The sequence below is a fragment of the Wolbachia endosymbiont of Drosophila willistoni genome, from assembly GCF_040084705.1.
In the GTDB taxonomy this organism is placed as follows: Bacteria; Pseudomonadota; Alphaproteobacteria; order Rickettsiales; family Anaplasmataceae; genus Wolbachia; species Wolbachia pipientis.
In genome coordinates this window covers 115,343-173,013 of sequence record NZ_CP157591.1, presented here as the reverse complement: position 1 = coordinate 173,013, position 57,671 = coordinate 115,343, and the positions used below count along the sequence as shown (strand labels likewise).

The 57,671-nt window shown below is 34.5% G+C and carries 53 protein-coding genes, 1 tRNA gene, 2 other RNA genes and 5 pseudogenes (2 of these 61 running past the window's edge); 28 read left to right on the top strand and 33 right to left on the bottom strand.

Annotated features, from left to right (window positions below; all coding sequences use genetic code 11):
- Positions 1-810: the 3' portion of an LD-carboxypeptidase gene (locus ABL518_RS00960; protein WP_010081984.1), read on the top strand. It extends 168 nt beyond the left edge of the window; only the last 810 of its 978 coding nucleotides appear in the window; its start codon lies off the left edge, out of view; its stop codon occupies positions 808-810.
- A gap of 353 nt (positions 811-1,163) precedes the next feature.
- Here ABL518_RS00960 and terL read toward each other — a convergent pair whose 3' ends face one another.
- From terL to trmD, 5 genes are all read right to left on the bottom strand, one after another.
- Positions 1,164-2,627 carry a phage terminase large subunit gene (gene terL, locus ABL518_RS00955; protein ID WP_095742810.1) on the bottom strand — a complete coding sequence of 488 codons (1,464 nt, stop codon included), beginning with the start codon at positions 2,625-2,627 and terminating at the stop codon, positions 1,164-1,166.
- Between the two features lie 802 nt (positions 2,628-3,429).
- Positions 3,430-4,227, bottom strand: a complete 798-nt coding sequence (locus tag ABL518_RS00950; RefSeq protein ID WP_006279487.1) for a phosphoribosylformylglycinamidine synthase subunit PurQ — start codon at positions 4,225-4,227, stop codon at positions 3,430-3,432.
- A 6-nt stretch (positions 4,228-4,233) separates the two neighbouring features.
- A complete protein-coding gene (locus tag ABL518_RS00945) occupies positions 4,234-5,484 on the bottom strand; it encodes a PstA family ABC transporter permease (RefSeq protein WP_095742808.1) in 1,251 nt (416 codons plus the stop codon).
- Between the two features lie 221 nt (positions 5,485-5,705).
- Positions 5,706-6,083 carry a 50S ribosomal protein L19 gene (gene rplS / locus ABL518_RS00940; RefSeq protein ID WP_006279489.1) on the bottom strand — a complete coding sequence of 126 codons (378 nt, stop codon included), beginning with the start codon at positions 6,081-6,083 and terminating at the stop codon, positions 5,706-5,708.
- Positions 6,067-6,777 carry a tRNA (guanosine(37)-N1)-methyltransferase TrmD gene (trmD, locus tag ABL518_RS00935; RefSeq protein ID WP_010081960.1) on the bottom strand — a complete coding sequence of 237 codons (711 nt, stop codon included), beginning with the start codon at positions 6,775-6,777 and terminating at the stop codon, positions 6,067-6,069. The genes rplS and trmD overlap by 17 nt, the downstream gene beginning before the upstream one ends.
- Positions 6,778-6,851: 74 nt before the next feature.
- On the opposite strand from trmD, the gene purC reads away from it, so the two are divergent.
- Positions 6,852-7,574 (top strand): phosphoribosylaminoimidazolesuccinocarboxamide synthase, encoded by a 723-nt coding sequence (gene purC, locus ABL518_RS00930; RefSeq protein WP_010081959.1) that lies wholly within the window; start codon positions 6,852-6,854, stop codon positions 7,572-7,574.
- Here the strand turns inward: purC and purM are convergent.
- Positions 7,571-8,608, bottom strand: coding sequence for a phosphoribosylformylglycinamidine cyclo-ligase (purM, locus tag ABL518_RS00925; RefSeq protein ID WP_007549277.1), 1,038 nt, complete (start codon positions 8,606-8,608; stop codon positions 7,571-7,573). The two genes, purC and purM, sit on opposite strands and share 4 nt — an antisense overlap.
- Positions 8,609-8,741: 133 nt before the next feature.
- Between purM and ABL518_RS00920 the strand changes: the two genes are divergently transcribed.
- Positions 8,742-9,035, top strand: coding sequence for a hypothetical protein (locus ABL518_RS00920; RefSeq protein ID WP_006280049.1), 294 nt, complete (start codon positions 8,742-8,744; stop codon positions 9,033-9,035).
- Entirely contained in the window at positions 9,020-9,394 is a 375-nt protein-coding gene (locus tag ABL518_RS00915) for a histidine phosphotransferase family protein (protein WP_158246746.1), read from the top strand. Before ABL518_RS00920 ends, ABL518_RS00915 begins: the two co-directional genes overlap by 16 nt.
- A 66-nt stretch (positions 9,395-9,460) precedes the next feature.
- Here the strand turns inward: ABL518_RS00915 and ABL518_RS00910 are convergent, their stop codons facing one another.
- Positions 9,461-10,279 carry a transporter associated domain-containing protein gene (locus ABL518_RS00910; protein ID WP_007549273.1) on the bottom strand — a complete coding sequence of 273 codons (819 nt, stop codon included), beginning with the start codon at positions 10,277-10,279 and terminating at the stop codon, positions 9,461-9,463.
- 402 nt (positions 10,280-10,681) lie between these two features.
- On the opposite strand from ABL518_RS00910, the gene hemE reads away from it, so the two are divergent.
- Positions 10,682-11,698 carry a uroporphyrinogen decarboxylase gene (hemE, locus tag ABL518_RS00905; protein ID WP_010082013.1) on the top strand — a complete coding sequence of 339 codons (1,017 nt, stop codon included), beginning with the start codon at positions 10,682-10,684 and terminating at the stop codon, positions 11,696-11,698.
- Positions 11,699-11,766: 68 nt separating this feature from the next.
- Positions 11,767-12,960, top strand: a complete 1,194-nt coding sequence (locus tag ABL518_RS00900) for a pyridoxal phosphate-dependent aminotransferase (protein WP_010082012.1) — start codon at positions 11,767-11,769, stop codon at positions 12,958-12,960.
- Positions 12,961-13,005: 45 nt separating this feature from the next.
- Here ABL518_RS00900 and ABL518_RS00895 read toward each other — a convergent pair whose 3' ends face one another.
- Positions 13,006-13,494 carry a hypothetical protein gene (locus ABL518_RS00895; protein ID WP_006280043.1) on the bottom strand — a complete coding sequence of 163 codons (489 nt, stop codon included), beginning with the start codon at positions 13,492-13,494 and terminating at the stop codon, positions 13,006-13,008.
- A gap of 488 nt (positions 13,495-13,982) precedes the next feature.
- Between ABL518_RS00895 and ABL518_RS00890 the strand changes: the two are divergent.
- From ABL518_RS00890 to glyA, 4 genes and pseudogenes are all read left to right on the top strand, one after another.
- Positions 13,983-15,196, top strand: a pseudogene (locus ABL518_RS00890) (MFS transporter).
- 75 nt (positions 15,197-15,271) lie between these two features.
- Positions 15,272-16,501, top strand: a complete 1,230-nt coding sequence (locus ABL518_RS00885) for an MFS transporter (RefSeq protein ID WP_182309106.1) — start codon at positions 15,272-15,274, stop codon at positions 16,499-16,501.
- 135 nt (positions 16,502-16,636) lie between these two features.
- Positions 16,637-17,857: an MFS transporter gene (locus tag ABL518_RS00880; RefSeq protein WP_010081954.1), complete on the top strand. Its 1,221-nt coding sequence runs from the start codon at positions 16,637-16,639 to the stop codon at positions 17,855-17,857.
- A 40-nt stretch (positions 17,858-17,897) separates the two neighbouring features.
- Entirely contained in the window at positions 17,898-19,175 is a 1,278-nt protein-coding gene (gene glyA / locus ABL518_RS00875) for a serine hydroxymethyltransferase (RefSeq protein WP_095742806.1), read from the top strand.
- A gap of 1,069 nt (positions 19,176-20,244) precedes the next feature.
- On the opposite strand, the gene ABL518_RS00870 is transcribed toward glyA, so the two are convergent.
- The 5 genes from ABL518_RS00870 to ABL518_RS00850 all read right to left on the bottom strand — a co-directional run bounded on the left by ABL518_RS00870 (position 20,245) and on the right by ABL518_RS00850 (position 25,509).
- A complete protein-coding gene (locus tag ABL518_RS00870; protein WP_251371805.1) occupies positions 20,245-21,690 on the bottom strand; it encodes a collagen-like protein in 1,446 nt (481 codons plus the stop codon).
- Between the two features lie 513 nt (positions 21,691-22,203).
- A complete protein-coding gene (locus ABL518_RS00865; protein WP_155975178.1) occupies positions 22,204-22,359 on the bottom strand; it encodes a hypothetical protein in 156 nt (51 codons plus the stop codon).
- Positions 22,360-22,376: 17 nt separating this feature from the next.
- Positions 22,377-24,104 carry a surface protein-related protein gene (locus tag ABL518_RS00860; RefSeq protein WP_251371770.1) on the bottom strand — a complete coding sequence of 576 codons (1,728 nt, stop codon included), beginning with the start codon at positions 24,102-24,104 and terminating at the stop codon, positions 22,377-22,379.
- Entirely contained in the window at positions 24,062-24,709 is a 648-nt protein-coding gene (locus ABL518_RS00855; RefSeq protein WP_348994382.1) for a hypothetical protein, read from the bottom strand. The genes ABL518_RS00860 and ABL518_RS00855 overlap by 43 nt, the downstream gene beginning before the upstream one ends.
- Entirely contained in the window at positions 24,664-25,509 is an 846-nt protein-coding gene (locus ABL518_RS00850; protein ID WP_010082001.1) for a collagenase, read from the bottom strand. Before ABL518_RS00850 ends, ABL518_RS00855 begins: the two co-directional genes overlap by 46 nt.
- Positions 25,510-25,759: 250 nt before the next feature.
- Here ABL518_RS00850 and ABL518_RS00845 point away from each other — a divergent pair.
- The 3 genes from ABL518_RS00845 to ABL518_RS00835 all read left to right on the top strand — a co-directional run bounded on the left by ABL518_RS00845 (position 25,760) and on the right by ABL518_RS00835 (position 28,685).
- Positions 25,760-25,832: transfer RNA gene (locus ABL518_RS00845), tRNA-Val, on the top strand.
- Positions 25,833-25,858: 26 nt separating this feature from the next.
- Complete coding sequence (locus ABL518_RS00840; protein ID WP_006280506.1) at positions 25,859-26,755, top strand: cation diffusion facilitator family transporter; 897 nt, start codon at positions 25,859-25,861, stop codon at positions 26,753-26,755.
- Between the two features lie 52 nt (positions 26,756-26,807).
- Entirely contained in the window at positions 26,808-28,685 is a 1,878-nt protein-coding gene (locus ABL518_RS00835; protein WP_010082000.1) for a hypothetical protein, read from the top strand.
- Here the strand turns inward: ABL518_RS00835 and plsY are convergent.
- The 6 genes from plsY to recA form a co-directional block, all read right to left on the bottom strand.
- A complete protein-coding gene (gene plsY / locus ABL518_RS00830) occupies positions 28,676-29,254 on the bottom strand; it encodes a glycerol-3-phosphate 1-O-acyltransferase PlsY (protein ID WP_010963004.1) in 579 nt (192 codons plus the stop codon). The genes ABL518_RS00835 and plsY overlap by 10 nt on opposite strands.
- Before the next feature lie 12 nt (positions 29,255-29,266).
- Positions 29,267-30,733, bottom strand: a complete 1,467-nt coding sequence (locus ABL518_RS00825) for an alanine/glycine:cation symporter family protein (protein ID WP_070356966.1) — start codon at positions 30,731-30,733, stop codon at positions 29,267-29,269.
- A 1-nt stretch (position 30,734) separates the two neighbouring features.
- Entirely contained in the window at positions 30,735-32,078 is a 1,344-nt protein-coding gene (locus tag ABL518_RS00820) for an alanine/glycine:cation symporter family protein (RefSeq protein WP_038199325.1), read from the bottom strand.
- 22 nt (positions 32,079-32,100) lie between these two features.
- Positions 32,101-32,871, bottom strand: coding sequence for a CDP-alcohol phosphatidyltransferase family protein (locus tag ABL518_RS00815; protein WP_010081963.1), 771 nt, complete (start codon positions 32,869-32,871; stop codon positions 32,101-32,103).
- Complete coding sequence (locus ABL518_RS00810; RefSeq protein ID WP_007548750.1) at positions 32,868-33,560, bottom strand: phosphatidylserine decarboxylase; 693 nt, start codon at positions 33,558-33,560, stop codon at positions 32,868-32,870. Before ABL518_RS00810 ends, ABL518_RS00815 begins: the two co-directional genes overlap by 4 nt.
- Positions 33,561-33,747: 187 nt before the next feature.
- Entirely contained in the window at positions 33,748-34,815 is a 1,068-nt protein-coding gene (recA, locus tag ABL518_RS00805) for a recombinase RecA (protein WP_010963008.1), read from the bottom strand.
- Positions 34,816-35,439: 624 nt separating this feature from the next.
- On the opposite strand from recA, the gene ABL518_RS00800 reads away from it, so the two are divergent.
- On the top strand, positions 35,440-36,402 hold the full coding sequence (locus ABL518_RS00800) for a J domain-containing protein (RefSeq protein ID WP_010963009.1): 963 nt from the start codon (positions 35,440-35,442) through the stop codon (positions 36,400-36,402).
- Here ABL518_RS00800 and ABL518_RS00795 read toward each other — a convergent pair.
- Positions 36,370-37,659, bottom strand: a complete 1,290-nt coding sequence (locus ABL518_RS00795) for a bifunctional folylpolyglutamate synthase/dihydrofolate synthase (RefSeq protein WP_022626401.1) — start codon at positions 37,657-37,659, stop codon at positions 36,370-36,372. The genes ABL518_RS00800 and ABL518_RS00795 overlap by 33 nt on opposite strands.
- Positions 37,656-38,246, bottom strand: a complete 591-nt coding sequence (locus ABL518_RS00790) for a phospholipid-binding protein MlaC (RefSeq protein ID WP_010963011.1) — start codon at positions 38,244-38,246, stop codon at positions 37,656-37,658. Before ABL518_RS00790 ends, ABL518_RS00795 begins: the two co-directional genes overlap by 4 nt.
- Positions 38,247-38,362: 116 nt before the next feature.
- Here ABL518_RS00790 and ssrS point away from each other — a divergent pair.
- From ssrS to ABL518_RS00775, 3 genes are all read left to right on the top strand, one after another.
- A non-coding RNA gene (gene ssrS / locus ABL518_RS00785) (6S RNA) lies at positions 38,363-38,523 on the top strand.
- 19 nt (positions 38,524-38,542) lie between these two features.
- The gene (locus tag ABL518_RS00780; protein ID WP_010963012.1) at positions 38,543-39,004 is read left to right on the top strand and encodes a type II toxin-antitoxin system RatA family toxin; all 462 of its coding nucleotides are present in this window, start codon (positions 38,543-38,545) and stop codon (positions 39,002-39,004) included.
- 54 nt (positions 39,005-39,058) lie between these two features.
- Positions 39,059-39,763: a DsbA family protein gene (locus ABL518_RS00775; protein ID WP_010081994.1), complete on the top strand. Its 705-nt coding sequence runs from the start codon at positions 39,059-39,061 to the stop codon at positions 39,761-39,763.
- A gap of 29 nt (positions 39,764-39,792) precedes the next feature.
- Here the strand turns inward: ABL518_RS00775 and ABL518_RS00770 are convergent, their stop codons facing one another.
- A complete protein-coding gene (locus ABL518_RS00770) occupies positions 39,793-40,071 on the bottom strand; it encodes a DUF2671 domain-containing protein (RefSeq protein ID WP_006279425.1) in 279 nt (92 codons plus the stop codon).
- A 250-nt stretch (positions 40,072-40,321) separates the two neighbouring features.
- Between ABL518_RS00770 and ABL518_RS00765 the strand changes: the two genes are divergently transcribed.
- Positions 40,322-40,969 (top strand): O-methyltransferase, encoded by a 648-nt coding sequence (locus tag ABL518_RS00765; RefSeq protein ID WP_010081993.1) that lies wholly within the window; start codon positions 40,322-40,324, stop codon positions 40,967-40,969.
- A gap of 1 nt (position 40,970) precedes the next feature.
- Here ABL518_RS00765 and ABL518_RS00760 read toward each other — a convergent pair whose 3' ends face one another.
- Both ABL518_RS00760 and ABL518_RS06525 read right to left on the bottom strand, forming a co-directional pair.
- On the bottom strand, positions 40,971-41,624 hold the full coding sequence (locus ABL518_RS00760) for a glutathione S-transferase family protein (RefSeq protein WP_010081992.1): 654 nt from the start codon (positions 41,622-41,624) through the stop codon (positions 40,971-40,973).
- Between the two features lie 107 nt (positions 41,625-41,731).
- Positions 41,732-41,848, bottom strand: a pseudogene (locus ABL518_RS06525) (WPE palindromic element domain-containing protein); the annotation flags it as partial.
- 236 nt (positions 41,849-42,084) lie between these two features.
- Between ABL518_RS06525 and ffs the strand changes: the two are divergent.
- The 3 genes from ffs (at position 42,085) to ABL518_RS00740 (ending at position 44,133) form a co-directional block, all read left to right on the top strand.
- Positions 42,085-42,174, top strand: an RNA gene (gene ffs / locus ABL518_RS00750) — signal recognition particle sRNA small type.
- A gap of 21 nt (positions 42,175-42,195) precedes the next feature.
- Positions 42,196-43,797, top strand: coding sequence for a DNA polymerase III subunit gamma/tau (gene dnaX, locus ABL518_RS00745; RefSeq protein ID WP_010963016.1), 1,602 nt, complete (start codon positions 42,196-42,198; stop codon positions 43,795-43,797).
- A gap of 21 nt (positions 43,798-43,818) precedes the next feature.
- Positions 43,819-44,133: a YbaB/EbfC family nucleoid-associated protein gene (locus ABL518_RS00740; protein ID WP_010082631.1), complete on the top strand. Its 315-nt coding sequence runs from the start codon at positions 43,819-43,821 to the stop codon at positions 44,131-44,133.
- A 318-nt stretch (positions 44,134-44,451) separates the two neighbouring features.
- Here the strand turns inward: ABL518_RS00740 and ABL518_RS00735 are convergent.
- Together ABL518_RS00735 and ABL518_RS00730 are read right to left on the bottom strand one after the other, a co-directional pair.
- A pseudogene (locus ABL518_RS00735) lies at positions 44,452-44,868 on the bottom strand (transposase); the annotation flags it as partial.
- Positions 44,869-45,071: 203 nt separating this feature from the next.
- Entirely contained in the window at positions 45,072-45,278 is a 207-nt protein-coding gene (locus ABL518_RS00730; RefSeq protein ID WP_233641170.1) for a transposase, read from the bottom strand.
- On the opposite strand from ABL518_RS00730, the gene ABL518_RS00725 reads away from it, so the two are divergent.
- Positions 45,198-45,494, top strand: a complete 297-nt coding sequence (locus ABL518_RS00725) for a hypothetical protein (RefSeq protein WP_251371804.1) — start codon at positions 45,198-45,200, stop codon at positions 45,492-45,494. The two genes, ABL518_RS00730 and ABL518_RS00725, sit on opposite strands and share 81 nt — an antisense overlap.
- A gap of 174 nt (positions 45,495-45,668) precedes the next feature.
- Here ABL518_RS00725 and ABL518_RS00720 read toward each other — a convergent pair whose 3' ends face one another.
- Both ABL518_RS00720 and rpmG read right to left on the bottom strand, forming a co-directional pair.
- Positions 45,669-45,944, bottom strand: a complete 276-nt coding sequence (locus ABL518_RS00720) for a helix-turn-helix domain-containing protein (RefSeq protein ID WP_010082632.1) — start codon at positions 45,942-45,944, stop codon at positions 45,669-45,671.
- 25 nt (positions 45,945-45,969) lie between these two features.
- Entirely contained in the window at positions 45,970-46,170 is a 201-nt protein-coding gene (gene rpmG, locus ABL518_RS00715) for a 50S ribosomal protein L33 (RefSeq protein ID WP_010082633.1), read from the bottom strand.
- Between the two features lie 149 nt (positions 46,171-46,319).
- Here rpmG and ABL518_RS00710 point away from each other — a divergent pair, with 149 nt between their 5' ends.
- The 5 genes and pseudogenes from ABL518_RS00710 (at position 46,320) to ABL518_RS00690 (ending at position 53,246) form a co-directional block, all read left to right on the top strand.
- Positions 46,320-48,083, top strand: coding sequence for a ribonuclease E/G (locus ABL518_RS00710; RefSeq protein ID WP_095742804.1), 1,764 nt, complete (start codon positions 46,320-46,322; stop codon positions 48,081-48,083).
- An 86-nt stretch (positions 48,084-48,169) separates the two neighbouring features.
- Positions 48,170-50,092, top strand: a complete 1,923-nt coding sequence (dnaK, locus tag ABL518_RS00705) for a molecular chaperone DnaK (protein ID WP_348994381.1) — start codon at positions 48,170-48,172, stop codon at positions 50,090-50,092.
- Between the two features lie 79 nt (positions 50,093-50,171).
- On the top strand, positions 50,172-50,456 hold the full coding sequence (locus tag ABL518_RS00700) for a BolA family protein (protein ID WP_010962929.1): 285 nt from the start codon (positions 50,172-50,174) through the stop codon (positions 50,454-50,456).
- Between the two features lie 7 nt (positions 50,457-50,463).
- Positions 50,464-51,697, top strand: a pseudogene (metC, locus tag ABL518_RS00695) (cystathionine beta-lyase).
- Positions 51,672-53,246 (top strand): UDP-N-acetylmuramoyl-L-alanyl-D-glutamate--2,6-diaminopimelate ligase, encoded by a 1,575-nt coding sequence (locus ABL518_RS00690; protein ID WP_095742803.1) that lies wholly within the window; start codon positions 51,672-51,674, stop codon positions 53,244-53,246. Before metC ends, ABL518_RS00690 begins: the two are co-directional and overlap by 26 nt.
- Position 53,247: 1 nt before the next feature.
- Here ABL518_RS00690 and ABL518_RS00685 read toward each other — a convergent pair whose 3' ends face one another.
- The 3 genes and pseudogenes from ABL518_RS00685 to ABL518_RS00675 all read right to left on the bottom strand — a co-directional run bounded on the left by ABL518_RS00685 (position 53,248) and on the right by ABL518_RS00675 (position 55,493).
- Positions 53,248-54,102: an ankyrin repeat domain-containing protein gene (locus tag ABL518_RS00685; protein ID WP_182282677.1), complete on the bottom strand. Its 855-nt coding sequence runs from the start codon at positions 54,100-54,102 to the stop codon at positions 53,248-53,250.
- Between the two features lie 67 nt (positions 54,103-54,169).
- A pseudogene (locus ABL518_RS00680) lies at positions 54,170-54,637 on the bottom strand (ComF family protein); the annotation flags it as partial.
- 23 nt (positions 54,638-54,660) lie between these two features.
- Positions 54,661-55,493 (bottom strand): IS5-like element ISWpi1 family transposase gene (locus ABL518_RS00675; protein ID WP_095742620.1). Its coding sequence is split into 2 segments (ribosomal slippage): positions 54,661-55,124 and positions 55,124-55,493, totalling 834 coding nucleotides; the frame shifts between segments, so codons are not numbered across the junction.
- Between the two features lie 257 nt (positions 55,494-55,750).
- Between ABL518_RS00675 and ABL518_RS00670 the strand changes: the two genes are divergently transcribed.
- The gene (locus tag ABL518_RS00670; protein ID WP_010081852.1) at positions 55,751-56,143 is read left to right on the top strand and encodes a transposase; all 393 of its coding nucleotides are present in this window, start codon (positions 55,751-55,753) and stop codon (positions 56,141-56,143) included.
- Positions 56,144-56,649: 506 nt separating this feature from the next.
- Here the strand turns inward: ABL518_RS00670 and ABL518_RS00665 are convergent.
- Both ABL518_RS00665 and ABL518_RS00660 read right to left on the bottom strand, forming a co-directional pair.
- A complete protein-coding gene (locus ABL518_RS00665) occupies positions 56,650-57,192 on the bottom strand; it encodes a demethoxyubiquinone hydroxylase family protein (protein ID WP_006279362.1) in 543 nt (180 codons plus the stop codon).
- Positions 57,167-57,671: the 3' portion of a disulfide bond formation protein B gene (locus ABL518_RS00660; protein WP_095742801.1), read on the bottom strand. The gene runs 17 nt beyond the window's last position; the window shows 505 of its 522 coding nt (coding positions 18-522); its start codon lies off the right edge, out of view — the gene reads right to left on this strand; it ends in the stop codon at positions 57,167-57,169. The genes ABL518_RS00665 and ABL518_RS00660 overlap by 26 nt, the downstream gene beginning before the upstream one ends.

Sequence of the window (57,671 nt, the reverse complement as noted above, 5' to 3'; positions counted from 1 at the left end):
AAAATATATAGTAATGATAACCCATTTTATTCCAACTCTGATGAATTCAGAGCAAATGATTTGGTTAGTGCACTAACCGGTGATAGTAAAATAATCTGGTGTATCAGAGGAGGAGAAGGGGCTTCTCGGTTAATTCCCTATCTAGAAAAGTTACCCAATGATAAAAAAGAAAGGATTGCTCAAAACAAAAAGATCCTCATAGGCTATAGCGATATAACTGCCTTGCACATCCATCTACAAGCTAAATATGATTGGCAAACTCTTCACGGCACCATGTTGGAAATGATAGTAAATAACTCCGTTTCTGAAAGCTCTGTTGAAAAATTGAAAGAGTTAATTCTTAACAAGCGGGATTCTATCAGATTTGATAAGCTAAAGATGATAAATAATGGCATTAGACTAAAAGATGGCAGATTAAAGTCTAAAATCATCGGTGGTAATATGACTTTAGTTGAAAACAGTATAGGAACTGTTTGGCAAATAAATGCGAAAGGTAAAATTCTATTTTTAGAGGACATAAGAGTCTACCCATACGCAATAGAGCGCAGTTTAGATCACCTAAAACAAGCTCACATCTTTGATGGAGTACATGCAGTAATCTTTGGGGATTTCGTTAACTGCTATAACGATAACCTTGTTGAAGTTGTAAAAGAAAGGTTTGCAAAAAGTGTTAACTTTCCTGTATTTACTATGAAAGGGGTAGGCCATGGACATACAAATGATCCTTTACCTTTTAACACTCACGCTATTATTAGCGTTCAAGACGAAAAAGAAGGTTTGTTTTTTATGGACGTGCAGAATGTTAGCTAATCTTATAGCTAACGCGAGCTCTACGTCATACCGCCGCAGTATCTCTTAGCCGCTAACACGTACTTAACCGTCATACCGCGATTCATTCGCGGTATCTCATCCGCTAACAAGCAGCAGTTCTACGTCATACCGCCGTGGTATCTTTTAGCATAGATCCCGCTAACACGTAGCGGGATGACGAGCTTATCGTCATGCTGCCGCGAACCGTCATACCGCCACGAACTGTCATACCACCACGAACCGTCATACCGCGATTCATTCGCGGTATCTCTAGATCCCGCTAACACGTAGCGGGATGACGGTTGTCAGGGTGTCATGCAAGTAGCTGACTACTTGGATCTGGTAGGCTTAAATCACAATGCCCGTAAAGCTGCGACCCTAGAGCTACTATCTCTCACCCACTGCAAATATTGCACGGTACTATCCACTTGATCATCGTGTCGAGTTTCAGGAAACATTAAAATCTCATACTCAAAATCGTTCAGCCATACTGCTTGGTGCGGCAGAAAAACCTTGCCAGACTCTATAATCGGAACAATTTGATAAAATCGAGTGAGTTTGTCATCATGTGGTACTATTTCGATAATTGGTAAATCACTGTTTGTCTTTAGCTCTTGCACCAATTGCTGACCACTTGTTTTTGCTTCGATTAAAATTGCGTGCGGTGTCCATCTTGCAGCTAGTGACAGAACTTGCTCTTTAAGCTTTGGATACTCAAGCTTTGCGCGATATACATCGAGTAAATAGAATTTATTGCCCACTTTTGTCCAGGTGGTGCAGACGCTAAAGTTGCTCATGCTGCTTGTTGAAACTGCAGTGTCCCAGCTCTGAGTGACATATGAGAGACTATCAGAAAAATTTCTATAGCGCTTCAGCCACTCTCGTTTAATTATACCACTTGAAAGTGGCAGAGGGTTTTGTTGATATTGTGCAGCAAAAGCGTAACTTCCAAGTTCAACCTTTATCATCTCAACTTCTTCTTTTCCTCCATCGAGGGGATATAGCAACTGACCTTCTTCTCTTGAGTATAATATTACGGGTGGTGTCATTCTAGCACTTGATGCTGTAATCCAGCTTTTGTACTCATTTGTAGTTACTCGGGTGACAGGAACAAGAAAAGGAGGCGCTGGCTTTTTGATTGAATAGATAATCTCCTTATTTTCAGATATCATCGGTAAACAAGTATGGTTCCATATGTTTTTCGGTTTGGAGAGAAGGTGCCCGGTTAAATCTTCTTGATGTAGCCTATGCATCACAAGAACAATTACTCCTTTTTTTCTATTGTTGAGCCTGGCTACTAAAGTCTGGTCAAACCAATTTGTAGCACGCTTTCTAAACGTTTCACTCAAAGCTTGGGCGGGACTCAGTGGATCATCCACGATGATGAAATCACCACCTTCACCTGTTAACGTCCCTCCAACTGACGTTGCGATTCTGTATCCTCTCTGCACTGTTTGAAATTTGTATTTGGTATTCTGATCTTTGGATAGTTCTACCTCTGGAAACAGCTCTCTATACCAACTAGACTGCATTATGCATCTTGTATCGAGCGAGTGCTTTTCGCTAAGCAGCCGAGAGTAGCTTGCAACTATTATTCTTGCAGTTGGCTGATTTCCCAGTATCCATGCGGGCCACGCAACACTAGCGCACAGGGACTTCATTGAACGCGGAGGCATATTGAATATTATTCGCCTCATTTTGTCAACATTTGCCGCTTCAAGTCTGTCTGCTATGACTTTTATATACTGATAATCATTATACTCACACCCCGGCACTACCGTTTGAAAACACAGTTCAATGAATTTTAGAAAGTTCATGATATAATGTTGAAACCAACGCGTGACGCTGGGATGACAAAAAAAGGAGCACTAAAGGCTATAGGTGAGACGTTGCGGTATCTCTAGATCCCGCTAACAAGCAGCGGGATGACGAATTACTTAACCATCATTACACCGTCATACCGCGATTCATTCGCGGTATCTCAGCCGCTAACAAGTAGCGGAATGACGAATTACTTAACCATCATTACACCGTCATACCGCGATTCATTCGCGGTATCTCAAAGCATAGATCCCGCTAACAAGTAGCGGGATGACGGTTGTCGTTTAGCTATAAATGTTAAAAAATTTGCCAAACGAAAAAAAAGGCAAAAGAAGCCCCGTGGTTGGCTAATTACTTACATTATACTTTCAAGTATGGCGTTTTTTTATTCTAAACGTTTAATAACCGCGATTCAGTTGCTTTTAAGCCGCAACTAATCTAAATTATAAACATTAAGAAATTTACTAAACAGAAAAAAAGGCAAAAGAAACCCTAGGGTAGCTAGTTATTCACTATCCATTTTTTAAGTTGGCGTTTTTTTATGTTTTAAATGCTTTATAAGCGCATTTTAGCTTATATTAGGTAAAAACCTAGAAGTTTTATAAAGACATAAGGTGCACATAGTGCAAAAAATTAAACATGAGACGCCAGATACGTGAGTTTTTTTGTCATTTAATCTGTACAGAGAAGATAAATAAATAGCTTCAGTTTCATGATAAGGGGACTGGCAAGGCTTGTCAAGCAAGTTTTTTGCAATATCAGGGGATAATTTCGACCATAAATCCCTATCAATAAATTTTAACAAAAATACTTTAGTGCATTTTCAAATATAAGCATTCCATCGCCATATTTTGGCACAGCAACACCTAAACGCTTGCTCTTTTCTTTTTCAAGGGGCCAATTATCTTGCTGGGTAAAAAATATTCCCCTTTCTGGATGGGGCATTAAAGCTAGCACTCTTCCACTTTTATCTGATAAAGCTGCTAGGTCGTATGTAGATCCATTCGGATTGTAAGGAAATTGTAGGTTAGCATAGTTGCCATTTTTATCAATGTAACGTAATGCGGTGGAATTGCTCTCAATCAATTGGTTCAAAATATCTTGATCCATAAAAAATTTGCCTTCCCCATGAGCAATAGGGAGATATAGTTCACTCAGACCCCGTAGCCAAACAGAATTACTCTTTGAATTAACTCTCACTCTAATCCAACGGCATTGATAATTGCCTATATCATTATGGATTAAAGCTAGACTAGAGAATTCTGGAATTAATTTTACTAATATCTGACAACCATTACATATTCCTATAATCAGCTTGTCCTGAGATAAAAACTCTTGAAACTCATCCAACAAGTTGTTTTTAATACGTAAAGCAAACGCATTACCAGCACCAGTGTCATCACCATAGGAAAAACCCCCTGGAATTGCAAGTATATTGCTTAATTTCAGTTCACCTGGATTATCTATGATATCGTTAATGTGAACGATTTTTACTTCAATATTACCAATACCAAGTTTTCTGCTGCATTCCATAAATGCAAATGCAGTTTCTTTTTCGCAATTTAAGCCATAACCAGATAGGACTGTGATTTTCATGAATTGCTAAAAATTAAAAAATTCGAATTTCCTTTTTACAAAATTTGCTACTAAATTTAACGCAAATAACACCAATAATAAAGCTATAATTGCGATAGCAGCAAGTTCAACAAATGCAATTTCAGGATTGCTTGACCATATGTATATTTGCACAGGTAGAACAGTCGCCGGATCGAAAAAGGACGTAGGTGTATCAGCAATAAATGCCACCATACCCATCATAAGTAAAGGAGAAGATTCACCTAAAATCCTTGCAATTGCAAGCACAGTACCATGTATTATTCTTGGTAACGCAATCGGTAAAGAGTGATCTAATATCACCTTGATGTGAGGTGCACCGAGCGCAAACGCTGCATCTTTTATCGTAATAGGAACATTCGCAAAGGCATTTTTTGTTGCAATTATAATATTAGGTAACATCATAAATGAAAGAGTCATTCCACCAACAAGTGGTGAAGAGCGTGGTAGCCCAAATATGCCAAGATAGAGAGTTAAGCCCACTACACCAAATATTATTGAAGGCACTGCAGCAAGATTATTTATGCCAATTTCTACAATATTAGTCATTAGCCTATTTTTAGGCATAAATTCGTAAAGACAGATGCCCGACATAATTCCTATTGGTAATGCTAATGCTAGGCACACTATAATTGTCATTAATGAACCGATAAACGCTCCTAAAATCCCTGCATTTTCAGGTTCACGAGAGTCAGATTTAAGGAATAAAGACTTATTAAAAAATTTTTTCACTCTCCTCTTTTCTTTTAGCCAATCAAGTAATTTAGCATAACGATCATTCAAATATTTATCTTTATTTATTGAATTAATTATACTTGACGCGGTAAACCAGATCTCATATTCACCACTATCTTTTACTTTCTTACGAAAAAATTTCTCTAGTTCTTTGTAAGAATTACGACTTAAAATTTCGTCACCGTCTTTAAAATCAGTTCCTCCAAACACCTTACGTAAAGAATCGTTGAGTAAGCCAATGGACTTATACCGCAAATCACTAGGATTACTCGCCAAAGCAAGATCAGCATTTATTTCAACTGGCAATAAAATTTTCGTTACTGTTAAGGCACTGTAAGAGTTAACCAATATACTGAGCAATATACACACAGGACAGCCAAGTGAGATAACTAGTGCCGTGAAAGAACAAAAGCGTAGCGCTCTGTTCTTTTTATTTTTCCTTTTTATACGAGCATGTACACGCCTTGACTGAAGTAATTTAAGGAATTTTTTCTTTATACTCATTTACTTTTCTTTACACGAGGATTTGAAAAAACTTTCCCCTTTTTTGTCATGCAAGTAGCTGACACTGGGATCCAGCAGGCTTTGCCTGCAAATAATTTTTACATTTTCCATGAAAGCACAAACCAAAAGGAGAATAATGAATGCTGGATCCCAGTGTCGGAGCACTGGGATGACAAGAGAGAGTTCTGAGATGACACAATTGACATCACTCCCTATTGTATCTACTTAGATTTCTTTTTAACATAAGTAGTACGCTCTTTGATCCTTGCAGCTTTTCCAAATAGTTTGCACAGATAATACAGTTTTGCTCTACGAACCTTTCCTTTTCTTGTCACTTGCACTGAAACCAGTGCAGGAGAATAAACAAAAAACTGAGACACTATACTTTCTCCATGGCTCACTTTTCTGACTGCAAAAGAAGAATGTAACCCGCGGTTCCTTTTTGATATACATACACCTTCAAATATCTGTATACGTTCACTTGTACCGTCAACTACTTTAAAAGTGACCTTCAAATCATCGCCAGGACGAAATTCTGGTATTTCTTTAGCTAACACTTGCATTTGCTGTTCGTTAAATTTTTTAAGTAAATTTGTCATTTATCTCTCCACTCAATAATTCAGGCCTACGCTTTTTTGTTATAACATGAGACTGCTTCTGCCTCCAATCACTTATTTTTTTGTGATTGCCAGATAACAAAACCTCAGGTACTTTATATCCCTTCCACTGCTCAGGTCTAGTATATTGAGGATATTCAAGTACACCACCACCATAATTAAAACTTTCTTCAGTAATACTATCGGTATTATTTACTACACCTGGAAGAAGTCTAATGCATGCATCAAGAACCACCATTGCAGCTGGCTCACCTCCTGAAAGTATATAATCTCCAATACTTAACTCATAAGGAGTATACGCATCAATTATCCTTTGGTCAATACCTTCAAATCGACCACACAATATTGTTATATGAGGAAACTCTAATAATTCTCTGGCAATATTCTGATTAAACTTAGTTCCAGATGGAGTCATGTAAATAAACTTAGTGTTTTTATGAACAGAGAGCATACTATCTACTGCATCACCAACTACATCAGAACGCATAACCATTCCTGCTCCACCTCCATATGGAACATCATCCACAGTTGAATGTTTATCTTTCGCAAAAGAACGAACATTTATTACTTCAAGGTTCCATATTTTTTTTTCTAACGCTTTTCCGGCAAGAGAATAGTTCAAAAACCCCGGGAACATTTCTGGGAATATGGTTAATATTGTAACATTGAATGCCATTAAGGTTTATTTTAAGTTATTTGGGGCTATACTCTAAGAATAGTAAATTGATATAATATATAGTTAAATTAAACATGTCACTGAATAAAACGATATACGAAGGTAAAGCGAAAGCCATTATTGAAACTGAAGACTTATCAATTGTCATACAGCACTTTAAAGATGATGTTACAGCATTCAATAAGGAAAAATATGAAATAATCGATGGTAAAGGAATAATTAATAATCATATTAGTGCTTTTATCATGGAAAAGCTTGAGAAAGCAGAAATTAGCACACACTTTATAAAAACTCTAAACGAAAGAGAACAGCTAGTCAAAAAACTCAAGATAATACCTCTTGAGGTAGTAGTTAGAAATGTCGCAGCTGGCAGCTTTTGCAAACGTTTTAATATCAAAGAAGGTGAGAGGCTTGCATCTCCTATAATCGATTTTTTTTACAAAAATGATGACCTAGCCGACCCAATGGTAAGTGAAAATCACATACTGTATTTTGATTGGCTATCTAGCAAAGAAATGGATGAAGTTAAAACTACAACTTTAAAAATCAACGAAATATTAGTTCACCTATTTTCAAATGCAAGTATATATTTAGTTGATCTCAAGTTAGAATTTGGCAGATTAATAAATGACAGTACTAAAATCGTTTTAGCTGATGAAATTAGCCCTGATAACTGCAGATTATGGGATAAAAATACTTATAAAAAGCTAGATAAAGATGTCTTTCGTTTGAATTTAGGAGATTTAAAGGAAGCATACCTAGAAGTTGCAAAAAGACTGTCAGTAAAGTTAGGTTAACTAAATACTACTCTATCAAGTGGAGGGTTACATGCCTCATCAAGTTTTCCAATAATTTCAATTTTTTCTCCACGTTTTTGGAAATGATTTTTCACGTTTTGCATATTCTCAGAACTTACGATCAATACCATACCAATACCACAATTAAATGTTTTTAGCATTTCTTTCTTCTCTATTTTACCCTCCTTTGTTAGCCATAAAAATATATCTGGCCATTTCCAGGAATTAATGTCTATGTTTGCAAATAAGTTTTTTGGAAGAATTCGCGGAATATTGTCTACCAAACCACCACCCGTGATGTGCGCAATACCTTTTACTTGTGACATGATAGGCAGCAAAGAATCAACATATATTTTTGTTGGTTCAAGTAGTATTTCACTCCAAGATTTATTATTCCATAGAGATGTATCGTTATAATTTATACCTAAGCTTTTGAAAACATGGCGCACTAAAGAAAACCCATTTGAGTGAATTCCACTTGACTCTAAGCCAACTATATAATCACCTGCTTTCATCATACTACAGTTTGGAAGAATTTGCTTTCGATCAACTACACCAACCACAAACCCTGCAAGGTCATAGTGATTATTACCATACATTCCAGGCATTTCTGCAGTTTCCCCACCAACCAATGCTATTTTAGCTTGCTTGCACCCCTCTGCAATGCCCTTAACCACAGATAATAAAACATCTTTGGTCAAAACGCCTGTTGCAAAGTAATCAAGGAAAAACAAAGGCGTTGCTCCTTGTGCAAGTAAGTCATTTACACACATTGCAACTAAATCTATACCTATAGTATCATGTTTATTCACTTCTTGAGCTATCAACAGTTTCGTACCTACTCCATCAGTTGAGGAAACGAGTACTGGATGGTCATACTTCTTACTTAGTGCAGCAAAATCAAATAACGCAGAAAATGAACCTATTTCGCTGATTACTTCTTCTCTAGTAGTTTCTTGAGCAATAGGCTTGACTTCTTTTATTAACTTATTATATAGTTCAATATCTATTCCTGATCTGGTATAAGTATTCATAATCCTTTTATAAATTTTAAAATTGTTAATACTATATTAATGCCTTGATATAAAAAGTGCAACGAAACTTTCTCTTAATTGACTATTATATACTTACCAATATAGGGTAACTTAAATCATTTATAATTATCCAATGAACGAAAATACCAAAAACATACTGTTAATAACGGAACTGCTATCAGGACGGCTGCTTCATGACTTTGCTAACTCTATGAATGGAATAACGTTTGGCGTAGAAGAGCTTGAAGTAATAGATAAGAATGATGCTGATGCGCAGAAGGAAGCGTTGTTGTTTCTTAAAGAAAGCTCCGATGATTTAATATATAAACATAAAGTTATGAAGCAGGCATATTCTTCTTCAATGGATAATTATAGCTTTGATAAGACCAAATCTAATATCGAAAATTATTTATTAAAAAAAAAGTAAAGCTTACGTGGAAAATAGACGCATACTCTGCAAAAAATAAGGAAGATTTAATTGAAAAGATAAATAAGATAATTTCTAATATGGTGCTAACTATAGCCAGTGCAGTGGCGGAAGTTGAACTAGTATCTGTTTTACTGAGTCAAACAGAAGATAAAATGCTATTAACTATAAAAATTCTAAATGAACACAAACCAATAAGCAAATCATTAGTAGACAAATTAATCAAAAAAAATGACACTAATTTAAATACAAAAGATATTAATATCTATATGACCTCTTTATTATTAGAGTACTATAACACTGAAATGCATTATACTTGCGAAAATAATTTGCTGGAAATAGGTTTAACTATAACTTGAGTTGCATATTTGGTTATTACAACTTTTTCTTCGTGTCAAGGCATTCCCCGACAAGGGGTACCAAATCTAATTTTTGTAATCACTTAAGTCTAGTACTATTTTATTAATGTAGCGCTCATTTGCATCTTTGATGATAAACTTCATACCATTTTTATATTTAATGACTTCATCTACAGAAGGCACTTTACCAGCAATCGAAAGAATCAAACCACCAAGTGTAACATAGTCTTCTTCAGGGTCACGTAATTCTATTTTTAGATCCTCTTCTATATCTTTTATAAGAGCCCTTGCTGATACTTCAAACTTATTTTGAGACAATTCAGTAATGGTATATTCTGAATTTATTTCGTTTTCACTATCAATGTTTGGTATTAGTTCCTCTATAAGATCAGTCATTGAAATTAAACCATCAGTTCCACCATATTCATCCAATACGATAGCTAAGCATGATTTAGAAGAGTTCATCCTAACAAAAAGATTAGTTGTCTTCATCGAGGGTGGAACAAATATTACGCTTTGTATAATATGTTTCAGATTAAAATTTTTATCCCTATTAAAAATAACATCTTTTACATAAAAAAAGCCTATTACGTTATCAAAGTTATTTTTATAAATTGGTATTTTAGTGTGGCAAGTGTTTTTTATCTTCTTTATTATTTCACGCTCGCTTGACTCAATGTCTACTGCGCATATCTCTGTACGTGGAGTCATTATATCCATTATACCACAATCGCGGAATTTTAATAGACCATTAAATATATTAAGGTCTGGCAGATCTTTCATTAATGCCTCAGTCGCACACTTTTTCAACACAGAAGCTTTTTTGAAAAGGAAGAGAAAAATTCTATATGCTATTTTTTCTACTAAGGTTCTTTTTTTACTCAATTTATTCCCTGTAATGGCAAAAACGTTTTCAGATTAGATTTATCAAGAAAACTGTTATTAAATGTTTAATAAGCATGTGAATAATGTCAAATTAATTTGTGAATTATTTGTTGATATAAAATACCAACAATTGATCAACAACTTTTTCAACAACATATACATAGTTGTGTAACAATGCATGATGGTAAAGTATTTTCCATAAAAGAAAATTACTAACACTCTAAACACCTTACTTATACACATAAATCATAACAGAAAATCAATAACATACGAAAGTTACTCACATATTTATCCACAAGTTGAACAACGCCAATTTTTACTGAATTTTAAGTTAGTAACAAGTTATTGATAGAACTATTATTATTGCTATACTTTAATATACAAAAGAATAAATAGAATAGATTGGAAAGCGGCAAAACAACAATAGCGAAAATTATTAAGAGAAATGAGCCGGGTGGAAGAGTGCCTATCTGGCTAATGCGTCAGGCTGGCAGGTCTCTTCCTGAGTACCGCAAAGCAGTAGAAAATATGAATAATTTTATGGAGATATGCTACAACACAGATTTAGTGACAGAATTGACGTTACAGCCGGTGACAAGATTTGACATGGATGCGGCGATAATTTTTTCAGACATTTTAATAATAGCTGATGTTTTGGGTTGTGACGTGAATTTCGTACGCGGTGTAGGTCCAATAATAAAACCCGTGGAAAGTCCTAAGGAATTGAAGGGTCCACAAGAAATTGAAACTAAAACCTTGCCAATTCTAAACGCTATAAAAAAAGTCAGAAGCCAATTACCAAAAGAAAAATCTCTCATAGGATTTGCTGGTGGACCATGGACAGTAGCCTCATACATCATAGAAGGTAGGAGCAGCAAAACTTTTTCCAAAGTATTAAATTTTTATCCTTCGTGTTTGAAGGAAATAATTGAACGAATAACGGAAGTAACGATTATTTATCTAATTAAACAGATAGAATTTGGAGCAGATGTTATTCAGCTATTTGACAGTAATGCTGGTGCGTTATCGGAACCATTGTTTAAAGAATATGTTATCGAACCAACAAAGAGAATTATCTTGGCAATAAAGGATAGATTTTCTGATTTTCCAATAATAGGTTTTCCAAGGTCTGCTGGAAATCTTTATAAAGATTACTGCGAACAAACAGGTGTATCTGCAGTAAGTATAGATTATAATGTTCCAATAAAATGGGCGAAAGCGAATCTAAACATCCCTCTACAAGGAAACCTTGATCCTAATCTTTTAGCCTATAATAAAACGGAAGCAATCAAAGAAGCAAAACGTATAATAGATTGCTTTAGAGATTTACCCTTCATATTTAATCTCGGACATGGAGTACTCCCTGATACTCCAGTTGAAAATATTGCTGCATTGGTAAACCTGGTAAAAAGCTACTAATACAATACACAAAATTCTAGCTTTTTTGTTGTACGGGGTTTATCATTTGAATTTAGCTTCAGTAAGATATGTCAGACCTTGCAAAAAGAATGTCCCTAATAAAACCATCACCTACGATTGCTGTAACTGATAAGGCAAATAAGTTGAAAAATGAAGGAAAAAAGATCTGTGTTTTAGCTGCAGGAGAACCGGATTTTGATACTCCAGATCATATAAAAAAAGCAGCTATTCAAGCAATAAGTGAAGGTAAGACTAAATATACTGCTGTTGATGGAACGCGTGAGCTGAAAGAAGCAATAATTAATAAGTTAAGAAAGGATAATAACCTCGAGTACACGCTTAACCAAATCTGTGTTGGTACAGGTGCTAAGCAGGTGTTATTCAATTTGTTCATGGCAACAATTAACTCTGGAGATGAAGTTATTATTCCAGCTCCTTATTGGGTTTCATATGTTGATATGGTAAGTCTTTTTGGCGGCTTGCCAGTTGTAGTAGAATGCAAACAAAATTTTAAACTGACAGCGGAATTATTGAAAAGCAGGATAACTAAAAAAACTAAATGGTTAATTCTTAACTCACCGAACAACCCTGCAGGAGCTGTGTACACATGTGATGAATTGAAAGACATAGCACAAATATTGCTTGAATATCCACATATGAATGTCGTTACAGATGATATTTATGAGCATATAATATACGACGAAAAGTTTTTTACTATCGCTCAGGTTGAGCCGAAGCTTTATGATAGAGTTTTTGTAGTCAATGGAGTATCAAAAGCCTATGCAATGACAGGCTGGAGAATAGGGTATATTGCAGGTAGAAGTGATGTGGTAAAAGCTATCTCTACGCTGCAGTCTCAAAGCACTTCTAATCCAAATTCGATAGCACAAGCAGCAGCAGCAGCAGCATTAAACGGTGATCATAGTTTTTTGAAAGAAAGAACAAGGATTTTTAAGAGTCGTAGAGATTTTATGGTGAAAGAGCTAAATTCTGCCCCGGGATTATCAGCGTCTGTTCCACAAGGTGCGTTTTATTTATTTGTCTCATGTGAAGGATTGCTCAGTAAAAGCACAAAAAGTGGTAAGATAATAAATAATGATTTAGATTTTACTGAATACTTACTGGGAGATCATTTGGTTGCTGTGGTTCCAGGAATTGCATTTGGTCTAGAAAATTTTATCAGAATTTCTTATGCAACCTCTCAGGAACAATTAGAAATTGGATGTGATAGTATTACTAAAGCGTGCCAGGAGTTAAAATGAAATAGACTATCCATAAGTTGTATATTTTGCCATACTTCGCCAAGGTTATTTTGAATGTTCTAACTTGTGTTTTTCTATGGAAGGCATTTTTATTGATTGAGCAAGTGTCTTTCTAATATTGAATTCCTCATTTTTTTCATTTTGTTGCAGTAAGTTAATGTTATTTATTTTATTTACTAAATCTTTCCCCTTTTCCAGAGTCTTTAAATCACTTTCGTTAATGTGATGTTCATTGTAAAATTCTGCAACAATTTCTTTTCTTTTCGGATAAGTATTTAAAAATTCCGACACCTGATGTTTAGCAACAGCTTGAATAAATTTCTTATTAAATCTTGAATCGTTATATAGATCTTCTAAATTTTCATCGTAGTGTTTTGCTTCATTTACAGCAAGCTTTATTATCTCTTCTATACCACTTAGAAGTTTCCTATACAATTTGTCGTATCTATTGCCTAGCACGTGTGTAGCGAATGTTTGTTCAATGTATTTTGTTATGTAATTTTGCAGCGTATTATCTATCGTGCTTATATTCATCAGCCTGCTTTAATATTATATTAACTATTTTACACATAAAAAGGTTAATATTGAATTAATAGAATACTTCTGAAGTCAAATTTTACTGAAAATTATGGTATTTAAGATATAATTGTCAGCATGAAATAAAAACATAAATAAAATGGATCTTGTAACAAAAGTGAAGCTCAAGATAAAGATGAATAAGGGTAAAATCATAAATATACTTATCATTTGTGGTGTAATTTTTTTCATATACCTTATTCATGAGCCAGTTGTAGATATGGTAGAAAAAATTATAAGTAAAATAAAAGGTCTCTTTTAAAAATAGAAAAAGTGAACTTTTTCCATCATCCAAACTTGAACCTGGAAAATTTAGTTAATGCATAAACTACTTATGTTGGCTATGAGTTCAACTGTATAAAATTCCGGTAAATTAAAATAAGTATTCATAAAAATATTGTTTTCTATAAACAGAGTATCTATAATGCTAGCTTTGGGGTAAAGTATTGCAGAGGAATTTTTTAATCTGGTTGTTGGCGTCACTGTTTTATGCATACCAATATATATTACGCGTAATTCCAAATATTATAATTCCTGAATTGGTAGTAAGGTTTAATATAGGAACAACAGAAATAGGACAATTTTGTGGACTGTATTATGTAGGTTATGTGTTAGCACATATTCCTGTAGGTATTCTTTTAGATAGATTTGGTTCTAAAGTTGTTATACCGATTTGTATTGCATTAACATCTTTAGGTGCTTTACCTTTAGTCAGTTCTAATGATTGGAGTTATTCTATTATTGGAAGAATAATTACTGGTATTGGATCCTCTGCTTCAGTACTTGGACTCTTTAAAATAATAAGAATCTATTACCATAGAGAAAAATTTGCCATGATGTTCAGCATATCGGTTATTATTGGCATTTCAGGTGGTGTATTTGCCACCAAACCATTACATGTCTTACTTGATAAGTTTGGGTGGGATTATTTATTTACTGTGTGTATAATGCTTGGATTATTGCTTGCTTTAACTACCTTTATATCTATACCTAAAGTTGGCACCTCAGACGAAGAATTAAATATTAAAAATTTAAGCAAAGTTATATTTAATAAAGATATTTTATTGATAGGTCTGTTTGGCGGTTTTATGGTTGGACCATTAGAAGGCTTTGCAGATGCGTGGTCCGCAACATTCTTGCATGAGATTACGCTATAGATAGACACATTGCATATAGCATTTCAAAATGGATACTAATAGGCTTTGGCTTTGGGCATTTATTACTTCCTTACATATTAGCAAAAAATCCAACCAAGCACTATGAAATAATAATTTCTTGTGCTATGGCCATGATAATTGTGTTCTTATTACTTTTTATATGCAATATTAGTGAACTCCTGGCATGTATATTACTATTCATTATTGGTCTTGCTTCTGCATACCAAATTGTTTTTACTGCTAAAGTTGTAAGTTGTGTAAAAAACGAAGCAGTAGCAAGTGCAGGATCTGTAGGTAATTCCATAGTTATGAGTTTTGGTTATTTTTTTCACGTCATTATTGCAAATATAATGAATTTTTATTGGAACGGTGAAATTATCGATGGAAAGCCATTTTATGGAACTGATGTAATGGTTAAGTCTATGTTAATAATACCTATATGCCTACTAATAGGAATGATAGGCTTTTGGTTACTTAAAGTTATAAGCTGTAAAAAGAGCTAAGCAGATTTAGATGATTAATATAGTATTGTTTTTTATAACTAAAGTATCTATAATCCTAAATTTTAGCTGAGATTCATGTTGCAGAGGAATTTTTTAATCTGGTTGTTGACGTCACTGTTTTATGCATACCAATATATATTACGCGTAATTCCAAACATAATTGCGCCTGAATTAATAACAAAATTTAACATAAGTATTGCAGATGTTGGCCAGTTTGGTGGGTTATACTATGTAGGCTATACGCTAGCTCATATACCTATTGGTCTTTTCCTTGATAGATTTGGACCAAAGTTTGTTTTACCTGCTTGTACCGTTTTGACATTTACCGGAACACTACCGCTTATATGCTTTGATGAGTGGAGTTATTCAATAATTGGAAGAATAATTGTGGGAATTGGGTCATCCGCTTCGGCAATTGGAATCTTTAAAGTTGCAAGCATGTATTTTGCGCAAGAAAAATCAGCAAGAATGGCCAGCTTATCTATAATTATAGGAATTTTGGGAGGGATATGTGGCGGGTTACCTTTAGACTTCTTACTCGATAAATTTGGCTGGAATTATGTTATCTATACATTCTCAGCATTTGGGTGTTTACTTGCTCTGTTGCTGTTCTTAGTAACGCCTGAAAGCAATGCTCAACAGGAAAAAGTTAGCATTAGAGACTTAAAAAACATACTTTTCAACAAGCATATTATTCTAATTAGCTTTTTTGGTGGACTCATGGTCGGTCCAATGCAAGGTTTTGCCGATGGTTGGGTGAAAGCATTCTTTTTTGAAGTATATAAAATGAATGAAGACTTGGCATCTTCTCTCTCTTCCGTAATATTGATAGGAATGTTAACAGGATCATTCTCTTTGGCTTATTTATTGGAAAAATATAAAAATAAGCATTATGAAGTAATAATTGCATGCTCATTTGCAATGATCGCTAGTTTTCTTTTGCTTTTTACTCAGATTGGTGGCTTGTATGTTGTATTACCTACGCTTTTTTTTATTGGCTTCACATCTGGATATCAGGTGGTTACCATTTACAAAGCGATAAGTTATGTAAATAATAACTTAGTAGGCCTGGCTACAGCTGTGTCAAACATGATAGTTATGGTTTTTGGCTATTTTTTTCACACTGGGATCGCAAAAATAGTAGATTTGTGTTGGGATAGGACAGTGATACAAGGAAATCCTGTGTATGGTGCTGAATTGCTGATAAAAGCAACATCAGTTATTCCTGTATGTTTGCTGGTGGCTGTTTTTGGGCTCTTATGGTTAAAAAATAAAGATTTTAGAGAAGTTGATTGTAATAAGTAGATAATTTATCGAAGGCTCGTATGATAAAATCGTTAGATGTACTAATTTAAGGCTCTTGTTATTATGAAATATAATACTTTATTTTACTTTGATATTTTTGTTTTAATTGTAATTGGGTTTTATTAGGTGGTAGGTATGTCGAAAAGTAATTTTTTTGTATGGTTGATAGTATCTCTTTTCTATGCATACCAGTATGTGTTACGTGTCATGCCAAACATAATTGCGCCTGTATTAATAACAAAATTTAATATAAGCATTGCAGATTTAGGGCAATTTAATGGTCTCTACTATGTGGGATTTACACTAGTTCATATCCCTGTTGGTCTTTGTTTTGATAGATTCGGTCCAAAAATTGTTTTACCTATTTGTGCTGTCTTGGTATCTATTGGAACATTACCTCTTGTGTGCTTTGATGAGTGGTATTATTCAGTATTAGGTAGAATAATTGTTGGGATTGGCTCGTCTGCGTCAGTAATAGGAGTATTTAAAGTTGCCAGTATGTATTTTCCGCGAGAAAAATCAGCAAAAATGGCAAGCATATCTGTTATTATAGGGCTATTAGGGGCAATATATGGTGGTCTACCAATAGAACTTTTGCTTGATGAGTTTGGTTGGAATTACGTAATTTATATTCTTTCAGGGTTTGGTTTCTTACTCGCTTTATCTTTATTTTTAGTTATTCCTTACAATGCTTACGACTTTCGAAAAGAAAAAATTAGCATGAAGGATCTAAAAACTGTGCTTTTCAATAAATATATCATTCTAATTAGTTTTTTTGGTGGCTTAATGGTAGGTCCACTAGAAGGTTTTGCTGATGCTTGGACAAAAGCTTTTTTATGTGAGGTATATCAAATGGCCGGTGATCTAGCGTCTTCAATTTCTTCTGTTATATATGTAGGATTTGCAGCTGGATTGCTCTCTTTTGCTCACATATTAGAAAAATATCCAAATAGACATTATGAAGTTATTATTGTCTGTTCCTTTGCAATGATTGCTAGTTTCCTTTTACTTTTTACACAGGCTGGCGGATTGTATATTGTATTGCCTGCACTTCTTGTTATAGGTTTCGCTTCTGGATATCAAATAGTAACACTGTACAAAGCATTAAGTTATGTAAATAATAACTTAATAGGATTAACTACAGCTGTGTCAAATATGATAGTCATGGTTTTTGGCTATTTTTTTCACACTGGGATCGCAAAAATAATAGATTTGTGTTGGGATAGGACAGTGATACAAGGAAATCCTGTGTATAGTGCTGAATTGCTGATAAAAGCAACATCTATTATTCCTGTATGTTTGCTGATAGCTGTTTTTGGGCTCTTATGGTTAAAAAAGCAGGATAAGCAGTCTTAAAATTGCTTGTGCATCTTAAAATTAAAGCGAGGTTTGATCTATGATGAGTGTTTTAAAAAAAATCTGTGGCTCTAAAAATAGTTTAAAGTCTTTTGATAACGAGGTTTATCAGTCTATAGAAAAAGAATTACAACGCCAAAAATCACAATTGCAATTAATTGCATCAGAAAATTTTGCAAGCAAAGCGGTAATGGAGGCACAAGGCTCTTTTCTGACTAATAAATACGCAGAAGGTTATCCAGGTAAAAGATATTACTGTGGTTGTGAGCATGTGGACAAAATTGAAAGTCTGGCTATAGAAAGACTTTGTAAGTTGTTTGGTGTTAAATTTGCAAACGTTCAACCTCATTCTGGTTCTCAGGCAAACCAGGCGGTATTTGCTTCACTGCTTACTCCAGGCGATACAATACTTGGATTATCACTGAGTTGCGGTGGGCATCTAACTCATGGTGCGGCACCAAGCCTTTCTGGTAAATGGTTTAAGTCAATTCAATATACAGTGAATAAAGACACTTATCTGCTCAATATGGATGAGATAGAAAAGCTGGCGCTGGAGCATAAACCGAAATTGATCATAGCTGGTGCTTCTGCTTATCCAAGAAAAATGGACTTCAAACGCTTTCGCGAGATTGCAGATAAAGTTGGTGCTTATTTGCTTGCAGACATTGCTCACTATGCAGGGCTTATTGCAGCGGGCGAATATCCATCCCCTGCTGAATATGCACATGTTATGACTTCCACGACTCACAAAACTTTGCGTGGTCCTCGTGGTGGAATAGTGATGACCAATGATGAAGCATTACACAAAAAAATTCAATCCGCAGTTTTTCCAGGATTGCAGGGCGGGCCACTTATGCATGTGATAGCTGCAAAAGCTGTTGCATTTAAAGAAGCATTAGCACCAGAGTTTAAGACTTATAGCAAGAAAGTCGTGGAAAATGCGAAAGTGCTGGCTCAAGAATTGCAAAAGCATGGACTTGACATTATAACCGGTGGCACTGACTCTCATATAGTGCTAGTTGACTTAAGATCGCAGAAATTAACTGGAAAAGACGTTGTAGATAGCCTTGAGAGAGCCGGTATTACCTGTAATAAAAACTCTGTACCATTTGATACAGCAAAGCCGACCATCAGTTCAGGGCTCCGTTTTGGCACCGCTGCTGAGACAACACGCGGACTTGAGGCAGAAAATTTTAAAGAGATAGCTGGTCTAATAAATGAAGTAATTCAAGGATTAATCAGCGGAAATAGCTCAAGTGTCGAAAAAGCAGTAAAAGCTAAAGTTGAAAGGATTTGTAGTAATTTTCCTATTTATTAATTTATGTGGTGTCATCCAAGTAGCTGGTAGAAACGAAAAAACTTACTTGACACCCTTCGCCAGCCCTCTTATCATGAAACTGAAGGTATTCATTTATCTTCAATCTGTGCAGATTAAACGACAACAGTATTACGTAATTGGCGTCTTATTTTTAATTTTTTGCACTATGCGCACCCTACGTCTTCACAACATTTCTGGGTTTTCACCTATATAAGCTGAAACGCGCTTATAAAGCGTTTAAGACAGTATAGCACGCCAATTTGCAGGATTAGAGAATGACAACTAGCTAATACGGGATTTCTTTTGCCTTTTTTTCTGCTTAGTAAATTTCTTAAACATTTAAACTAAGATGAGTTGCATTTAAAAGCAGCTAAATTGCAGTGTTTAAGACTTAAAAAACGCCAATACTGAAAATAGACAATGACTGGGGCTTCTTTTGCCTTTTTTTCGTTTGGTAAATTTCTTAATGTTTGTAGCTAACATGAACAAACATTTGAGAGTAACTTCTGCTAGTAGGGTGTCATCCCAGTGCCCAGACACTGGGATCCAGGAATTTTATTAAGTTAGTAAGCATAAAAGTAGCCGTTTTATGTTAAAATACAACATTTTAATGATTATGAAAAGGCTGGATTCCAGCGGGCTTTGTTGCATCGCTAGCTATGATGGATTAAAGATAAAAAAGATGGAGAATATCAGTAGCTTATTATTCTGGTATTTATAATAAGAACGGTCAGTGAATACCTAAATTTGAGTAAAAGAAATTTCACTACCACTCACTAATCTGGCTAAAATTCAAGAATTTCAATGCTTTAGCTATTTTCAATAGAATTAAGTTTATTAATATAAATAATAAATTACTATTCTTAAATTTGATCAGATTGATTGCAAAAAAACAAGATTTTCAATAGGTTGCTTATAATTCTAACTATAGTTAGCCTTTCATAAGTAGCGATGCAATAAAGCCATTCCAGCGTCACGCGCTGGAATGACATTGTAGGGTGTTATCCGAGTCCTTTTTCCGTCATCAGAGGACCATATGACGTCATCCAAGTAGCGTGACTACTTGGATCTAAGCTGTATTACCAAGTCCAATTAAGTGCAGCATCATCACTTGTTGGAGGCTCAAAATACGGTTGTGACATTTCCTCTTGCACAGCTCTTTTAAATTCTGGACTTTTTGTATGCTTATCTTTGTTACATGCTCTTGTAAGGCTTTCTCAGTAGCTATTTCAGCAGCTGTTGGACTTTTACCATCTGCTCCTGTCTCCCCTTGTGGGCCTTGAGCTCCATCTTTACCATCTGCTCCTTTAGGACCAGTGGCTCCTGTCTCCCCTTTTAGCCCTTTACCTCCTAAGAACACCTTTGCTGTTTGATCATTTTTGTCACCATACGCTGTGTCAGTAGCATCAAGAAATCCTCCTAATTTATCCACTAAAATTGATTTGTCGCCGTCTTTTGCATCAAATATAGCATTCACGACATCTTTCGCTGCAGCTTTTGTTTTAAGCTCTGTAGCTTTAACAAAAGCAGTCTCTGCAGCAGTTTTAGTGTAAACTTCATCGGCTGGAGCAGCTTTAATATATACCTTATTTGTAAAATCAGGAGAAGCAGTTATAGCATCCACAACAGGCTGTTTTACTACTTCTGTTTTTAGCGTATCTGTAAGTCCTAAAGTTTTAACAAATGCATCATCAACACCTTTTTTGGTATAGATACCATTATCATCATCACCTTTTGCTAATTCTGGTATTAAAGCATCCACAACAGGCTGTTTTACTACTTCTGTTTTTAGCGTATCTGTAAGTCCTAAAGTTTTAACAAATGCATCATCAACACCTTTTTTGGTATAGATACCATTATCATCAGCACCTTTTGCTAATTCTGGTATTAAAGCATCCACAACAGCTTTTTCTGCAACTTTTGTTCCAAGATCTGCAGTTTTAAGAAACGTGTCATCAACACCTTTTTTAGTATAGATACCATTATCATCATCACCTTTTGCTAATTCTGGTATTAAAGCATCCACAACAGCTTTTTTTGCAACTTTTGTTGCAAGATCTGCAGTTTTAACAAACGCAGTATCTGCATCATTTTTAGTGTATACTTTATCGGTAAAATCAGTAGAAGCAATTATAGCATCCACGACATCTTTCGCTGCAGCTTTTGTTTTAAGCTCTGTAGCTTTGACAAAAGCAGTGTCTGCATCAGTTTTAGTGTAAACATCTGCAGTATTAGCTTTGTTGGCTAGATCAGCTGCACCAGCTTTCTCTCCTAGCTCAGCATCGACGTAATTCTTGTCAGCTTTTTTTGCCAACTCATCATTTACATTTCTTTTAGTGTAAACATCTGCAGTATTAGCTTTCTTTCTCAACTCATCATCCACACCTTTTTTAGTATATATACCTTTATCATTAGCACCTTTATTGAGTTCCACTATCAATTTTCCTAAAAAATTTTTGTTAGTTGCAAGGTTTTCTATTGTATCTATTGTACTCAATTTTTCACTCAACGCCATATCACCCTCCATTAATTACAAAAACCATAGCATGCATGAAAATAGTATAATTTTCGTTAATGTTAGATTTTACATAAGATTTCCTTGAAACTTGTTGTTTCAGAATTCTTCTCTTGTCATTCAAGTGTGTAGCAGATGATGTCATTCCAGTCTGGAATCCAGCCTTTATTATGCAGCCACTTATTTAAAGTTAAGTTTTCTGGATCCCAGTGGGCTTTGTTGCATCGCTAGCTATGATGGATTAAAGATAAAAAAGGTGGAGAATATCAGTAGCTTATTATTCTGGTATTTATAACAAGAACGGTCAGTGAATACCTAAATTTGAGTAAAAGAAATTTCACTACCACTCACTAATCCGGCTAAAATTCAAGAATTTCAATGCTTTAGCTATTTTCAATAGAATTAAATTTATTAATATAAATAATAAATTACTATTCTTAAATTTGATCAGATTGATTGCAAAAAAACAAGATTTTCAATAGGTTGCTTATAATCCTAATTATAGTTAGCCTTTCATAAGTAGCGATGCAACAAAGCCATCCCAGTGTCTGGGCACTGGGATGACACCGAAGGGGCTACTCGGATGACAAACCCTGTCATTCCATGGCGTGACGCTGGTTTCCATCCAAGACGGCAGTGCTTGACACTGGAATGACAAGAAGAGGGCACTGCCCTCCTTGTATGTATTAGATATAGGCCGAGTTGTGGTCGTGATAAATGTGATCGCTTGCGCAATCGAACATTTTCACAAAACCATTCTCTAGATAAAGATTATATTCGTGATGTTGATCTGATAATACAATATTATCTTGCTCCCCTAAATTGAAATGACTTGAATCTGACAGCAATTCGTAATTTGAATTATCTATTTTACTAATGCTGTTTATTACTTTGCCATTACCACTTGATATAGCTAAACTATAACTATCACCATCCTTCATTATCTTGATGGACACCTTATCTTCAGGTAACACTATAAGCTTCTTTGTGCCACTATCGTGGATTACGAATTTGCCTTTTTCAAAATAGTATTTGTCTTCCGGCAAAGCACCAACCTTATAATCTGATGTGTGCAGTTTGTTCCAAAAATCTAACACAGATTGCTTTTCTGCTCCTTCCGCTCTATCATACAAGGCTTTCACATCATTATAATTTATCGTTACATTTGCCTTATGCTTCCCTTCTGAGTCCTGCTCGTAGCTCTTTTCTATTTTGAGAATTGTGTCTTTTAATACTACCTGTTCTTGCTCTTTCTCCTCCACTGAAGCTGACCTTTTTGCCCTTGTTGGAATTTGTGGCTGATCAGACTGCATTTCACTATTGTCGTTTGATGCAGTTTTCTCTTCAGCAGCTTGTGCAACAACATTAGTAGTACTATGAACTTCTGTCTTAGTTTCACTTACTTGCCCTTTTGGACTTTCGGTTTGTTTCTCTTTTGTAAATATTCTCTGATAGTCCGTGTAGCCTCTATTAGTATCACCGATATCGCCACTGCCTTGATCAAAAGTTATTTTTTTACTTCCATTTCCCATATCTTCAATTTCAACTTGAGGAGAAACAGATGCTAGGAAATCGTTATAACTGTAGTTGTAGTCAGCAGAAAAGAATATTTTCCCTTTGAAATTGTGAAAGTTATTAGACAACATTCCAATTTCTTCATCACCATCAAACAATTTTACTTTAGTGAAATATGTTTGATCTTTTATTCTAACTATTTCACCGCTGGAGTTTCTTTGTATGTGATAATCATTTGGGTCGTACTTTATAGCAAAAAGTTTGCCAGAGCCATATTTCTCTAAGTTTATAAGGCCCACATTTACATGTTTATGGGAATAATCTCTCTTTTCATATTCATGTGCAAATATTGGATCTATATATCTATATTCGTCTGATATATTTGGCATACCTACTGGATGTTCATTCCCATCTTTCGTCACCGGAACAAGCTTATATGCTCCATCTTTTTCCACTAATTTTAGGTGAGTAATACTTTGTGGTAGTTGAAACCTTACGTTTGCTCCATGGTCATGAATAAATAGATCACCTTTCTCGGTAATATAAAAGCCCATATTTTTAAATTCATGTAAGCGCTCGTCTCCTTGCTTTACGACAGCTTCATATACATCATCGTCTGTCCTATCTGTTCCCTTATTATCCAGTAATTTTCCTTTTTCCACGATTACTCCATTTGCCTTTTGCTCATCAGAATATTGTGCATGTTCTGAATCCTGATGATTCAAAATTTTGGTACCTCTAAGAAGCAGAGAATCTAAATCTTTTTGGATGTGTCCAGTGCTAGGATGCAACAATTCATTTTCATGTAAATGCGCTTCATCAAAGTATTCATCGCGTTCAACTGTTCTGCCATCTATTAGGGAAGCTTTATAATGACCATTTTCTTTTGTAACTGACATTCTCCTAACATCTTTTCTACGTCGATGTTCTTAGTCGCTTTTACTTGTTCTAAGCCAGTGTTTATGGTTTTATCAAGTAAGGTACTTTTTAATTCCTCATATTTGGAGGGAATTGAATAATATTTGTCTGAATACTCTTCGTAAGAAATCTTCCCTTCGCTATATTCTTTATTTATCTTGGGATATTCCATTTGCCTCTGCTCATCCAGATTTTTTAATGCATCATCATAAGCTTTCTTTAAATTTTCATCATACTTTGATAGCATTCTAAAAGCCTGATTTTTATACTCTAGACTGTTTTGGTACTCATTACCTTGTTGGTCAGAGTAAGTTAGTTTATCCTGTCCATCGGAAGTTTTTACTACCTTGAGGAAATGATATTCCTTTGATATATCAAGTGTATCATTTGTTGCCCTATTTATAGCACGAGCAACATCATAAAATGCAACGTGTTCTACAGGAGAAAAACTTCCAACGTTTTCTCCATCCATTTTTTCTATATTTGCTTTATAGTAGGATACGTTTTTAATTTCTCCACCCACTATTTCTTGACCAATTGCTATGAAATCTCCTTTTGTAACTTGCAAAGCGTTGAGATGTTCCATTGCAGTTTCTGTATCATTCTCAGCAGCCAACTTTTGAAGTCAGTATCGTGTCCTTTTATGTCTTTCAAGAAACTTTTTGACTCATCTGAGTTACCTTGACGTAAAGCATCTAGGTAGTCTCTTAATAAACTAGGATCTTTTTCCTGTAAGTACATTATCAACGCATGACCTGTTTTATAAACCAAGCTATTTGCTTCGCTGTCCTTTGAGTATTCTAAACTTAAAATTTTATCTAAATCCAAATTTGCAGCTTCAGTTTTGTCGATACTTGATCCTTGAGAATTGAATTTATGATCTGAATGATGCTCAAAGTAGTCTGCAATTCCTTCCATTAATACTGTAGGTAAAGATTTGCCTCCTGTAGCCAAGTAAGTTAAACCATGTGCAAATTCATGCTGAAGGTTATGAATGCCACCTTGCTGGTAGACGTACATTTCAGCAAAAACGTCAGCTTTCCCTTTGTAGTAACATTTACCACCTTCGTCTCCAAGGTAAGAACCGAAACGCTCGCTTCCGCCAAGGTGAGTGTAATCATCCTTGTCATCAAACATGTAAATTTTAAATGTTTGTTCTGAACTGCCGCGTTCTAACTCGAATGCGTTTTTAAAATTAGTAGCTGTTTCTCTTATCTCACTTTCAATGTTAGCAACTTTACTTGCTCTTAAATTGTGAGAATAAACCTCTACTTTAATATTTAAATCTTCAACTTCTATAACATGTGGCGAATTAAACCCTTTGCCGTTATTGTTGAAATATTCTGCTTTAGTTATATTTTTATTTACTTGTTGACTAATTGTCATAATTTTAACCTCTAATTTGCTGATCTTTCAATATCAAGCATAAAGTAATTTCCCTAAAAAAAACGTAAATCCCTGTATTAGTATAATTTATATCTTAATAAATAAAGTATAGATAGTTAACTTAATATGTAAAATTTAGAATATGGCTGAAATTCTATACAGCTATATTCCGGAATCACATTGGACAAGGACAAAAGCAAAGTGGTTTATTGACTTTCATTCCACCAAAGCACTATACTAAAACCACGATGGGTAATTAGCTCAGTTGGTAGAGCACTTGCTTGACGTGCAAGCGGTCGCTGGTTCGAACCCAGTGTTACCCACGTTTTTGTTTATGAAAAGATTTTATATGACAGCAGTGCATAACGGTAAACACTCAGCAGCGCAGTCCAAGCGCTTAATCTATTCCATAATAATAGTTGCGATAACAATGTTTATGGAAATAGTAGGTGGAATAATTTCACATTCGCTTGCTCTATTATCAGATGCAGGGCATATGCTCACTGACCTCTTTGCCTTGGTTTTAAGCTGGTTAGCACATAGGTTTTCAGCTAAGAAATCCGATTTGCAGAGATCATACGGATATCATCGGTTGCAGATAATTGCAGCATTTGTTAATGGTTTAACTCTATTCCTCATTGCAGTAATCATTATAATTGAGTCAATAAAGAGGTTTATTTTTCCAGTCAATGTTGAGTGGAAAGTAATGTTAATAATTGCTACACTCGGTCTTGTCTCTAACATAATAGTCTTTTTTATATTACATAGTAAATGCGAGAGCAATATAAACATAAAAAGTGCTGTACTACACGTTATAGGAGATATTTTAGGTTCTGTAGCTGCTATACTTGCATCTATAATTATCATGCTTACTGGATGGCAAATAGTAGATCCAATCTTATCAGTATTTGTTAGTGTGATAATTCTAAATAGCGGCTATAAAATTCTCAAAAATTCTTGCCATATACTCCTTGAAGGTACGCCTGAGGGTATATCTGCTGAAGAGATAAAAAGTAAGATCACATCAGAATTACCTGAAGTGATAGATGTGCACCACATACATACATGGTCGCTGTCTGATAATTATTTTATAATTACCATGCATGCTAAAATAAAGCAAAATGTGCAGCACACCAATGTTTTATATGAAATAAAAAAAATATTGCTAGATAAGTTCGAGATAGCACACTCTACAGTCGAGATCGAATACGATGAGTGTGCGGATAATAAGATACTTAAACATTGACGTTTTAAATTATTATGCTATTACTAGAGTGTAATGATGTTGAAGGTAAGCTATGATAGGTATTTCTCAAATACAATTTCCTTCAAAGGATTCTAGTAAGCTAAAATTTGTTAGCTACTTTGGAGCTTTTGTCTCGTTAAGCATTATCACTAATCCTGTTAATGTTCTTTTTTCTCTTGGTACTATGTTCTTCAGGTCTGAAATTAAAACTCTTTATATCTACAAAGAAATAAAAACGGCAAAACAGCAAAAAATGAGCAAAAGGGAATATTGGGAAATATTTTTTAAAAACAATACAATCAAGGTAGCAGCCTTCCTCTTGTTTTCTGCTTTCATAACATATCTAACTTTCACTACCACTTTCTTGCTTATTTCGTTACTGGGAACTATACCACTTACAATGCTATTAATTTTATTGCAGAGTGAACTAAGGCCAAAAGATTTTAACCCATTTACGCTGCTTAAAGCTTCTATAAATTTCTTTTTGGAAGGTATAAAAGAGAATTTACGTGGTATGGTTAATAGTTTTGATGTTAAGCTTGAACATTTACTGCCCCATCAATTAAATGATGATATCATTAAAAATATTGATAAATTAAAAGGTAAGTATAGTGAACAAGTACCTGAAGACGTAATCAAAAATGATGAATATATTCAATTCATTGGATATATAAACAATTCATATGAGTTTAGTGATGAGGATAAAGGAAGAGTAATTGCATTTTTAGATGACTTTTGCAAAGATGATCAAAAGCATAGCTCCGGCTTTACAGGTGGGCAGGTTCTGCTTTTAGTTTTAAGGGCTTGCAATGATGGAGACGGAGAAGCCGTTAAGAGTAAAAAGGATGCATTGATTTCTAATTTAATTGATAGCCAAACTTTCTCTAGAAAAGAGCGAATTCCTAACACTTGCTTCACCGGTATTATCTATAGAATGTTAAGCACGCTAGAGGGTATTCATCCTGATCCAGAAATTAAATTTACTCCCCCAAGGGAAATGTTGCTCTCAGAAGCACAAAATAGAGCACGTGAGTTTATGTTAGACAGGTTAAAAAACAAGAAAAACAATAAAGAAATTCTTAAGGCTTGGTATGACGTTCAAAATGGTTATGAAGACGATGAAAGTCAAAAAATAGTTGATGATTTTATTTCAGAAGTAAGTATTCCTTTAATGAGAAAATTATTGAGTATTACTTCTCAATATAGTGAACAAATTGTGCTGACGTTAATGAAAAATATTAGCTCTATAAAGTTAAATAAATTACAATGTTGTGAGCTGGTTCAGCACATGAGAAATAAACTGCAGGAGCATGATTTAGATGACCAAGAAAGTTTACTCGAAAACATCGGAAAAAAAGTATTCTTAGAGCTATTAAATCGAGATCTACTCGAGACAGATTTTTCTCTCAAGGATTCATCTTTGGATGGAGCTAAGAGAATAGCTAATAAGATAATAGAAGAAGAAGTAGCAGAATTTAAATTAAAGGCTGAGAAGACTATTGAAGGTCAGATAATTAGCATGTTAGATGGGTTAAGAATGCTCCCAAGAGAAAAAAGATGTTATAGGGTATATGTAGAACTCAGTAAAAATAACGAAAATGATAAGGAAAAAATAAAGAAAATTTTGCAAGAAAGGTTAAAAGTAACAAAAGCAGCAATGGATGAAATGTTAAAAAAAGGAGCTTCACATAAGCTAGAGTTAGAAATTGAAAGTGTATATGAAGGAAATAAAGATCACGTTACTCAACTTTATGAAAAAATAAGAGAAACAAAAAAGGAATTCATTGAAGATGGTCTTTTAACACCTCAAGAAGTAGAGAATATAACAAAAGCAAAAATCATAGACTTAAACAAAGAGGACAAAATCATACCGTCAAGCAATTTGTCTCGTAGTTTAAGTGTCAATAATTTGGCAGTACATTATCTATAAAATTTATACTCTTTACCTTGCAGAAGATTCACAATATTTCTGTGGTGTTTTAGGAAGACCAGTGCTCCTATAATTAGTAATGTTAAGAACAAATTCCTCTGAAAAAAAAAGGACCATGCTACAGCCGTTGAAGTAGCACTGAGTGAAGCAAGGGAAGAGTATCTAAAGGCAAGAAAGACTATTATCCAAATTATTACGAATACTAAAGTAATATCGATGTTAAATGCTATCAGTATCCCTAGAGTGGTTGCAACGCCCTTTCCTCCACTGAATTTTAGCCAAATAGGAAACATGTGTCCTAAAACTGCTAAAATTGCAGATACATATATATAAAAATCGTTATTATCACAAAATTGTTGTGCTATATAAACGGCAATAAATCCCTTAAAGGAATCCAGAAATAATGCCAAAGCAGCAAGAAATTTATTTCCCGTCCTTGCAACGTTTGTAGCACCAATGTTTCCTGAACCTACTTCTCTTAAGTTTATCCCTTTTATTCTTGTAATGATTAAGCTAAACGGTATTGAACCGAGTATGTAGGACAGTATAAGGACTACATACTTTTCCATTATACCAAGAACCTAATTAATTTTATTATTCCTCAGCCTTTTTAGGTAGCACTGAACTTCATCGTTAATCTGATTACTAAACAGTATAAGCGCTGTCATGTTGATGAGAGCTAAACAAGAGAATAAAGTTCCACCGATATTGGCAATAGCCATTATATCTTTAGAAAGACCAGAGAAAAACGCCACAATTATTACCGCTATGCGGTATATCACTATACTTTTTGCACCGAATAAATATAGCCACCCCATTTCACAACAATATACAAACGAAATTACTGAAGAAAATGCAAACAAAGGAGCAGCTACTGTTAGAAGGATAGGAAACCATGGAGAAACTGTCTCAAATGCTTTGTGAGTAATTAATATTCCCTCACCAACACCTGTTTGGTATGCACCTGTTATTACTATTGTTATTCCTGTTAAACAGCAAATTAACATTGTGTCAAAGCATGGTTCTATCATAGCGACTAGTCCAGTTCTTACTGGTTCTTCATCTTTAGTTGTTGCATGAGTAATTGAAGCAGAACCAACACCTGCTTCGCTGGCAAAGATTGCCCTTTGAATTCCAGCAACAAATGCTCCTACCATCCCTCCGCCAACAGCATTGAAATCTATCATAGTGGAAAATAATATTTTCAACGTATAACCAAGGTTATGAATATTAAATGCAATAATAATAATACAACTCAAGATATATATAAGTGACATAATAGGCACTAGTGCAGAAGATACTCTAGCTATCCTTTTAATTCCGCCAATAATCACTAGAGCAAGCAGCGCAGAAATTATGGAAGAAAGAAACCAAGAGTGACCATCTACCCAACTTGAATAGCCAGATAATATTGAAACCATTTGGTTGGTTTGAAACGCTACACTTCCACCAAGACCTGATAATACAAAGAATACTGCATACATGGCAGCCAGCACAATACCAAGTTTTTTAAATCCAAATTCCTCCAGACCATTCCTTATATACTGAAAGGGACCACTAAACAATTGGTCCTGATCTTCTGTTCTATGTCTAAACGCCAACGTTACCTCAGCAAATTTTGCTGACATACCAAAAAAACCTGTAATCATCATCCAAGGCACCGCTCCTGGTCCACCCATTGAAACTGCAATTGCGACTCCAGCAACAGTTCCAAGGCCTACTGTGCTTGAAAGTGCAGTCATAAATGCCTGAAAATGCGTAATATGACCATCATGGTGATTCGTGTCATATTTTCCACATAAAATAGCAAACGCATGCTTAAACATTCTTATGTTGAGAAATCCAAAACGTAATGTTAGAAACACATAACCAAAAACTAGTAGAAGGATTATAAATGGCACGTAAAGGATCTTGAAAAACAGTACTTCATTCATGAAGTTATTTATTCCATTCAACACAGCGTCATAACTTTCGTAAAAACCTGAAGCAGCGTACACATCATTAAACAATAGGCAAAATAACACCATACAAAGCAATCTATAAATCATGTTAATACCCTTTAGAATTGTAATAAGAATCTATTGTATTCAAAACTTCCCTTCTTAGTAGATATATTGCAACAGCATTTGGAATCATAAGGCACATAAACAAACTGTCACCTAGATAAGATATAAATTCTATATTCTTTGACATACAGCTGATATACACTGAAACCACTATAAGAATTTGGAACGGTATCAGTATTTTTTTACTACCAAATAAATACAGCAAAGCAACTTCACAGTAGTAACAATAAGCTATTATTGTGGAAAATGCAAAGGAAAACATCATTAGCGGAAAAACTAACTTGCTGAACAAGGGCAAAGCTGTTGAAAATATCGAACTAATTAGTGTAATATCACCCACGTTATCAGTGCTATGCATACCAGTGATAATTATCACAATACCAGTCAAAAATGAGATTAATATTGTGTCTATAAGTGGTGCAATCATTGCAACGCACCCAACTTTAATTGGATCTTCTTCTTTTACAGCTGAATGTGCTATAGCTGCTGTTCCGGTACCTGCTTCGTTAGCAAACACTGATCTTCTCACTCCGGCTATTAATCCGCTCAATACTCCGCTTCCTATAGCTGATTTATTGAAGATATCTTGGAATATTATGGATAGAGCATTCAGCAAATTACTTCCGTTTACATAAATTAAATATATACACATACCCACATATAGCACTATCATAATTGGTGCTAAGCTCGTTGAAACGAAAGCAATGCGCTTTATTCCTCCCAATATTACAATAAAGACAAGCAGGGATATAATAATGGATGCGTTGTATTCTAGGAGGTTATTTGATAGTGCTGCTATTTGATTTGCTTGAAATGGTATACCGCCCAAAATCATTGCAATAAGTAGCATAATCGCATAAGTGAAGGCAAGAAATCTACCAGTTTTTGCAAATCCAATTTTTGCAAGCCCGTACTTCATGTAATAAAAAGCCCCGCCAGTTGTATTTTCAGAGCGATAAGTAAATGCAAGCACCACCTCGGCAAACTTTATCGACATACCAAGTATTCCGGTAATTACCATCCAAAAAACTGCACTTGGGCCCCCTATTGTGATAGCTATTGCAACTCCTGATATTGTTCCAAGACCAACTGTTCCTGAAATTACTGTTGCAAACGCTTGAATATGAGTGATTATGCCATTGTTGCTGTTATTACACTTTAGATTGAATAGCGTCTGTATTCCATATTTAAGTAACCTAAAGTTAATGAATTTGAACTGGGCAGTACAAAAGATTCCAGTTGCAATTACCCAAATAATTATAAATGGAATGTTGAATATCTTTATATACAGAAATGAATTTAATAGTTCACTTATCTTCAAAATCATGCAGTTTTCTATTTTTTGTTAGCTAACGAGTTTTATATGTAAAATATATGTAAAACCCGATGCTTATTGGAATAGTAAGTGTATACACTATACCTAAAATTGGTAGAGTCATCCAGGGCTTACTGATGAAAAATACAATAAGTACTCCAAAAAATGACACAAATATATAGGATAGGCTTTTGGGAATATAAATATATTTTGCAGAGAAAGTTGGAATGTGACTTATCGAAAAAAATGAAATGGCCAGAAAGTAACAAGCTACGTTTCTTGTGTTAAAAAATCGCTCTATGAGAAGTAAGTATTCACTCTCATGAGATTGAAAGGTAATAATTATTGGTAACAAAGAAAGTAAAGCACACACTGGAGCTGGAACACCAGAAAAGAAAAATTTTTCCCAGTATGGTTGTTCTGAGTGTAGCGAAACATTAAATCTTGCAAGTCTTATTGATATGCAGATTACGTATATCATTACTAAAATCCAACCTATGACTTTGATTTCGTTTAGCTTCCAAAAATACAAAAGAAATGCAGGCGCTGCACCAAAATTTAGAAAATCTGCAAAAGAATCAAGCTGGGCTCCAAAATCGCTAGTTGATTTTAGAATTCTAGCTATTCTGCCATCCATTCCATCTATTATTGCTGCAATGATGATAAAAATTACTGAGAATTCCCATTGTTCATTAAATGTAAATTTAAGTGAAGTGAGACCAGAACATAAACCCAATAAAGTTATAAAGCTTGGGAATAATTTAGTAATAGGTAAGAATCTACTGTTACTTCCCTCGTTATTCATATAACGTCAAAAGTAAGCTTCTCTTGAACGTTTTCCTTATTTAAGTTTGCTATAATTGTTTCACCACCAATAACAGTTTGCCCTTCTGAAACTCTGACTTCTGTATCAGCAGGAACATAGATATTCACTCTACTGCCAAACCTTATAATTCCAAACCTTTCACCTGCTTTTACGTTCTGGGATATTCCTAAATTACAAACGATACGACGTGCAATTAATCCAGCTATTTGCTCCACAATAATTTCTTTCCCCTTTTCGTATTCAATTACAATAACCTGCTTTTCATTTTCATTACTAGACCTATTGCTCATTGCGGATACAAACTTGCCTTTTTTATAACTCATTTCCTTTATCGTACCAGATATTGGTATACGGTTCACATGGACGTTCAAAACACTTAAAAATATGCTAACAAGCGTAAACTTCTTCTCCTCTCCGTTTTCTGCTGATAAAGGATAATTAACTTCTTCAATTTTTGAAATCACACCATCAGCAGGACTTAATATAAGATTCTTATTGTTTGGCACAGCTCTTGCTGGATCACGAAAGAAATAAGTACACAATAATGTCGGAAACAAGCACGTAACGCCAAACCCCCAAGATATAGAGAATGCTATACACGTTACTATAAAGGAAACTACTATAAATGAATAACCTTCCCTGTTTATATTAGGTAAACCAAAACACATAATCTTATTAACAATAACCTATTGTTAACAATTTATCATTTATAATTTCTCATGAAAAGCTTTTTTTAACTGCTTCAGCAAAGTCTTTTTGATACAAGGTAACATTACAGATTGTTATATTAGCACATAGAATTACCGTCATACTGTAACAACCCGTCCAACACAAAATCTAATGCCTAAGTTTAGATCAGAAAACTGATTCTTCTAAAAGTTGCTCACTATCCTCGTCTATTATGATAGAATTATCATGATTTCTGAGTAAATCTCTGATTTTCGTTTCTATTTCATTTGCGACTTCTTTGTTTGTTTTTAGGTAAGTTTTTACATTCTCTCTTCCTTGCCCAAGACGTGTGTTGTTATATGAATAGTAAGCGCCTGCTTTTTCAAGCACACCAAGCTTTGCTCCCATATCTATTATTTCTCCGAGTTTTGATATACCTTCATTGTACATTATATCAAATTTCGCTTCTCTAAATGGAGGAGCAACTTTATTTTTTACAACTTTAACTCTTGTTTCATTACCTGTAATATTTTCTTTGTCTTTTATTACACCAACTTTTCTTATATCAAGCCTTACAGAAGTATAGAATTTTAATGCATTTCCACCCGTGGTAGTTTCAGGATTTCCATACACTACTCCTATTTTCATACGAATTTGATTAATAAATATCAATATACAGTTCGCTTTTGAAACGGCAGAGGTTAGTTTCCGTAGCCCATGACTTAGAAGCCTTGCTTGCAGACCCATATGTTGATCACCCATATCACCTTCAATTTCAGCTCTTGGAGTTAATGCTGCGACAGAGTCAATAACTATCACATCAACCGCACCAGAACACACTAAATACTCAACAATATGCAACGCCTGCTCTCCAGTGTCTGGTTGTGAAATCACTAAATCATCAGTGCTTACCCCAAGTTTACGAGCATATAAGACATCCAATGCATGTTCTGCATCGATAAATGCGCATGATCCTCCTTTTTTTTGTGCTTCAGCAATCACGTGCAAGGCAAGAGTGGTTTTACCAGAACTCTCGGGGCCAAATATTTCAATTATACGCCCTTTTGGCAGACCTCCAACACCTAGAGCCGAATCAAGCGCAATTGATCCTGTGGATATTGTGTCTATTTTTTCTACAGGGTTTTGCTTCAACTTCATTATTGCACCTTTACCGAATGCTTTTTCAATCTGGCTTATTGCGTTATCTAGCGCTTTTTGTTTATCACTATTTCTTTCTTCTGGGTTACTTGCCATAGATCATTTATTAATTTATATAATTCTCTATGATAATCAAACGCGAATAACCTGCCAAGGTTTTTCTAGTATTTATGTATTATTTCAATGAAAAATATTAACGTTTTCATAAAGCAGATATTTGTTTGCCTTCGTTAGTAACACACTATACTTTAGTGTACGAACGTTGCAATTTGCAGCATAGCAGGTGGTGTCATCCAAGTAGCCAACACTGAAATGACTAAATTCGAAATGGCTACATGAATTTATTGTAAATTACTACCGTATAAGGTGCGATGCAACAAAGCCATTCCAGTGTCAGCTACTTGAGTGACACCTCTTAGATGGGTCAGCTACTCAGATCTGCCATGAAAACTGCAACCCTAAATGTTGGAGCACTGTCGTACACTAAGCGCTGTAATGACAATTTTAGTCGCTTCATACACTTATCATGCTAGTCATAACAGAAATAATTTTTACCAAAGATATTTATGAAATAATTGACATAGTTTGGAAATATGTATATTATAGAACATTAATAGTTAGTTAATTTGTAGGTGTAATGTGGCTAGAAATGTTTTGAATGAAAATGAGTACCACGCTTTAAAGCAGTTGTTTTTAACATTTAATATTCAAAAGGAGGATGTGGTAAATTCTGATATTAAGAATATTAAGAAAAAGCTTAGTCAACAATACCGTAAATTATCGTTAAAATATCACTCAGATAAAAACCCAAACAATAAAGAAGCGGAGGAGAAATTTAAGGTTATTGCATTAAATAAGCCATTTTTTGAAGAATTTATAATAGAGCCATTGGAGAAAGGTCTCAATAAAAGAAATAATTTAATAAAAGAATTACGCGGTAAGTTGTGGAGTCGCAGTTATGAAGAATTGCAAAAATACTTAGATGATAAGTGCAGAAATAAACTCTATAATAAGCAGCAGTCAATTAACAATAATGTAACTGCTTATGTAAAATATTCTTCTTATTCAAATCTCTTAGGAGTTCTTTTAGTATCCTTCACATCAATTGCATTTTTAATAATTAATGGTATTTCTTCTAATGTACCAATAGCAGTAGATTTTCTTGCTCCCTTGTTAGCAGGATCTATTTTAAATCTAGCTGTTAAGAGCATTTATACTAGAAATGGGAAAGAGTTTAATCATCAGACTAATATTTTATTATTGTTTAACTTTGACCAAGAATGCGAAAATTTTTCAAAGAGTGATAGGACTAAATTAAAGTGGCTAAAAAATTCAGTTATTTTGAGCAACACAATCTGTACATCTTTAATGTTTTTCGGTATGGGATTAGATTTAGTTGCCAACGGCTTTGGTATAACTAACTCTATGATGTTATCCGGCTTATTACTTTCATTACCATTCACGCTTTTAATTGTTACTTCACCTATTTTAAATGCTGCAAGTAATTATATTCTCAAAAAGACAGCTATAAATTCAATTGAGGAGCAATTTAAAGGTGATGATCAGTTTATAGAAGTCGATAACGAAAAGCCAAGCAGTACTATGAGCAATCAAAGTTATTTCCCCATCGATCAGTTAATATCATCAAAGTTAGCTATTCTCCATAGCGAAGTCTCTAGCTAGGAACAATGAGCCACAGATTAGTATGGTTTTGACGTTTTGGGTAGAGGCTTTTAATATGTGATTTGATATTGCATCGCCAATTGATTCACATTCAACTGCTTTTATTCCTATGTTATTGGCTTTTTCCCTAATCAAATTTGTATTTGTTGCTTTAGGTTCAGACTTAACACAAACCGCACATAGTAGCTTGATATATGGCTTTAAGTGCTCTAAGAACTCTTCCACATTTCTGTTACTAGTAACACCAAAAACCATATAAATACCTTCAGCAAAATTATCTTTTACCCACTGAGATAGTACTCTAGCACCATCATTATTGTGTGCACCATCTAAAAATAATTGCCAATCTTTCGGTAGTAGGAAAATTAAATTACCTTCTTTTATAGACTCTAGCCGTGCAGGCCAATAAGTGCACTGTAAACCTGAAGTGATATCCTCTTCTCCAATATCAAATTCATACTTTCCACTTAAAATACTACATGCTGCAATAGCATTGCCTGCATTAATCACCTGATGATCACCCTTTAAAGATGGCAAAGGAAATTCTATTGATTGAATAGCTGATTGAAAAACCATTTTGTTGTTCTTTTTTTTGCAATTCCATTCAAGACCTCCTCTATACAAGGGAGATTTCTTATTTATTGCGTGGTGTTCTAGCGTGTTCACTATAGATTTTTCTTGCGGTGCTATTACGCAAGGAACATTAGGTTTCATTATTCCAGCCTTTTCACCTGCTATAATTTCTACAGTAGGGCCAAGATATTCCGTATGATCAAGTGCAATGGAAGTAATTATTGTTAAAATCGGATTATCTATAACATTTGTTGCATCAAGCCTTCCACCCATACCCACTTCAACTAAAGTTATATCGGCTTTATGACGAGAAAAAGCTAAAAAAGCTGCAATAGTTGCAGCTTCAAACAGAGTGATAGGTTGTTCTGCAATTACTGCACGACATTCTTCTAATAAGCTATATAATTCATTATCGTCGATATAGCTGCCGGCTATCACTATCCTCTCATTAAAACTCACTAAATGTGGAGAAGTGTATGCGTGTACCTTATACCCTGCTGCTTGCATTATATATCTTATAAATGCTAGTGTTGAGCCTTTCCCATTAGTTCCAGCTATATGAATTACGGGAGGCACTTTTTTCTCGGGGTTATCTAGTTTGCTAAGAAAGCCTTTTATGCGATCAAGAGAAAAATCATTCGGCCTGCTACCAAGTGGCTTAGGCCAATGAGGCATATATATCATGGATTGTTATTGCATTTTAATTCAGCTATAACGCTTGCTATGCCATGCGTGTCGATTTTTTCACTAAATTGATAACGTTGATTAATAGCAATACTTATTCCACTCATTACAACATCACTTATCAAGAAAGAACTGTTATTTTTAGTAACTTTAAAATCAATATTTGTAAATTCTTCATCACCGTAAGAAAATCTTGTACCAATTAAGCAAGTTTCATCGTCAACTGCTTTTGTACTCATTATGATCATTTCACTATCATGCATGTATTTATATAAAATTTTAACGCACAAACGCGTAAGATACACTTCATACTCTCTTAAAAAATCTTCTTTTTCTTTTTGTTTAACTAAAGCCCAATGTTTTCCTATGACGAATTGCGATATTCCTTTGAGGTTAACATTGTTTTGAATGACCTCCTGAAGCTTTTTTTGCACACATTCCCGGTTTTTTTTATTCTCCTTTGTAGATATACCATCCACTTGTTGCTTCATAGTATGCACAAAAATTTTGTGATCTGTACAATTAGTGTAAGCACTTGAAGAAATTACAATAAAAACAATGATAGTTAAAACTTTAGTAATGTTCATAAGATATATTTATTAGCTATGATACTTAGAATGCAAAGTTTAATAAAGATTAAATAATAATCGCTAGCTTTAATATATCTATAGACACACCTTGTATAAATCATCTACAATTAATTAAGGGTCTGTTCTATGCGTTATGAGTTAAGTTAAATTTCCCGAGAGATAATTTCTAGTCAAGGGAATTGCCTCTGTTAATTTCGTTGAAATTGATACGCGATGCCCACCTTAACTTTAGTCTCAGGAATCTACTAAGGCTGACGGTAGATACGGATCCTATTTTGATTGGTTTAACATTTATGCTTCATCAATACAAAGAACAGGGTGTTTTCCTATGTTTGCCTAATGAAGTATTCCAAATTGTAATTGATGTTGAAAGGTATCCTGATTTTGTTCCTTGGTGCAAAGCCGTTTATATAAAAGAAAAAATTAACAACCAAATGGTTGTGGATCTCCTCGCAGCTTTTCATGGAATTAAAGGTAGATATACATCAGAAGTTACTTCTCTTTCTCCAAGTGGAACAAATGAAGGTTGGATAAAAGCTGTATCATCAAATGGAATATTTAAACATCTATACAATGAATGGCAATTCATTCCCATAGATGAAAATAAAACTATGGTAAAGTTTTATATAGAGTTTAAGTTTAAGTCCAACTCATTTTCCACTTTATTAAACTCAGTATATAAGTATACACAAAGTAAAATAATTGCTGCATTTAAAGATAGGGCTGAAAGCCTTGCTAAACAAAAGTTATCTTGACATTATTAATATAAATGTATAATTTTTTTTAGTAAGTTAAGTGTTTATATTGTAATGATTTTTAGACTATTGTTTTTATTAATTTTCATAAGTGTTAATTCTTATGCAGTTGTTAAGCAAGATTTATCCGATAACCAATACATTCAAAAAAAAACCAATGAAATAACATCAAATGAGCTATTATCGCCATTACCTAATGATAAATTATTAGGAGATCCAAAAGCACCAATTCTAATGATAGAATATGCTTCATTAACTTGTTATCACTGCTCTCTTTTTCATAGGAATGTTTTTCCTAAAATTAAAGAGAAATATATAGACACAGGTAAGATGTTATATATATTTCGTCATTTTCCTTTGGATTACAGAGGGCTAAAGGCTGCAATGCTAAGTCATTGCTACGAAAAACAAGAAGACTACTTTAATTTTAACAAAGCTGTTTTTAACTCAATAGATTCGTGGAATTACTACAATTTAAGTGATTTGACTTTACTACAAAGAATTGCTGCACTAAGCAACTTAAAGCAAGATGCATTTAACCAATGCATTAATGATAAGAAAATAATGGATAAAATCGTAAATGATAAATCACTGGCAATTAATAAACTTGGTATCACAGCCACTCCAATATTTTTCATCAAGCTTAACGATGATAAATCATATATAGAGCATAATAAAGTTAAACATGGAGGGTATAAAGAGCTGAAATATTTCACTAATGTGATAGATAAATTATATGGAAAAGCTATAGTGAAGTAATACCACTGTAGCTTACCATATAAAAGACTCTATGCTGAGTCATTGTTTTTCACTACTGTTTGTTGTTTTTTACGCTCAAACTCTCTTTTTTTACTGTGCCAAGTGTAGTAATACATAGCGATTTTATTCTCTATTAATACTATTGTCCCATCATAAAACTGAACCATATCCATAACTTTTCTCTGAGCTTCATCAAAACGTTCTTTATACTTTTCACGATAAGCTGGATTATGTAGTAACATAACCCCTTCATTCTTGTTAGATTTTTTGTTTAACGTTTCAACTTCACCAGCAATAGTATAAGACATATAACCCCCTCTAATTGATTATAAAAATTATATTTTAAAAAGAGAAATGCGCATAAACAATCCCTTTAATTCTAGCATAATAATCGACTGTTTATTATACTAGTTAACTATAGTACGATATATAATAATTTTTGTCACTTAAAATTTTATACTATGAAATAATAACTTAAAATAAATGTTTTTATTATTTTAAACTATATTATTATATTTATAAATTGTGTATGAATTAAGTCTCCCTAATTTATAATATATGCGTAATAATTTTAGTATAAAATTGTCATACATAAGAAATCTATTTGCAAAAGAATATAAAAAAATAGAAGAATATTGTATTCTTGAAAAAAAGCAACATATTCAAATTGGCCCTGAAGAAGGAAAGCTATTAAGTTTATTTATAAAAATCCAAAAAATCAAAAGTATTGTTGAGATTGGCACGTTATACGGTTACTCGTCGATTTGCATGGCAAAAGCTCTACTAAAAGACGGTCATATATATACAATAGAAAATAATCCTCAACACTCAAGAATAGCAAAAAAAAATTTTAGTGCTTTTAATCTAAGTGATAAAATTACTCTAATAGAAGGCGATGCACTGGAAAAAATTAATGAATTATCAGCAAAAGCACCATTTGACATGATATTTATTGATGCTGACAAAAGTAGTTATCCTAAGTATTTAGATTGGGCAGAGTCATACATTAAACAAGATGGGCTAATCGTTGCAGATAACACTCTACTGTTTAACACAGTATTTTTAGAATCGCCTCCAAAAGAAGTATCAGAAAAATCATGGCATGCCATGAGGGAGTTTAATAATAGATTATCAGATGAAAAAAAATATTTCTCTATATTGATTCCAACTGATGAAGGAATGACTGTAGCTTTAAAGCTAACATAAGTTAAAAATCAAGGTCAGCATAATGTTTAGGAGGGATTAAACCAGAAATCCTCTCTAATAATATCTCACGAAAACAAGGCTTTGATTTAACAATGGAGTACCATTCTTTTAAAATTTTACTTTTTTCCCATGGAAAACTACTTACATAATCCATTACGGAAATATGCGATGCTAAAGTAATATCAGCTAAAGTGAACTTATCAGTTGCAAGCCAAACGTTCTTGTTAATTAAGTGTTCGGTGTATTCCATATGGCAAGGCAGGTTATGCTGAGCTGCATGAAGAAATCTAGAGTCAGGGCTGCGGTTAGTAATTACTTTTTCATTCATAATATACTTAGTAACTTCATTGTAAAATTTGTTATCGAACCAATTGATTAGAGCGCGTATTTTAGACTTAATAATAGTGGATGAACCAAGTAATTTGACGTCGCTATTGTAAGTCTCTTCTATATATTCACAAATGGCATTACTATCCGCTATTACAAAGTTATTATCTATTAACACTGGTACTTGCCCGGTTGGATTGATCTCCATAAATTCATTCCGCTTTTCCCACGGATTTTCATACACTAGATCACAGCCTAATTTTTTTTCTTTTAGAAAAGCTCTAACTTTTCGTGAAAATGGACAAAGAGGAAAATGATATAAAATCATAATGTTCCTCTTTTGTTATACCAATATCCTTTTTTTGTTACTCTATGGCTTGACCTACAACTGTACGAACTTTCTTTGTAGTCCACAGAAGTTTGCGTAGCAGGTAGTGTCATGCAAGTAGCTGACACTGGAATCCAGTTCTTGTTATACAATTGCCTAGTGCGCTCATTTACAGTTAAGTTTTCTGGATCCAAGTAGTCAAGCACTGGGATGACATCCTTTTCGGTAAAAATTGCTCTTATATCACAACATTCATACAGCTGTATGCCTAGGCACTGGGATGACATAAATAAGCGCTGAAATGACATAAATAAACATTGGAGTGACAATCTTGTAGTGACTTGCATGACAACTAACTTTTTGTTTACTTCAAAATAGCACTGTAAAAAATTTAACATATCAAATTATAGAGCTAATATAGGATATACCTTGCTAAATAAAAAAAAAAGTATAATATTTTATAAGGTATGCAGGCAAAAACTCTGTAATTTGGTCAGATCAGAAATGAAGCAGCCATATCAGAACCTTTTTGGGTTGCATACCTATTTCATTATTTGTTTTATCCGAGGCTATGAATATAGCATTAAAACATCGTCCTAGTAGCTTCAAAGATCTAGTAGGTCAAGATATATTAGTGCGTGTATTAGAAAATGCTTTTATTTTAAACAAAATCCCACAATCTATACTGCTCTCTGGTAGTAGTGGAGTTGGTAAAACCACCACTGCAAGGATAATAGCTTTATGTTTGAATTGTTCCCTGGGGCCAATTTTTGAACCTTGCGGATCATGTGAAAATTGTCTAGCAATAAAAAATTCAAGCCATCCAGATGTAATTGAAATCGATGCAGCAAGTCACACTAGCATTGACGATATTAAAGTAATCCTGGGAGATATTTGCTATTCACCTATAAGCTCTAAATTCAAAGTCTACATTATAGATGAAGTACACATGCTATCTAGCAGTGCATTTAACGCATTACTTAAAACCCTAGAAGAGCCACCATCTAGTGTAAAGTTCATTTTAGCAACTACGGAAATAAAAAAGATACCAATAACTATTATTGCACGTTGTCAAAGATTTGATTTACACAACATTCCTGTAGCTAAAATAGTGGAACGTTTAAATGATGTTGCACAAAAAGAGAGTTATTCCATTGAAAAGGGAGCATTAGAATTAATTGCACGACACTCTGGAAATTCAATGCGTAACGCCTTGTTTTTGATGAATCAAGCAGTGCTATATAGCAAAGATGGTGCAATATCCACTAAAAATGTGACAGACATACTTGGCCTAGTGGATAAAGATATTATATTCGATCTATTAGGGGCAATATTAGAAGGTGATTTACAGAAAGCTCTATCAGTGTTTGACAAGGCGGTAAAAACAGCAAACCCACTTAGTATTTTTGAAGGTCTATTGCAAACAATTCAGTTAGTATGCCGTTTTTTGATTACAAAAGAGATTGATAATGCAGTTACAGAGCATGAAAAGAATAGGATAAAAGATTTAAGTATAAAGAGATCTTTAATATTTTTTTCGAGATTGTGGAAGATGTTGCTTAAAGGTATTCAAGATATAAAAACTTCAACATGCAACGATGTTGCTGCTGAAATGATGTTAATTAGCCTCTGTTATCTTTCTGATCTGCCTTCTCCGGAACAGGTGATCAAAAAAGTTCTTTCGCAGAATGTAGAGCAAGGAAATAGACAGGGCAGACCTGTTGCACCTTCCCCCTCTGTCATCCAAGTAGCTGACTACTCGGATCCAAAAAAATATGTGGAAAGTAAACAACAACCCCACTCTGTCATCCCAGTGCGTGACACTGGGATCCATGTGGAAAATAAACAACAAAATTACGATTTTGATAAGATTTTGCAACTATTAAGGCGAAGTAACCAAATTTATCTTTACAAACAACTGTGTAATAATCTACAATTAATAGATTGTAAACCTGGATATTTAAAATTAAAAGCTGTATCTAAGTTGGATAGTAATTTTTGCAATGATTTAAAAAATTACTTAAACCAGGTGACTCAGCAAGAGTGGGTTGTTGCAGTTGATACAGGTTATATAAACAGGGAAGTGAGTAATTTAAATTATGCACCTGCAGTTAAGGATATCCTTGACACGTTTAAAGGTGCAAAAGTAGTTAATATAGAAAATAAGGAGTAAGTTGTGGATTTTAGTCAAATAATGAAACAAGCGCAAGAGATGCAAAAAAAGCTTGCAGAAGCTCAAGAAAAATATGTTGGAAAAGAGTTTCAAGGTATTTCTGGTGGTGGCAAAGTTTCTGTATTAGTGGAAGTCATAAAAATAGGTAGCTATAAAGCTAAAAAGGTGAACATAGACTTAGAACTTATGAGAAATGAGGAAAAAGATATAGTAGAGGATTTAGTAACAGCAGCGTTTAATGATGCCGTTAAAAAAGCAGAAGAAGATATGGCGAATGCAACTTCTGGTCTTGCAGGTATGATGGGTTTACCATCTGGGTTTAAACTTCCTTTTTGAATTTACTACTGAAGTTTCTTTTAGTGTAAGTATTTTTTTTCTAATATTCCCAACGCTAGTACTTCTTCATATAATGTACCTATACTAGCATAGCCCTACGTCATACCGTGATTCATTCCACAACTGTACAAACATTGCAATATGGCACATAGTAAACGATGTCATTCCAGTCTGGAATCCAGCCTTGCCGTAATCTCATCAAGAACATTGTGTTTTAACATAAAACGGCTACTTTTATGCTTACCAACTTAATAAAATTCCTGGATCCCAGTGGGCTTTGTTGCATCACACTTTATGAGATGGTGATTTATGGTAAATTCATGTAACTATCTCAAATTTAGCCATACCAATATCAGTGAACTTATTGAGCAAATAGCATTTAACAAGTAGTTCCTTCTCTCTATTTGTCTCAGATTTATTCCTAAAACTAAACCCGAATGTTTGTTTCAGTCGCGAGAAAAAACTTTCTATATAAGATCTTTTTCCATAACTCATCTCTTTTTTCCACTTCTTTATACCATCTTCATCATATGACTTTATGAGCTTGACTGCAGAATTTCTCTCAGCCATATAGTCTAACTTTGGATGCTCTGCTGCGTTGTTTTTCGGAGGAATTTTCGTTTTTATACCATATTGATTACACAGCTTATAGAGCTTTTCTCTGTCATATGCCCTATCTGCATATAGTACTTTTATGACATACTGAAAATCGACTTCTTTTAGCAAATCACAAGCTCCATAGGGATCAGCCGTTACTGTATTTTACAGCTATGGCTTTTTTGTTGTTTATATTCAACATTACGTGCAATTTTCTCGTTTGCTCATAGCCACGATATTTTCTGTCAGTGCTATTTTCCTTGCTGTGTGTTGTTGTATATACTAATTCCTGCACTGTCTATAGCAATTTCGATATCTTCCATATTATTTTCTGCAATCATTTATCTTAATATTAAGTTTCTTTTGATGCTTGTGAATAGCTGCAAATCTCTTCCTATTTGTTGCAAATACCCTTTTATAAACCCGACTGTTTGTCTTAAACCAATTCTAAAGAAACTGACGATTATATGCACCAAAATCACAACTTTATCACTATAAATATAGTTGCCGCCCTGCATTTTTGGACAATTCTCGTACCAATTTTCTATGGCGTCATTGATATAACAAAAAATGCTTCCTCTTTCTTGGAGAAATTTGTTATATTCATGGCAGTTACTGACTCTCATTTTTTGTGGCATATTTTTTCTTCAACAGTTAAATGGCTATTTATAATGAATTTTGTCAGTAACTGCCAGTTCTTTTCACTTGAGCGATGCAACAAAGCCATCCCAGACTGGGATGACATCGTAGGGGTGCTGGCCTGATAACCGTCATCCCGCTACTTGTTAGCGGGATCTAGAGATACCGCGAATGAATCGCGGTATGACGGTTCGCGGCGGCATGACGATAAGGTTTATACCTTGTCATCCCAGTGCTTGACACCGAGATTGATTTATCTTGTCTACCTTATTTTGCCACTCCGCTGAACGGATACCATATTATGCAGGTTTAGAATTATGCTTTATTCTTACGTTTATGTCTTGGCCCAATACAATCAATAAGTTAAGCAAGTATTCTAAGGAGAACCCTTCGATTTTTGACCTATTGATTTGAGATACTTTAGGTTGATCAATCTTTAGAGCGTTTGCTGCTTTTTTCTGTGTTGTGTACTTCTTACTTATTAATTGTGCAATGACCTTTATTAATTTCAGTTTTGTATCTTTCACATCCCCCAACTCTACTATTATAGGATAACTTAATTGTAAATTTTGCATAATAATAAAATTCCTTATAAAAAAATTACTTTAGTTTTTCTTCTTTAAATAACACATGCCTTCTGACTACTGGGTCATACTTCCTAAACTCCAGTTTTTTGGTGAGCTTTTTTGGATTACGCTTTTTTACATAAAAATAGCCAGTTGATTTTTCTTCACCAGTTTTTGTTATCTTGATTGCAGTGCTGACTAACTTAACGAGCAAAGAAGCATTTTTTTTCGCCATACTTATAATGATATAATAAATTCTATGCGAGTTTATTACGCAAAATACTAAAAGTCAATCGAATAATGCAGATTGCAAAATCCTTGACAATCAACAGTGCATTAAGTAGCATAAAGTTAACTTCAGAATAAAAAGCAAACGGTAGATAAGTGACAAATAGTGGTAAAAGGGTATTATTGATAGAAAATTCTATCTGTTCTAATGAGGTAAGAGTTGCCTTGTCAATTAATAACAAGGTTGTAGAATTTGAACAAGAATTCAAGGAAAAAAAACAATTAAGAGGTAATATATACGTTGCTTATATAAAGCGTATAGAGCCTTCTTTGCAAGCCGTATTTATTGAATATGGGAAAAATAAGCAAGGTTTTTTGTCTTTTTCCGAGATATCTCTAGATTACTTCAACATTCCAGAAAAAGAAAAGGAAACTATCTTTGAGGGCTACTCAAATGACGATTGTATAGAAGAAGCCTCAGCAAATGTTTCTTCAGATTCTGCAGCTAGTAAGAATGTCAACGGATCAGGTAGTGGTTTTGTAAGAGAGGTACCTTTATATAAAAAATACAAATTACAAGATGTTATTTCAGTAAATCAAAAAGTATTGGTCCAGCTAACTAAAGAGGAACGAGGCAATAAAGGAGCTTCATTTACAACATACATAACTTTAGTGGGTAGATACTGTGTTTTCATGCCAAATTCCATGAGCAAAGGTGGAGTGTCCCGCAGAATTGAAGATGCTAATGTCAGAAAGCAGTTAAAGGAGATACTGAGTTCAATAAACTTGCCAAAAAGATCAGGTTTAATAGTAAGAACTGTTGGTTCAGGAAAAAATAAGAAAGAAATTGAGCAGGATTACAATTACTTATCCTCATTATGGCAGAGCATTCAAAAAAATGCCTTCTCTGTAAACGTTCCATCATTAATTTACAATGAAGCAGATGTAATTATGAGATCTGTTCGTGATTTTTGTAGCGATGGTATAGAAGTTATAGTGTCTGGAAAGGAAGCTTTTGAGGCAGTTAGGCAATATGCTAACAATGCACTAAAAGGTAGTAAGTTGCGCTATAGATTGTATAGAGGTTATGCTCCGATCTTTACTTACTACGGAATCGAAGATCAAATTTCTGAGTTATATAGCAATAGAGTAGAATTGCCATCTGGTGGGTCTTTGATAATAACTTTAACTGAGGCGTTTGTTTCAATAGACGTAAATTCAGGAAAGATGACAGGAGAAGATAGCATAGAAGAAACAGCTTATAGAACCAACATGGAAGCAGTACCTGAAATATCAAGACAGGTGAATCTTAGGGGCCTATCAGGATTAATAGTAGTCGATTTTATTGATATGTTGAAATATCAGTATTGCAGAGCTGTTGAGTCTGCTATAAAGCAAGCGTTTAAAGATGATAAAGCTAAAGTTCAATTTAGCTACATAAATGACTTTGGTTTAATGGTATTTTCAAGGCAAAGAATTAAACCAAACATACAAGAAATTAATACTACAGAGTGTTTACACTGCAAAGGTACTGGAAGAGTAAAATCAAACGAAGTAATTGTTTCATCAATACTAAGGGATTTACAACATATTGCTAACAAGAATCGAAATAAGTCTTTTGATTTAGTAGCACACAGTGCAGTTATAGCGCACATTTTTAATAACAAACGCAATACAGTTTCTACAATCGAAAAAGAGTTTAATATTACATTGAACGTTAGTATTGATAACAGTTTAGATGTAAATACATTTGTTTTAAAACAAGGAGATGATGTTAATTTAAACGGTTATAAGCCATTACAGAACTCTGGATACCAAATTGGGGATAGCAGCAATGAAGAAGCTGATAATTCAAATAAACTACGAGGCAATTTTTGGCTGACTAAGTGGCTTTCGCGCCTTTTAAGTTCTAATAACTAATTAGAAACCTAAATTGGGCTTGTAATTAATGAGCCCTATACTTATATATTCTTATATCAGATAATATTTACAATGGGGTACTCATTATGGGAAGAGCAATAGGCATAGATCTCGGAACAACAAATTCTTGTGTTGCAATAATGCAGGGCAAGGATACAAAGGTAATAGAAAATAAAGAAGGGGCAAGAACTACTCCATCTATAGTTGCATTGACTTCTTCAGGAGAAAGGTTGATTGGTGCTCCAGCAAAAAGGCAAGCAACCACCAATGCAAGTAATACCTTTTTTGCTACTAAGAGATTAATAGGCCGTCAATATAGTGATCCTGAGATGAAAAATCTAAGTGTACCATACAAAGTATTTGCAGCAAAAAGTGGTGATGCATGGGTTAAAACAACTGATAATAAAGAATATTCTCCTAGTCAAATTGGTGCATTTATACTACAAAACATGAAAGAGGCAGCAGAAGCTTATCTTGGAGAGGAAGTAAAAGATGCTGTGATAACAGTGCCAGCATACTTCAACGACTCTCAACGTCAAGCAACAAAAGATGCAGGAAAAATTGCCGGATTAAATGTACTCAGAATAGTAAATGAACCGACTGCTGCAGCACTTGCTTATGGTCTTGATAAGAAACATGGGCACACAATAGTAGTATATGACCTTGGTGGTGGTACATTTGACGTTTCAATACTTGAAATAGGTGATGGAGTTTTCGAAGTGAAAGCAACAAACGGTGATACCCATCTTGGAGGTGAAGACTTTGATAATGGAGTAGTGAGTTATTTACTAGATGAATTCAAGAAAAGTAATGGCATTGATTTGAAAAATGATCCAATGGCTATGCAAAGAATCAAAGAAGCTGCTGAAAAAGCGAAAATTGAATTATCAAGTGCAATGGAAACGGAAATAAATCTACCGTTTATTACAGCTGATGCAAGTGGTCCAAAACACTTAAATATGAAATTAACGAGAGCAAAACTTGAAAGCTTAGTGAATGATTTAATCGAAAGAACTATGGCTCCTTGTAAAAAAGCTCTTGAGGATGCTGGTTTATCTGCTAGTCAAATTGGCGAAGTGGTTCTTGTTGGTGGCATGACTCGTATGCCAAAAGTCATAGAGAAAGTTAAAGAATTCTTTGGCAAAGATCCACATAGAGGAGTTAACCCTGATGAAGTTGTAGCAATTGGAGCTGCAATACAGGCGGGGATCATTCAAGGTGATGTAAGAGATGTGTTACTACTTGATGTGACCCCACTTTCTCTTGGTATTGAAACTCTAGGAGGAGTATTCACTCCACTTATTGAGCGTAATACTACAATTCCTACTAAAAAATCTCAGGTGTTTTCAACTGCAGAAGATAACCAAACAGCTGTTACAATTAAGGTGCATCAGGGTGAAAGAAAACTGGCAGTTGATAATAAGCTACTCGGTCAGTTTAGTTTGGAAGGGATACCTCCTGCTCCGCGCGGAAGGCCACAAATTGAAGTGACATTTGATATAGATGCAAATGGAATAGCACACGTTTCTGCAAAAGATAAAGCTACTGGAAAAGAGCAAAAAATACGCATTCAATCTTCAGGTGGTTTATCTGATAATGAAATAAATCGCATGGTAAAAGAAGCTGAAGAAAAAGCGCAAGAAGATGAAAAGCGCAAAAAGTTTATTGAAGTGAAGAATCAAGCGGATAGCTTAGTCCATTCTACAGAAAAGTCTCTGACAGAGTATGGTGATAAAGTTTCACCAGAAGATAGATCTGCTATTGAAAATGCAGTTAACGAATTAAAAGAAGTTAGTAAATCTGATAACATTGATGACGCTGATTCAATACAGCAGAAAGTTACTAATCTTTCTCAATTATCTATGAAACTTGGAGAAGCTATGTATCAAACATCTCAACAAAATAGTGCTGAAAATGGCTTTTCATCAGAAGGAAATCCAAATGATAAAGAGAAAAAAGTAGTAGATTCTGATTATCAAGACATAGATAATAAAGAAGAGAATAAATAATTGTGATCACTTTTCCTGTCATCCGAGTAGCTGACACTGAGATGACAGGAGGAGCATATTGTTGCTTAAAGAAACCATTATGGACATTATTAAGGCAATAGAAGAAAAGATACGCGATTCGATAGATGTAATTGATATCAACATTATCGATGAATCAGCAAAGCATGCTGATCATTATTTTGCTTCATCTTCAACATTACCTTCGCACATTAAATTAATATTAATATCTGACGGCTTTATTGGAATGAGCGTTCTAAAAAGACACAAGTTGATTTATGAGTTATTGAAGGGTGAGATAGAGCTAATACATGCAATTTCTCTTCACTTGTATACGCAAGATGAGTACAATTTAAAAAATAAATAATAAAAATGTGAAGGAAGAGTCTATATTAGTTAAAGCAGGAAGAAAATTTAATGACTATAAAGGTTCCATGAACCCGCCAGTTTATCATTCTTCTACCATATTATTCCCTACTTACAAGGACTACTTAAATGCAGCAAATGGAGAAAGTATATACGATGTAATCAACGATGGTGTTGCAAGGGATTATAGCTACAGTAATGTTGGTACTCCTACTGTTCATTATCTTTCAAATGCACTGGCTGAAATTGAAGGGAGTGGACAAGCGCTTATTTATCCTTCCGGACTATTTGCACTTACTTTTGCTATTCTAACTTTCGCTAAAGCAGGCTCGCACGTTTTAATTCAAGATAATAGTTATTATAGGCTTAGGAGGTTTGCAGAAAATGAGCTACCAAAAAGAGGAACAGAAGTAACTTTTTATGATCCAACACAGGATATAACTGATTTAATTCAGAGTAATACTTCATTGATAATGATCGAGACTCCTGGTTCTGTAACGTTTGAGATTTCGAATATAGAGCATATAGTAAAAGTTGCTAAGGAACATAAAATTGTGACCGTTTGTGACAATTCATGGGCCACTCCTTTGTTATTTAAGCCGCTTGATTATGGAGTTGATGTTGCACTATATGCGGTGACAAAGTATCTAGCTGGTCACTCAGATTTAGTGATGGGGGCTATTATTGCTGAAGGTGAAATTTTTAAATTGCTTTATGAGAGCTATAAAAATTATGGGGTAACCATTCAATCGCACGACTGCTACCTTGCACATAGGGGACTTAGAACATTGTACACACGTATGAAAAGGCACCAAAATACAGCAATGGAAGTGGCAAAGTGGCTAGAAAAACATTCAAAAATCAAAAAAGTTTTGTATCCAGCACTTCCCTCCCATCCTCAACACGAATTATGGAAAAGTTACTTCAAAGGAGCAAGCGGCACATTCAGTATAGCACTAGATAGAGAATATTCATGTGAAGAACTAAGCTGCATGGTTGATCACATGAAAATTTTTGGTATCGGTGCTTCTTGGGGAGGATGCGACAGTTTGATATTACCAATAGATCGTAGATCTATGTCAAGATCTGTAATGAATTCAGATTATGGTGGAAGTTTTATACGGATATTTTGTGGACTGGAAGATCCTGAAGATTTAATCTCTGATTTAAATGCTGCACTAGCAAGGTTGCCATGTTTGAACACTAAAACTGGCAGATGAAACTGAGAGAATTACTGCATAACATTATTGATGTTAACTTTGATATTGAAATCAAGGGCGTTACATGTAATCCCAATAGAGTAAAGGAAGGTTATCTTTTTGTTTGTGTGTCTGCGGTGTCATTCCAGCGCGTGACGCTGGAATCTAGAAAACCAGCATGTATCCAGATTTTTCTTACTGAATCCCAGTATCACGCACACGACTGTGTAGACGTTGTCATACAAGGAACCAAAAAAGATGTCATCCCAGTGCTTGACTACTTGGATCCAGAAAATTTAATTGCAAATGAACACACTAAGCAATTGCATAATAAAAACTGGATTCCAGTGTCAGCTACTTGCATGACAAATACTCCGAGTTTTGCAGTGCTTGACCACCCAAACCCTCAAGAAATATACAGAGAAATAGTCAGCAGGTTTTATCAATTCAAACAGCCCAAATATGTTGCTGCTGTAACTGGTACAAATGGTAAAACTTCAGTAGTAGAATTTTGCCGCCAGATCTGGCAAAACTCTGGCTATAATGCTGCGTCTATTGGAACACTTGGAACATGCATCAATAATGACAGAGAAGATAATAGCGATAATCTTACCACTCCAGGCGCAGATGACCTTTATTCCACATTATGTGGTATAAATAGTAAGAACGTAGAACAATTAGCATTAGAGGCTTCAAGCCATGGAATTGACCAATACAGAATTCATGGACTTAGGTTCACTGCTGCAGCTTTTACTAATTTCTCGCAAGATCATTTGGACTATCATAAGAGTATCGATGAGTATTTTGAGGCTAAGAAAAGGTTATTTTATGAGGTACTACCAGAGGGAGAAACAGTAATTTTAAATGCGGATATAAATGAGTACCATGCATTGCTTAAAATAGCTGAAAAACGCAGCAACAAAGTTATCACCTATGGAAAAACAGGTTCTGATATTACTTTATTAGAGCAAACACCAACCCCTAATGGTCAATACCTTACAATTAAAATTGGCGATGAAATTTATAACATGTTTTTTCCAGTTTTGGGGCAATTTCAAGCATATAATCTGTTGTGTGCAATTGGTATAGTTACCTCGTCTGGACTGAATTACAGAGAAATATCTATAGGTAAACTCGTTTCTCCACCAGGAAGAATGGAAAAAGTTAAACCTTTTGCATTCGTGGATTACGCACACACTCCAAGTGCGCTTAAACAAGCCCTGTTGTCTTTAAAATGGCACTTCAACAAAAAAATAGTCCTAGTTTTTGGATGCGGTGGCAATCGTGATCGGAAGAAGCGTTCAGAAATGGGTAAAATAGCACAAATGTATGCAGACAAAGTAATAATCACAGATGACAATCCGCGTGATGAAGATCCTGCAAAAATTCGCCACGATATTTTGCTATATTGTCCTAGTGCACTGGAGATAGGGGACAGGAAAGAAGCCATAGAAAAAGGCATAGATATTGCCTATAACGAGGGTATGATTCTGCTGGTTGCAGGAAAAGGACATGAGAAATTTCAAATCATAGGGAATCAAACCTTTGAGTTTAGTGATGTTGAGGTTATTAAAAGTAAAGTTTTATCTTGACCTATATACTCTGACCAATTTCCTGTACAGAGCTCTCTGTTCCTTCCATTTTAGTGTTAGGTTTTGACATTACGTACGCAATGCAAACAGATACTAATGCAATGGATACAGATATACCAATAGTTACTAGTATAGGTAATTCAACAATGTATCCAATACCCGCCACTATCAATGCAGTTGCAATACCACCTACAGCAATCATTTTTGCTTGCCTTTTTTTCTTACATTCCATTTCTCTCTTATGTTTTTCTTCTTCTGCTTTCTTTAAAGCAGCAGCATTTTCCTTATGCTTCTCTTCTTCTGCTTTCTCCAAGACAGCAATCACCTCTTTGTCTGTAGCAAACATACTGGGAATGGAATTATTATTATCTAGTGCTAAAGGACTAGCTCCTTTATTTAACAGGCACCTCACTGCATTTATATGATTATTAGTAGCAGCAAAATGCAGCGGTGTTGAGCCAAGTTTAGAACATGAGTGAATATGTGCTCCTTGCTCCAGTAGTAATTCTATTATTTCCGTATTACCGCTGCTAGCGGCACAATGCAGAGCAGTGTGTCCACCACCATCGCGTGTACTAACCTCTGCACCTTTCTCCAGTAGACGTCTTACTGTTTTTACTAAGCCTTTATGAGCAGCAATGTTTAACGCAGTAGTATAATACCTAGAAGCATGGGTAATCTCTTGCCGTATTTCAAATAAATGATCTATGTGAAAATTAAGTCTTTTCCACTGATTGTATGTATCTTGGTTACATGCGAGCAGCTTTTGCTTAATTTCTTCAATTATGTCACTTTCTTTTGATTCTTGCTCTATTTCTTGGAATATAGCATCAATTTCTTGCTCTTTTATACTCATACGCTCCCCAACAACTATTCAACTATAAATTATAATTTTATGGATATAGTAAAAGCAAGTCAAGATTTTATGTAATAGCCTCACAATCATTCACCGTTCTTGCAAGTGATAGCACTCTCACTTCTTTTGCACCGGAGTTTAAAATTTCCTGAGAGCAAGATCTTACAGTTGCTCCGGTTGTTACCACATCATCAACTAATATCACGATTTTATTTTCGATAATTTTCTTGTTGCTTGTTTTAAAAGCCTTCTTTAAATTTTTTTCACGCTGTTTAAGTGAAAGACCAGCTTGAGGCGCAGTATGGCGAAGGCGTTTTATTGCAAATGGCGTATAGGATAAATTGGACAACTTACTCAATTCTTTTGCAAGCAGTGCTGCTTGATTATATTTACGTTTAAACAAGCGCATTTTATGTAACGGTATAGGGATTATGATCTCTGCGTTCTGAAATGTATCCTGATTAGCTTGGTGTATCCACTTTGCATAGATTTTTACGTAATTCAAATTATCAAAAAATTTGAAATTTATAATCAGAGGTTGTCCGGAAACAAGTAAATTCAAGCATATTCCCTCTTTAACATAACCCTACTCATAGCTAGGTATATGAAATTCTCAGTGGATGTTGTGAGTAAATCATACTCCTTCGATAGCCTTCTATTCCTATTAACCCAAGCAAAAGTCCTTTCTACAACCCATCTTCTTGGCTGTACTTTAAACCCTTGTTCTCTTGTTGGTAGTAGCTCAGGTGGCGTATCTTTGTGCACCCAAAATCTACATGGAGGCCTTTTAACAATTTCAATATCTATGTCATATTCTTCCTTTATGTGATTCTTTAAATTTCTTCCTTGGTATCCCATGTCAGCCCACATTTTTTTAACTTTAGTATATTTTGTTCTCATATTGTTTAATGCTATTTTAATACCATCTCTATCATTTTCGTTAGCAGCGCCTACGTAACAACCTAGTATAAAACCCTGAGTGTCTGTAATTATATGCCTTTTTCTACCCTTTACTTTTTTACTTCCATCATAGCCTTTGATCCCCCCTTTTCTGTAGTCTTTACAGATTGACTATCTACTATACAGGCACTCGGCTGCTCATTCCTTCCTATTTTTCTTCTACTATATTTTGTAATTTCATAATTCATTTTCTCAAAAATTCCCTGCTTCTTCCATTGCCTGAACTGCTCATACACAGTCTTCGATAGCGGAAAATCATTTGGTAAATACCGCCATTGACACCCTGTACGCAATACATAGAAAATTGCTTCTAATATTTCTTTTTTGCTATACTTTGGCAGCCTTCCTCCTTTCTTGTATGATACTCTGAAGTGTTTTTCTATTCTTGCCCATTCCCTTTCGCTTAGATCTGTTGGATACTTTTTTCTCATCTTTACCCCGTACTAAAATTTCAGATATTATAGCCTTTTACTTGTTTCCGGACAACCTCTAATATGGAAGATATCGAAATTGCTATAGACAGTACAGGAATTAGTATATACAACAACACACAGCAAGGAAAATAGCACTGACAGAAAATATCGTGGCTATGAGCAAACGAGAAAATTGCACGTAATGTTGAATATAAACAACAAAAAAGCCATAGCTGTAAAATACAGTAACGGCTGATCACTATGGAGCTTGTGATTTGCTAAAAGAAGTTGATTTTCAGCATGCCATAAAAGCACTATATGCAGATAGAGCATGTGATAGGCACAAGTTTTATAAGTTGTGTAACGAATATGATATAAAGACAAAAATTCCACCAATAAACAATGCGGCAGAACATCCAGAAATAGATTATATGTCTGACAGGAATGCTGCTATTAGGTTAATAAAATTATACGGTGAAGATGGCATGAAAGAATGGAAAAAAGAAGTAAATTATGGGAAAAGATCTTATATTGAAGGGTTTTTCTCAAGATTAAAGCAAATATTCGGATTTAGTTTTAGGAATAAATCTGAGATAAATCGAGAAAAAGAACTAAATGCTACTTGCTTAATAAATTCACTGATATTGGTATGGCTAAATTTGAGATAGTTACATGAATTTACCATAAATCACCATCTCATAAAGTGTGATGCAACAAAGCCGTCTGGAATCCACAACTGTACGAACGTTGTAGTTTGGACCACCAGTGGGGTGTCATCCCAGTGCCCAGACACTGGTTCTATGCAACTTAATTAAAAACGTTTGTTTTAGTGTAAGACAATTACCTTTAGCTTATCAGCTCAGTTATAAGCAAAATTTCTGGATTCCAGACTGGAATGACACCATTTGCTGTGCAATTTACCTTCAAAAATGAATGTTCGTACAGTTGTGAACCTGTGGCAGGTATTACATAAGAGCATTTCCCTCTTCTAAATTAAAACGCACTTTTGCCTCCTTTGCAGTCTATACTTTAGATGTATTTAATTTACAAATATTAATTATTTATTAATAATGGTGATATGTAAATATAGTTATAAAATAATTGTTACACTTGAATTCCTTCCTGGTTTCTGTTGTTATCAGAACATTTAAAACACTTTAAGAAAGCTGCTTAGTTAAATTAACTTAGACAAGTAAATAGCAGTTTTGCAGCCTGTTTTTATGAATGATGATAAAATGTTGTAGCCAAATGCGCTTTCAGCATTGTGCTGAATTGCAATATCTTTGTGCTCTAACTCCTCGTCGCGAAATTTACTTATAGTTTCTCTTAATTCCCCATCTTCTAAATGTGAAACTTGCTCTTTGTAGTGCTCCCCGATAACTTCTTCAACTGCAGCAGTGCAAGCCATAGCAGCTTTTTTGCCCATAATGGCAGTTGCAACGCCAAGCGACACTCCTAAAACACGCCAAACAGGCAACAAAACAGTAGGACGAACTTTTTGCTCTTTGATTTTCTCATTAAAATAGTGAAAATGCTTTTTTTCCTGCTCTTCCATTTCAATTATTTCATTGATTATAGAAGATTTCTTAAGAATAAATTTTTGACCAGAATAAATGCAAATAGCTCCATATTCTCCAGCGTGATCTACTCTAATTGCCTGTTGCAAGAACTGATTGTTGCTGTACCTTAAATTATTTAGATTTCTTTCTTTCTCCACAATACACCTTACCTGATACGAACAGAGCTACTATGAGATAAATTAGATTCCATGTTGCTAAGGAAACACCTAGAACGTAATGAGGTCTGTCACAAGATGGAGAGTAATTAGGATTTAGTAGATTATTTCTGAGCTCTTCTATACTAACGTTACTACTTGCTTGCTCTGTACAACCTAAAACATCATGAAATAAGTGAAGTTCAAGACCTATATGATAAAAAGATATTACTGCACCTATGAGGTAGCTGCAAAACATTGCATAGATTAGAATTTTGTTGTCTTTAAGCATGCACGCTACTGGAAGTAATCCAGCGATATAGTAAACTATTCGCTCGTATGTACATAACTTGCATGGCAGCATGTTGAAAAAATATTCTAGCACATATGCAAAAATTAGAGCAGCGGCACTCGACAGCAGAAAGATTGCAGGAATTCTGGAATTATTACACATAACTTTAAGTAAATTATCCCTGAAAGTA

Coding starts and splice junctions, on each gene's coding strand:
- terL (WP_095742810.1), bottom strand. CDS start 2,627: ATGAACTTTCTAAAATTCATTGAACTGTGTTTTCAAACGGTAGTGCCG.
- ABL518_RS00950 (WP_006279487.1), bottom strand. CDS start 4,227: ATGAAAATCACAGTCCTATCTGGTTATGGCTTAAATTGCGAAAAAGAA.
- ABL518_RS00945 (WP_095742808.1), bottom strand. CDS start 5,484: ATGAGTATAAAGAAAAAATTCCTTAAATTACTTCAGTCAAGGCGTGTA.
- rplS (WP_006279489.1), bottom strand. CDS start 6,083: ATGACAAATTTACTTAAAAAATTTAACGAACAGCAAATGCAAGTGTTA.
- trmD (WP_010081960.1), bottom strand. CDS start 6,777: ATGGCATTCAATGTTACAATATTAACCATATTCCCAGAAATGTTCCCG.
- purC (WP_010081959.1), top strand. CDS start 6,852: ATGTCACTGAATAAAACGATATACGAAGGTAAAGCGAAAGCCATTATT.
- purM (WP_007549277.1), bottom strand. CDS start 8,608: ATGAATACTTATACCAGATCAGGAATAGATATTGAACTATATAATAAG.
- ABL518_RS00920 (WP_006280049.1), top strand. CDS start 8,742: ATGAACGAAAATACCAAAAACATACTGTTAATAACGGAACTGCTATCA.
- ABL518_RS00900 (WP_010082012.1), top strand. CDS start 11,767: ATGTCAGACCTTGCAAAAAGAATGTCCCTAATAAAACCATCACCTACG.
- ABL518_RS00895 (WP_006280043.1), bottom strand. CDS start 13,494: ATGAATATAAGCACGATAGATAATACGCTGCAAAATTACATAACAAAA.
- ABL518_RS00885 (WP_182309106.1), top strand. CDS start 15,272: ATGTTGCAGAGGAATTTTTTAATCTGGTTGTTGACGTCACTGTTTTAT.
- ABL518_RS00880 (WP_010081954.1), top strand. CDS start 16,637: ATGTCGAAAAGTAATTTTTTTGTATGGTTGATAGTATCTCTTTTCTAT.
- glyA (WP_095742806.1), top strand. CDS start 17,898: ATGATGAGTGTTTTAAAAAAAATCTGTGGCTCTAAAAATAGTTTAAAG.
- ABL518_RS00870 (WP_251371805.1), bottom strand. CDS start 21,690: ATGGCGTTGAGTGAAAAATTGAGTACAATAGATACAATAGAAAACCTT.
- ABL518_RS00860 (WP_251371770.1), bottom strand. CDS start 24,104: ATGTCAGTTACAAAAGAAAATGGTCATTATAAAGCTTCCCTAATAGAT.
- ABL518_RS00855 (WP_348994382.1), bottom strand. CDS start 24,709: ATGGAACATCTCAACGCTTTGCAAGTTACAAAAGGAGATTTCATAGCA.
- ABL518_RS00850 (WP_010082001.1), bottom strand. CDS start 25,509: ATGACAATTAGTCAACAAGTAAATAAAAATATAACTAAAGCAGAATAT.
- ABL518_RS00840 (WP_006280506.1), top strand. CDS start 25,859: ATGACAGCAGTGCATAACGGTAAACACTCAGCAGCGCAGTCCAAGCGC.
- ABL518_RS00835 (WP_010082000.1), top strand. CDS start 26,808: ATGATAGGTATTTCTCAAATACAATTTCCTTCAAAGGATTCTAGTAAG.
- plsY (WP_010963004.1), bottom strand. CDS start 29,254: ATGGAAAAGTATGTAGTCCTTATACTGTCCTACATACTCGGTTCAATA.
- ABL518_RS00825 (WP_070356966.1), bottom strand. CDS start 30,733: ATGATTTATAGATTGCTTTGTATGGTGTTATTTTGCCTATTGTTTAAT.
- ABL518_RS00820 (WP_038199325.1), bottom strand. CDS start 32,078: ATGATTTTGAAGATAAGTGAACTATTAAATTCATTTCTGTATATAAAG.
- ABL518_RS00815 (WP_010081963.1), bottom strand. CDS start 32,871: ATGAATAACGAGGGAAGTAACAGTAGATTCTTACCTATTACTAAATTA.
- ABL518_RS00810 (WP_007548750.1), bottom strand. CDS start 33,560: ATGTGTTTTGGTTTACCTAATATAAACAGGGAAGGTTATTCATTTATA.
- recA (WP_010963008.1), bottom strand. CDS start 34,815: ATGGCAAGTAACCCAGAAGAAAGAAATAGTGATAAACAAAAAGCGCTA.
- ABL518_RS00795 (WP_022626401.1), bottom strand. CDS start 37,659: ATGATATATATGCCTCATTGGCCTAAGCCACTTGGTAGCAGGCCGAAT.
- ABL518_RS00790 (WP_010963011.1), bottom strand. CDS start 38,246: ATGAACATTACTAAAGTTTTAACTATCATTGTTTTTATTGTAATTTCT.
- ABL518_RS00780 (WP_010963012.1), top strand. CDS start 38,543: ATGCTTCATCAATACAAAGAACAGGGTGTTTTCCTATGTTTGCCTAAT.
- ABL518_RS00775 (WP_010081994.1), top strand. CDS start 39,059: ATGATTTTTAGACTATTGTTTTTATTAATTTTCATAAGTGTTAATTCT.
- ABL518_RS00770 (WP_006279425.1), bottom strand. CDS start 40,071: ATGTCTTATACTATTGCTGGTGAAGTTGAAACGTTAAACAAAAAATCT.
- ABL518_RS00765 (WP_010081993.1), top strand. CDS start 40,322: ATGCGTAATAATTTTAGTATAAAATTGTCATACATAAGAAATCTATTT.
- ABL518_RS00760 (WP_010081992.1), bottom strand. CDS start 41,624: ATGATTTTATATCATTTTCCTCTTTGTCCATTTTCACGAAAAGTTAGA.
- dnaX (WP_010963016.1), top strand. CDS start 42,196: ATGAATATAGCATTAAAACATCGTCCTAGTAGCTTCAAAGATCTAGTA.
- ABL518_RS00740 (WP_010082631.1), top strand. CDS start 43,819: ATGAAACAAGCGCAAGAGATGCAAAAAAAGCTTGCAGAAGCTCAAGAA.
- ABL518_RS00725 (WP_251371804.1), top strand. CDS start 45,198: ATGCACCAAAATCACAACTTTATCACTATAAATATAGTTGCCGCCCTG.
- ABL518_RS00720 (WP_010082632.1), bottom strand. CDS start 45,944: ATGCAAAATTTACAATTAAGTTATCCTATAATAGTAGAGTTGGGGGAT.
- rpmG (WP_010082633.1), bottom strand. CDS start 46,170: ATGGCGAAAAAAAATGCTTCTTTGCTCGTTAAGTTAGTCAGCACTGCA.
- dnaK (WP_348994381.1), top strand. CDS start 48,170: ATGGGAAGAGCAATAGGCATAGATCTCGGAACAACAAATTCTTGTGTT.
- ABL518_RS00700 (WP_010962929.1), top strand. CDS start 50,172: ATGGACATTATTAAGGCAATAGAAGAAAAGATACGCGATTCGATAGAT.
- ABL518_RS00690 (WP_095742803.1), top strand. CDS start 51,672: ATGAAACTGAGAGAATTACTGCATAACATTATTGATGTTAACTTTGAT.
- ABL518_RS00685 (WP_182282677.1), bottom strand. CDS start 54,102: ATGAGTATAAAAGAGCAAGAAATTGATGCTATATTCCAAGAAATAGAG.